This is a genomic window from Microbulbifer aggregans (genome assembly GCF_020524005.1).
GTDB classification, from domain to species: Bacteria; Pseudomonadota; Gammaproteobacteria; order Pseudomonadales; family Cellvibrionaceae; genus Microbulbifer; species Microbulbifer aggregans_A.
Genome location: NZ_JAIVKK010000006.1, coordinates 230,686 through 288,356 on the forward strand (window position 1 = coordinate 230,686; position 57,671 = coordinate 288,356).

Genomic DNA, 57,671 nt, shown 5'->3' on the forward strand with positions numbered 1-57,671 from the left:
CGCCCAGCGGGCAGCGCACCATCTTTCGCCACGACGAACTCGGCAGGCTAACTCGACATACCAGCAACGGTTTGCATCGGCGCTTTGTCTATGACAATCATGGACGCCTGCAAGGTTCCGGGGTGTTTACACAAAATACTGGACCAGTATCTCTTTGCTCCAACTGGACGTTCCGCTACGGCAACCACGCTCATCCGCTTGCGATTCGCGATCCATCTGGCAATGAATGGCATTGCGACTACGACGACCACGGCCAGTTGCGGCAGCTCACAGACCCGGAAGGTGGCCGGGTAGCGCTTGAATGGGATGCTCAATCGCAACTATCCGCAGTATTGCGAGGTAGCCAGAAGTACACTTTTGATTACGACGACTCTGGTCGGGCAACAGGTTTTCACTGTGGACTACAACTCGAACGCCACTGGCACTATGGTCAGTCCGGCGCACTTTCGAGCACCCTGCTGGGCAATAAAACCTACGACTTCATACGCGATGACTCACAACGAATCTGTGGAATCAGCTGTAATGCTGAACCATGGCTTCAATGGCAGTACGACGAGTGCAATCGGATTCGACGTGCCAGTTTCCACTCCGGAAAACAGTGGAACCTTAGGTACGATACGCTGGGTCGGTTGATCGAGTGTTATTTCGAAGGCGAGCCCGAACTCGGTCGTCAGTGCGGAATGTTCACCTGGAAATACGATGGTTTTTCCCAGCCCATACATTTTTCAGATCGCAACGGCCATCAGCGAGAGTGGCACTATGATGTATGCGGGCGAATAAAAGAGTACCGCGACGGCGATAACCACTGGTACCTTCGCTACGATTCCGTCGGCGCCTTAGAACAAATACGCAACAACAGTGGCCAGCACTGTGATTTCCACTTTGACCAGCAGACAAGGCTAACGCAGGCGACAAATAGCCACAGTCAGGTTCGCTTCCATTACGATAATCGAGGCCGACTGATTGCCGAACATCACGATTTCACGGAAAGCGACAGTGTCAGTATCAATCATGATTACGACCAGCGCGGCTGGCTGAAATCCTCCGGTTCCGACAACTTCAACATCAATTTCCTGTTTGCACCTGACGGCAGCCTTTACGGTGCCAATGCCAATGGATCTGCGGTCTTACGCTGTGAAGCTGGTGACGACGACAGTATCTGGAGCCTTGGGGTAAACCGGGTTACAAAAAACATCCGTGGAGGTTTCACCACCGGTCTATCCATTGACCCGGATACCAGTTGGCGGATTGGAGCTAGCCTCGATGCATTTTCAGAGGCGGTCGACTTTTTCCTTTCCCGCCCTGCCAGCGATTTAATCAAACAGGATGACCGGGGGAATATAATTGAGGAAGGGCGCAGCAGCAGCGCAAAGAACAACTATCAATACGATGGCTGGGGCTTGATGCAGAGTGCCGAGAGTGGCGACTTCAAGACCTACTTCCGCTACGATCCATTTGGTCGACGCTACAGCAAAACCAGTACACACCGCCGCTCTTCCCGCCAGCGCAGGATCTTCAATCACTGGTGGAGCTTCGGACTTTGGAGCGAGTGCACCAAGATCGACAATGCGGTGACAAACAGCCATTACGTATTCCACCCGATTATGGGTATACCCCTGGTTCGCATCAGCGACGGTGAAACGACACATTATGTTGCGGACGACTCGGGCAACCTGCTTGCGCTACTGGATTTTTCCGGCAATACGCTCTGGAAAAATACTGACGACGCAAAAATTGTGGAACGTCCTGCTCAGGGGCTTGGCACATTCCGCGGCGCAGCGGGTATTTTTGACGGTGAAACCGGGTTGAATTATCGCGACTTTAGTTACTGGGGTTCCGACAATACCATTTGCCTCGATACCCTAAGGAATTGCCTGCTTGCAGAAATGACCAGCACGGAGACTACCGCAAAACTGGAACCGGCCTAGCTTTCCCGATCAATAGAAATTCAGGCGCAACCACCCTACCGTTCCACGCACGACTCGCTCAGTAAACACCCTTGAGGAAAAAAGCACACAGCGACGTCTTTCACACCCACCCTTTACGCCTTATCACAAAAAAACGTTTTGATCCCGCTTATTGGGACGGGCGTACCCTATTTTGGCGCGATATCCCTGCGACATTTCATCTACTTTCGCTAGCATAACCAGTGCTAGACAGCGCTGTCATTTTTGCCTAAGACAGTCTCCTGCGGTTGCTCTCTAACAAACCAACAATAAAGAAAGGATACTCTTCCATGAAATTCAATTTCAAAAAGCCGCGCCTGTACATGGCCGGTGCCACCCTGCCACTGGCGTTGCCGCTTCTCCTGCTCAGTAGTTCCTTCACCCAAAACGCTTCCGCGCACGGAAGCATGGAAGTACCCGAAAGCCGTATTTACAACTGCTTCCTCAATAACCCGGAAAATCCAACAGACCCCGCTTGTGCGGCGGCTAAAGAGGTTGGAGGCACACAAGCGTTCTATGACTGGAACGAGGTCAATCTGGCGAACGCCAATAGCCGACATCGCGAGCTGATTCCGGATGGCCAGCTCTGCTCCGCGGGCCGCAGTAAATACGCTGGTATCGATCTGGTGCGCAGCGATTGGCAGGCCACGCCAATTTCCCCCAAATCGGACGGCACTTTCGATTTCCGCTTCTACGCAGCGGCCGCTCACTCCACCAAGGATTGGGTTTTTTACGTCACCCGCCAGGGCTATACCGGGACCGAGCCGCTGAAATGGGATGACCTGGTTGAATTCTGCCGCCTGGGCGATATTCCTGTGGGCTCCGACAAACGCTACACCCTGAACTGCCCGTTCCCACAAGTGACCGGCAAGCATGTGATCTATACCACCTGGCAGCGTGACGACAGCACCGAAGCATTTTACGTATGTACTGATGTGATTCTGGGTGATGGCGGCAGCAGCCCCTGGGCCGATGAAGGTGCACTCAACGCCCAGTCCGACCTCAGTGCCGACAGTACTGTGACCCTGCGCCTGTTCAACAGCGCTGGTAACGATCAGGAAACCGTGACCTACACGCTCTCCAGCGATCAGACTGCTGCGGAATGGGCGCTGTCTTTCGCACAACAGGTTAACAGCCAGTCACAGTATGCGCGTATCGGCCTGCTGGATCCGGACAGCGGCAACATCAACCCGGTTCAAAGCAGCACCGATAACCGCATATACACCCAGGCAGACCTGAATCTGTCCGTACAAGTGGATATCGACACACCCAACAGTAATACTCCACCGCAAGCGGTACTCAATCTGAGCCCGGATTCACTGACCGGCGCGGGCAGTATTGCCCTGTCTGCGGCCAGCTCCACCGATGCCGATGGCGATACGCTGACCTACACATGGTCCACTTCCGCCGGTAGCCTCAGCAATACAACAGGTGTCGAATCCACCCTGCAGCTGAGCGCTCCAAGTGCGGCGCGCACGGTAACCGTAACCCTCGCCGTTTTCGACGGTACAACCACAGTAACCACCACCGGCACTGTCAGCCAGCAGCCAAGTGACGGTTCCGGTGGCGGTGACTACGATTACGTTTACCCGGATGGTATCGGCAGCTATGTGCCTGGCGAAACCGTAGTCCAGGGCAGCGATGGTGCGCTGTACCAGTGCCGCCCCTTCCCTTACGGGCAGTGGTGTAACATCAACAGCGCTTACCACTATGGACCAGGTACCGGTGCAAACTGGGAAGATGCGTGGATCAAACAATAAGCGGACTTTTCGCAAACAAAAACGCCCGGCAGTGCCGGGCGTTTTTGTTTGTCTCGTTGGTTCAGGTAGCGACTGACTCCGGGGCCTGACGCAGTGTCAGGAATGAGAGGAGCACAGCCAAAAAGCTGCATGTGCCGATACTTGCCACCAACACCAGGGGGCCACCATCAAAAGCCGTACTCACAACTCCAATGGCCACAACTCCCAACATCATCTGTAAAGTGCCGCCGAGCGCAGCGGCCGTGCCGGCAATCGGGCCATGGTGATCTAAAGACAGCACCATGGAAGTCGGCACGATCAATCCCAAGAACCCATTGCCAATCAACAACAGCAAGACCAAAACCGAAAACTGATCCCACCCGCTTAAAATCACTGCCAGGTTTAACAACGCACTGGCTGCAAAGCCGACCACGGCCCATCTGACCAGCGCCACACCTCCGAAACGCTCACATAAATTGGCGGCAAACTGGCTGGCAATAAAAAAGCCCAACGCATTTAGCGCAAATGCCAAACTGAACTGGGTCGGTGTAAGACCGTAGTGGTCGGTATATAGAAAAGCCGCGATGGACAGAAAAGAGAAAAAGCTCGCCATGCCCATGCCGCCGATTAACGTCATACCCATGAAGAACGCATCCCGGAACAGAATGCGGAAAGCACTCAGCATTGAATCAAGCCGAATGGACGCTCGCTGGGATTCAGGCAGGGTCTCAGGCAGGGCAAAATGAATTAACAGCAAGCTGGCTATGGTAGCCAATGCCACAGCATAAAAGACAGACGGCCATCCAAACGGGGTTATGAGAATACTTCCAACCAGAGGCGCCAACATCGGAGAAATCGAGATCACCAGCATCACGGTGGTCATCAAACGCGTCGCCTCGGTACCGGTATAACGATCACGGATGATGGCTCGCGGAATCGACATCACAGCGGCAGCGCCCACCCCCTGTAAAAAGCGCAGCCCGATCAGCCATTCAATGGTGGGAGCCAGCGCGCATCCAAGCGAGGCCAGCAGAAATAAAAACAGGCCAAAATACAGCGGCGGTTTGCGCCCGAACATATCGGCTGCGGGCCCATAAAAAAGCTGACATACTCCAAACGCTATAAAGAACGACATCAAGGTGTATTGCGAAGCCGCTGCAGGGACCCCAAACTCTTCTGCCATCACCGGCAGCGCGGGTAAATACATATCGATGGCGAACGGGCCGACGCAACTCAGCAACCCAAGTATCAGCGCCATTTTGAGTAAATCAGACTTCATACTTCCCTCTGTGTTAGCCCGGAACCCCAAGTGCCTCCGGACAGCCGCTGCACCGGATCATCACCGATGATAACAGGGCATAGTGCCACTCAGACTATGCTAATTAACCAGGATCTTAAACTTGGCCCGCGGTTAATCCGCATCAACTGACCAGCGAAATTTTGCCTGTCAGTTCCCGGGCGATAACCGGACCAACTTCCGGGAGAAATATGGAAGACGAATTCAAGATAGCGGGCATCGCCGTTGCCCGCGGCGAAACACGACGTATCGAATTGCCAATCGTTCGCCTCTATACCGATACCGAAATGGCGATACCGGTTTACGTACATCGCGGCAAAAAACGTGGCCCGACGATCTTTGTTTGTGCCGCGATCCATGGCGACGAACTCAACGGGGTAGAAATCATCAGCCGCCTGATCAATAGCCGGGCACTGAAATCACTGAGCGGCACCCTCATCGCGGTTCCGGTAGTCAATGTTTACGGCGTGCTGCACCAATCCCGTTATCTTCCGGACCGGCGTGACCTCAACCGCTCCTTTCCTGGATCTTCCCGCGGCTCGCTTGCCGCGCGCATGGCGCATGTATTCCTCGATGAAATTGTCTCCAAGTGCGACTACGGAATCGACTTGCATACCGGGGCGCTGCACCGCAGCAACCTGCCGCAGGTTCGTGCCAACCTGGACGATCAGGAAACGCGCGACATGGCCGATGCGTTTGGAGTTCCGGTACTGTTGAATTCCACCCTGCGCGATGGCTCACTGCGCCAGGCCGCAGCAGATCTCGGCGTACGCATCCTGCTGTACGAGGCCGGGGAAGCCCTCCGCTTTGACGAACTGTGTATCCGCGCCGGACTCAAGGGCGTGGTCAATGTTCTCCGCCACCTGAAGATGCTGCCCCAACGACGCAGTAAGCTGGGCATCGCACCGTTTGTAGCACGTCGCAGTGGCTGGCTCCGCGCCGGTGACAGCGGCATCGTCAACCACAAAAAACAGCTCGGTGATCATGTGAAGAAGGGGGAGACACTCGCGACCATTGCCGATCTCTACGGCAATGAGTTGGACAAAGTGTTGTGTGACGCCGATGGCATCATTATCGGCAAACAGAATATTCCGCTGGTCCAGGAAGGTGAGGCGATGTATCACATCGCCTATTTTCACGAGCCCCATGAAGTTCTGGAAAACCTTGAGTTGCTTCAGGACACGCTGTTACCGGAAGAAAACTTCTAACAAAAAGCGGAGCCCAGGCTCCGCTTTTTCAGCAGTCACTTACTGCTTGCGCAGCAGTTCCAGCACCTCTTTGCTTGGGAAGCCCTGCAGCTCGACACCGGCACTTTCCTCAAACTTGAGAATGGCTTTGCGGGTGCCACCCCCGGCTTTGCCATCGATCTCACCATCGTAGAAGCCCTTCTCTTTCAGTTTCGTCTGCAGCTCAACCACTTCATCGTGATCGAGGCGCGTGAAGGGACGCTTCCAGTCTTTGGTCAGGGGCGCTGCACCACCGATCTGGTCGGCAAGAATACCTACCGCAGCAGCATAGCGATCCGAATTGTTGTAACGCTTGATGACAAAAAAGTTCTTCAGCATCAGGAATGCCGGGCCACCGCGGCCGGCGGGCACCTTCAACTCGGCGATGTCATCTTTGCGCGGGAATGCCTTGCCTCCTACGCGTTTTACCCCGAGCTTTTCCCACTCCGAAATTTTCAGTTTGCCGGCGGGCAGTTTGCGGTCGGGGATGGTGACTTCATAGCCCCAGGTCTCACCCGTGCGCCAGCCGTTTTTCTTCAACAGGTTAGCCGCGGTTGCGAGCGCATCCGGCACCGAGTTCCAGATATCGCGTTTGCCATCGCCATCCATATCCACCGCATAGGCCTGGTAACTGGTGGGGATAAACTGGGTATGGCCCATTGCGCCCGCCCACGAGCCGGTGAGGTGGCTCTCATCAATATCACCGCTCTGTAATATTTTCAGTGCCGCTAGCAACTGGCTGGTACCAAACTTTTTACGCTTTGGATCCGCATACGCCAACGTCGCCAGGGATCGGATGACGCTGCGCATCACGGTCTTGTTGTCCAGGATCGCGCCAAAACTGGATTCCATGGACCAGATGGCCAGCAAAATATTCGGGTTCACACCGGACTGCTTTTCAATTTTATCGAGCCAGGATTGCAGTTCCTGCTTCTTCGCTTTACCGCGTTTCACCGCGTACGGGGTGATACGATTGTCGAAATACTGCCACGCAGGTGCCTTGAATTCTGGCTGGTAGCTGGCCTTGTCCAGCACCCACTGGTCAGGGGAATCGATGCCCTTGAATGCGCGATCGAAGGTTTCGGCGGTAATGCCTTCCGCCATGGCTTTTTTACGAAATTCTTTTTTCCACTTTTCAAAACCCGGGTCTGCGGCGGCGCTAGCGAAATGCGGCGCGGCAACCAACAGGCTGAGAAATAGGATAACGGTGCGGACGGAATGGGAGAATGATGTGAATGAAAGGCCCATGACAACTCCTTGGCGATAGCAGCTCGCTCAAGGGTAGAACGGAAGCCCGTCGACGGAAAGGGCTGAGAGTCGTCGGTCAGCAATGCTGTGACCGACCCGACACTCTATTCAACGGCTTTTTGACATTCAGGCTGCCGGCGGGATCACGTAAAACAACACCGCAAAGAAGTGCAGCGCACCCCCCGCAAGAACAAACATGTGCCAGATTGCATGATGAAAGCGCAGGCTGCGCCAGAGATAAAACGCGATGCCGCCGGTATAGCACAGGCCTCCCAGTACCAGCAGCCACAGGCCGCCTGGCGCGAGGTTATCCATCAGCGGTTTGATCGCCGCGATAACAACCCACCCCATAAGGGCACTCAGGGTTATGGAGAGTGCGCGGATTTTCTTTAATGGGGTGAACTGGATAATCAAGCCGAGCAGCGCCAGCCCCCAGATTACGCCGAAAATTGTCCAGCCCCAGGGTCCCCGCAGGGTTACCAGGGTAAACGGGGTATAAGTGCCAGCAATCAGCAGGAAAATGGCCGAATGATCAATGGTACGCAGTACCTGCTTGGCCCCCGCGTGGCTGATGCTGTGATAGAGCGTGGAGGCGGAAAAGCACAGAATCAGGGTCGCCGCGTAGATACTGCTGCTGACAATGTGCCAGGCGTCCCCGCGCAGCGCAGCGAATCCGCACAGCACACCGAGTCCGGCAATGGCGAGCAAGGCCCCTATCCCGTGGGTAACGCTGTTGGCTATTTCTTCCGCAAAACTGTAGCGGGCGACAGTACTGGCTGGCATCTGAGCTTTCCCCAATGCAGATCGACTCCGCCAGTATGGCAAAGTTTTATGACCATAAATTGATAAACGGTCTCATATTCGGGATTTACAGGCCGGGTGGCAAGCAGAGAATGGGACCGGCGGGTATCCGCCGGTCCCGGAGCAGGATGAGCGAACAGATCAGACGCTCGGGCTGTGGATACCCATTTCACACAAAGCAGATGTTTCACGCACGATGGTCTGTACGCGATCCGGGCCGGTGGAAATAATGTCGATGGGCGCACCAACAAGCTCTTCGATACGCGCAATGTAGTTACGCGCAGCCTGGGGCAGGTCGGCCTCGCGGCGCACACCATACGTGGTATCGCTCCAGCCCGGCATGGATTCGTAAACCGGCTCGACACCTTCCCAGCCTGCGGCATCGAAAGGTACCGGGATCTCTTCACCCGCGGCATTGCGATAGCCCACACAGATTTTCACTTCTTCCAGGCCATCCAGTACATCCAGCTTGGTCAGACACAGGCCAGAGATGCTGTTGATACGGATCGCGTGGCGCACGGCGATTGCATCGAACCAACCGGTGCGGCGCTGGCGGCCAGTGGTCGCGCCAAATTCATGGCCTTTTTCACCCAGGTGGCGACCGACTTCACAGTCGAGCTCAGTGGGGAAAGGACCGCCGCCGACACGAGTGGTGTAAGCCTTGGTAATACCCAGCACATAATCCAGGTACAGGGGGCCGAAACCGGAACCGGTCGCAGTGCCGCCCGCAGTGGTGTTAGAGGATGTCACGAACGGGTAGGTACCGTGATCGATATCCAGCAGCGAGCCCTGAGCGCCTTCGAACAGGATGTGTTCGCCGTTCTCGCGCGCCTTGTGCAGCATATCTGCCACGTCGGCAATCATCGGCACCAGCTCTTCGCGCCAGGTTTCCGCAACCTTGAGGGTCTCCTCGTAGCTCACCGGCTCGACTTTGTAGTACTGGGTCAATGCGAAGTTGTGGTACTCCAGCAGTTCTTTCAGCTGGCCACAGAAGTTGTCCCAGTTGCACAAGTCGCCGAGGCGCAGGCCGCGACGGGCCACTTTGTCCTCGTACGCCGGGCCAATGCCGCGGCCAGTGGTGCCGATGGCCTTGTCGCCACGGGCTTTCTCGCGCGCCTGGTCCAGGGCCACGTGTACCGGCAGGATCAGTGGACAGGCGGGAGACAGGCGCAGGCGCTTGCGCACCGGAACGCCGGCGTCTTCAAGCCCGCCCATTTCCTTGAGCAGCGCTTCCGGAGACAGCACCACGCCGTTGCCGATCAGGCAGGTAACGTCGGGGCGCAGCACGCCGGAAGGGATCAGGTGCAGTACGGTTTTCTCACCGTTGATCACCAGAGTGTGGCCGGCGTTGTGACCACCCTGAAAGCGGACTACCAGCGCCACTTTCTCTGTCAGCAGGTCGACAATCTTGCCTTTGCCTTCGTCGCCCCACTGGGTGCCCAGCACCACTACATTCTTGCCCATGTGCGTAAATCTCGTGTCGTCAGTTCAACGTTAGACAGGCGATAACAAAACAAAAAGGTCGGCCGCGCCCGTCAATAACGGCCTGGAAATTTCAAGTCAACTAGATAGCTTAGGGTTCAGCCCCTGGGCTTCACCACCCAGGTGTCACCGTCCTTTAGCAGTTCGCGGTCACAGCGGGCCAGGGTCTCGCTGTCACTGGCGCCCTGCTCTGGCATTGCACTGATAACGATCTCGCCTTCAGCGCGCAATGCTTCCACCTTCTGCCACAGTTGCCCGCAGCCATCCTGCGGTGCCAATATCGCGCCCGCTTCGCCCGCGCCATTGCCACCCAGGTTGTTGATGGTCACCAGGTCAGTACTGAAGCCGGTGGCCGCCCGGTCGCGACCAAATACCGCGCCAATACCGTTGTAGCGACCGCCGTTGGCCAGCGCCTGTCCATGCCCGGGGCTGTATGCGGCGAAGACCAGTCCGGTTTCGTAATCGTAACCGCGCATTTCGCCCAAATCGAAAAACAGAGCCACTTCGGGGTAGCGTCGGGCGATAGCGTCCGCAACCTGTTGCAGTTCTTCCAGGGCGCCACGCACCACTTCTGGTGCGGTATCAAAAACTTCACGCGCGCGCGCCAGACATTCGGTACCACCGGCCAGTCGCGGCAGGGTACGCAGCCATTTTGCGGGCTCCGCACCACCAATATTCTCTTCCACCCAGCGCTCGATATCCGCCACCGCCTTGCTTTGCAGCAGCGCAATAAGCTCTTGTTTCTGGTCACTGTCAAGGCCGGCAGCTTCCGCCAGGCTGCGGAAAATGGCCACATGGCCAAAGTCCAGATGTATCTCCCGAATCCCCGCAGCGCGCAGGGTTTCAATCATCAGGGAAATGACCTCAATGTCGCCGTACAGGCTTTCCACACCATAGAGCTCCGCACCGATCTGGATTGGCGCGCGCGGCCCCATTGGGGTACGCGGACGGGTGTACAGTACCTGCCCGGCATAGCAGAGACGGTTGGCGCCACTGCGGGGAAAACTGTGGGAATCAATACGTGCCGCCTGTGGCGTGATGTCCGCGCGTATCCCGAGACTGCGCCCGGAAAGCTGATCCGTTACCCGGAACGTGCTGAGGTCGATGTCGCGCCCCATACCAATCAGCAGCGAATCGGTAAACTCCACCATCGGCGGGATAATGAGCTCGTAGCCCCAGCGGTGGTAGAGATCCAACAGGTTTCTGCGCAGGGTTTCCACGCGTTTGGCGTCTGCGGGCAAAATCTCGGCGATGCCATCCGGTAGCATCCAGCGTTCGGCTTGAGTCATGATGTACGACGTTCGACGGTTAACGAGGCGGTCCAAGGGTTCGGTGAAGCCCGAGCAAGTCTGTATCTTGGCGATCAGCGAAGCAGTGTGAGCAGGGCTGCGCCTGCAAGCATCGAGATCAGCCCGGCAGTGCGCAGGCTGCGATTATCCACAGATGCGAGGCGCTGCACCAGTGCGCGCCAGCGCTCCGGGTAAAGAAACGGCAGTATGCCCTCGATGATCAGCAGCAGACACAGGGCCCGCGCCAACTCTTCCCACACGGCAGTAGTCCTTCCTGGATACCAACTGATAGAGAGTCACCACAAACCGGGCCGGCACAAAAAAACCGGGCGCCGGCCCGGTTTTGGGGATTTTACCATCAATTGCCGGGGCTGTGACCAGTCCCGGCAATTGACTGGGCAGGTTCCAGGGCTTATTTGCCTTCTGGATCCTTCAGGTAACGGAAGAACTCGCTGTCCGGATCGATCAGCAGCATGTCGCTCTTGCTCTTGAACGACTCCCGATAGGCCGTCAGGCTGCGGGAGAAGCGGTAGAACTCGGGGTTCTTGCTGTAGGCCTCAGCGTAGATCTGGGCGGCCTCTGCATCACCCGCACCCCTTAGCTCTTCCGCCTTGCGATAGGCCTCGGACTCAATCACCACCTTCTGGCGATCGGCATTGGCGCGGATGCGCTCACTGGCTTCCTGACCTTTGGCGCGGTGATCCCGGGCTTCCAGTTCACGGCCGGCGCGCATGCGCTGGAACACCGAGTCGGAAACTTCCGCCGGCAGGTCAATGCGCTTTACCCGCACATCGATCAGCTCGACACCCAGATCCTTCTGCGCTTTCTCATTCAGGTTCTTGGTGATTTCCGCCATCAGCTCATCGCGCTGGCCGCTCACCACCTCGTGCAGATCGCGCACACCAAACTGGTTACGCAGGCGGTCGTTGATCTGTTCCGACAGCAGGCGGACCGCATTGGCCTGATCGCCACGGGTGGCCACATAGAAACGCGCCACATCGAAGATCTTAAACTTGGCGAAAGAGTCCACCATCATGAACTTGTTTTCGCTGTTCAACATACGTACTGGCTGCGAGTCCACGGTCTGTACCCGGGCATCAAACTTCACCAACTGGTGTACCAGTGGGAGTTTGAAATAAAGCCCGGGCTCGTAATCGACGCGCACGAGCTCACCAAAGCGCAGCAGGACGGCTTTTTCGGTTTCCTTGACCACAAACGCGCTGCTGGACAATACCAATAGACCAACCAGCACCAGGGCAATCACCAGCAGTGATTTGTTGTTGTTCATTGCATTCCCCCCTTAACGCACGTCGCGGCTGCGACGGCTGTTGGCGACTTCGGTGCGCAGCTGATTGATAACCCGCTGGGTAATATCGTCAATCACCTGCGGTGACACCTGGCGCGCCTGAGAGGCCTGAGTGGCACTTTCCTGGGCCAGTTTGTCGAGCGGCAGATACATCATGTTGTTGCCACCCTCGACATCCACCATCACTTTGGACGTATTGCTCATTACATCCTGCACGGCATCCAGATACATACGCTCACGGGTCACTTCCGGTGCGCGCTGAAATTCCGTCAGCAGCTGGGAGAAACGGGAAGCCTCACCGCGGGCACTTTCAACCACGCGGGATTTGTACGCCTCGGCCTCTTCGATCATGCGCTGTGCCTGACCGCGCGCTACCGGGATTACCTGGTTGGCGTAAGCCTGGGCTTCATTCTGCAAGCGCACTTCGTCCTCACGGGCCTTGGTTACGTCATCGAAGGCATCCTGAACTTCACGCGGCGCCTTCGCGTCAGAGAGGTTCACGGTGTCAATGCGGATACCAGTCTGGTAGAGATCCAGGTATTGCTGCAGACGCACCTGGGTATCGGCGGATACCTGGGTACGATTCTGGGAAATAACGCCGTTAAATGTCAGTGAACCCACCACGTGACGCAGGGCGCTGTCCGTGGCTTCCTGCAGGCTCTTGAGCGGCTCTCGCACACGCAGCACAAAGGACTCGGCATCGTTGATATGCCACTGTACCGTGAGCACGACTTCCACGATGTTCGCATCTTCAGTCAGCATCTGGCCGGTGGTGCGCTCGGTACGGACCTCGGTCATGTTGACCTTGGTGACGTGGTCGATCATCGGCGGGTTCCAGTGCAGGCCCGAGGTCACGGTTTCGTGGTATTTCCCCAGGCGAAGCACTACGGCCGATTCGTTGGCGTTTACCTGATAGAAGCCCCAGAGCCCGTAGAGAACCGCCAGCACTACCAGCACCAGCGTCCAGGGAAAACTGCCGCCAGAGCTGCTTTCCGGGTCAGTGCTGCGGCCGCCAAACAGGCCATTGAGTTTCTGCTGGATTTTGCGCAGCAGCTCGTCGAGATCCGGTGGGCCATCGTTATTGCGATTGCCACCACCCCATGGGTCTTTGTTATTACCACCCGGTTCGTTCCAGGCCATCTATAAACTCCAGCTCTTTAGATTTATCAATCGTTAGTGTCGCGAAATTCTAGCATTGATTGCCGGGGCTTATCCGCGTACAGCACCGTATTCTTCCGATTGCAGCCAATCCAGCCGCTCAAAATTATTCCAGTTCCCAGTCTTCTGGCCTGGGTTCACTTTCAGGATCATCGGGCAGCCATTGCGGCGCGCTTGCCACTTCCCGGAATGGCGCCATTAACCGCTGTAATTCCGAACGCGGCAGTAGTACCTGCAATTCCACATCGCCGTTGTCGCGAAAACCTTCTTTCTGCACGGCATTGCTTGCAAACAATTGCGCACGTAGGCGCGCATGCTGTGGCGGAACAACCAAAACGCCACTGACCATCTGCTCGCCAATGCGCTCGGCGATCGCCTCTACCAGCAACTCACAGCCCGCACCCGTTGCCGCAGACAACCAGACCGCGACAGGCTCACCCGCTTCATTGCGGTCGATACGCGGTTCCATATCGGCCAGCAAATCAAGTTTGTTGTACACCATAAGGTGCGGCAAATCGGCGGCACCGATTTCCTCAAGTACCAACTGTACTTCTTCCACCAGATGCAGGCGGTTTTCGGCCGCCGCATCCACCACATGCAGCAGCAGAGTTGCATTTGCAGCCTCCTCCAGTGTGGCGCGAAATGCCTCCACTAGCCGGTGAGGAAGGTGGGATACAAAACCTACCGTGTCTGCAAGAACCATGGCGCCGACATTCGGCAATTCAACCCGGCGCATGGTCGGGTCCAGTGTCGCGAACAGCTGATCGCGTACATAGACATCAGCGCTGGTGATGCGATTGAACAACGTAGACTTGCCCGCGTTGGTGTACCCGACCAGAGACACCGTTGCCACATCGGCACGGGACCGGGCCCGGCGCCCCTGCTCTCGCTGGCGACGCACCTTGTCCAGGCGCTTTTCAATGGAATCAATACGCGCACGCAGCAGGCGGCGGTCCGTCTCCAACTGCGTTTCACCGGGACCGCGCAAACCAATACCACCCTTCTGACGCTCAAGGTGCGTCCACCCCCGCACCAGGCGGGTCGACATATGGCGTAACTGGGCGAGTTCTACCTGTAACTTACCTTCGTGGGTCCGCGCACGCTGGGCAAAGATATCCAGGATTAACCCGGTTCGATCCAAAACCCGACACTTGAGCTCGCGCTCGATATTGCGCTCCTGGCTGGGAGAAAGTGTGTGATCGAAGATCACCAACTCCGCGCCGTGTTTTTCTACAGTCTCGTGAATTTCTTCCAACTTGCCGCGACCGACAAATGTCTTGGGATCAGGGGTGGCGCGTTGGCCAAAAATGAATGCCACCGGGTCGGCGCCGGCGGAAAGCGCCAGTTCTTCGAACTCCCGCGGGTCGTCGGGGCTGTCGATGGCAGATAGATCCAGATGTACCAGCACGGCCAGTTCACCGGATTCCGGGCGATCAAAAAACAAGGATTATTCTCTATGGGGTCAAAATTGCACCGTTTTCATGGTGCCCAACAACAGACGCCCCGGACAAGCCGGGGCGCCATGTACTAATCGCGATGGTGAATCACTGGTTGGCCGACTGCTTCCTGGCCAATTCCGGATGTCCACCAGTCTTCGGACGTTCCGCTTGGGAACTTAACCGAAGGTTTCGCGCTCACCGCCTTCCGGGCTACCGCCTTCAGCGCCCTGGCCAGCTGGATTCATCAGCGGCACTCGCACGGCACGAGAAGGAACAACGGTGGAAATCGCGTGTTTGTAGACCATTTGGCTTACTGTGTTTTTCAGCAACACAACAAATTGGTCGAATGATTCAATCTGGCCCTGCAGTTTGATGCCGTTGACCAGATAAATGGAAACCGGGATACGCTCTTTACGCAGAACATTGAGGTAAGGGTCTTGTAAGCTGTGCCCTTTTGACATCTTTTTTCTCCTTGCCAAAAGATAAATCGCCAGATGACGCACGATCGCGCCCGCGAACTCCGCGGACTAAATACGGCCATGGTGATAAGGCGTATAAAAAAGAGCCGAAATTGTAATTGAAGGCTCTGTGAATAACTGACTGACAGGGACTGGATACACCAGCCCACTGACGTTATGGCTGCTCAACCGAGAAATTTCAAGGCCTCAGTCAACATTTCATCAATTTTGCGAATTTTGCCGCCATCGTCCTGTGCATAGATGTAGGACACATCCGGCCAGCGCCGCAACCAGGTCAACTGCCGCTTAGCCAGCTGACGGGTAGCCGCAATGCCGGCCTCTACCATCTGGCCGTAGTCAAGTTCACCCGCCAGGTACTGCCATACCTGCCGATACCCAACCGCCCGGATCGCCGGTAGATCTTCATGCAGGTCGCCGCGTGCGCGCAGCCCCTCGACTTCCTGAATGAAGCCATTGGCCAGCATCCGCTCGAAACGCTGGGCAATACGCTCATGCAGAATAGCCCTGTCCCGCGGCACAATCGCCAGCTGCTGCACCTGGTACTTATCCACAAGCGCGTCGCGCTGTTGCTCAGCGCGCAACTGGGTCATCGTTTTGCCCGAAAGGTGGTACACCTCCAGCGCGCGCTCAATGCGCACCGAGTGGTTCGGGTGCAACTCGGCTGCCAGCTCGGGATCAATCGCCGCCAGCTCACGATGCAATGCCGGCCAACCCTCTTTCGCCGCGCGCGCCTCGATTTCGGCGCGAAACTCGGGGTCTGCCTCGGGCATTTCCGCCATGCCGTGTAACAGCGCGCGAAAGTACAGCATCGTGCCGCCGACCAACAGCGGTATTTTTCCTGCCGCGCTGATTTCGGCCATGGCGGCCAGGGCATCTTCGCGGAAGCGCCCGGCGGAATAGCTTTCCGCGGGGTCGCAAATGTCGATCAGGCGGTGGGGATATCGGGCGAGCTCTTCCGGTGTCGGCTTGGCGGAGCCAATGTCCAGCCCGCGGTACACCAATGCCGAATCGACACTGATCAACTCCACGGGTAAATGTTCGCTGATGGCCATCGCCAGGTCAGTCTTGCCAGAGGCCGTTGGCCCCATCAGGAAAATGGCGCGGGGCTGCTGTATACCGTCCACTTCGGAGCTATTCACATCACTGGCCACGCATAAACCACTTATCCATATCTGTAAGTTTAACCTGCGTCCAGGTGGGGCGACCGTGGTTGCACTGGCCGCTGCGCTCGGTGCGCTCCATGTCTCGCAGCAGCGCATTCATTTCCGGAATGGTGAGCTTGCGATTGGCACGCACGGAACCGTGGCAGGCCATGGTGGAGAGAATCTCATTGATCTGGTCACCGATGCGATCACTGCTACCTTCCGCCAGCAGGTCACTCAACACATCGCGCACCAACTGCTCCACCGGCGCCCCGTGCAACATCACCGGCACCTGCCGCACCATTAATGTTTCCGGGCCGCCACGCTGTAACACAAACCCCAGGGAAGTGAACACTTCCTCACGTTCCTCGAAGCAATCTGCCTCGCGCTCACTCACCGCCAGGCTGACCGGAACCAGCAATGGTTGGGCCTGAATGCCACCGGCGGCGTGGGCGGCTTTCATTTTTTCGTAGACGATACGTTCGTGCGCCGCGTGCATGTCCACCACGACCATGCCGTGGGCATTTTGCGACAGGATATAAATACCGTGCAGCTGAGCGACGGCAAAACCGAGCGGTGGCGCCTCACTGTCCGGATCTTGCTCCGGCACATTCCACGCCGGAGCGCTCGCTGGGGACGAAACCGGTGCTTCGCCCACACCGCCGCCGTAGGGTTTGTGTAACTCCCCGTACCCTTGCATCTGCTGCTGGATCCGCTCCGGCGAGCTGCGCTCACCGAACGCGGGGGCGGCAAAAGTACTGCCCGAGGCAGGCGCGGGCGCCTGGGACAGCGACATTCTTTCCTGACCGGAGAACTCACCTGCGGCAATTCCGGAAACCTGGGGCGCCGCCACTTCTCCCTCTTCTTTCTGGCCCGGGCGCACATCGGCAAGCGCGCGATGCAGCGAGCCGAACAGGAAATCGTGCACCAGGCGACTGTCGCGAAACCGCACCTCGTGCTTCGTCGGGTGGACGTTGACATCCACCGACGCCGGGTCCAGTTCCAGGTACAGGACAAACGCCGGGTGGCGGCCGTGATACAGCACATCGGCAAATGCGCGGCGCACCGCGTGGCTCACGACCCGGTCGCGAATGGCGCGGCCGTTTACGTAAAAGAACTGCAGGTCGGCTTGGGAGCGGGAGAATGCCGGTTCCGCAACCCACCCCCACAGGCGCAGGCCGCTGCGCTCGATCTCGATATGCAGGGCATTCTGCATAAACGCCGGACCACATAGCTGCGCAACACGGCGCTCCATTTCCGCACGACTGGTGCCACCGCGCAGGTTGTGAACTCCCTTACCGTTGTGCCGCAGACTAATGGAAACATCAAAGCGCGACAGAGCCAGGCGCTTGATGGTCTCGTCCACCCGATTGAATTCGGTTTTTTCCGTGCGCAGGAATTTGCGTCTCGCGGGCGTATTGAAAAACAGGTCACGCACTTCCACGGTCGTACCGCGCGGGTGCGCCGCCGGTGCCAGCTGGGTTTCCATCTCGCGCCCTTCGGCCGTCACCATCCAGCCCTTGCCGGTGTCGTCGCGACTGCTGGTCAGGGTAAGGCGGGCAACAGAGGAAATACTGGCCAGGGCTTCACCGCGGAAACCGAGGGTCGCAACCGCTTCCAGGTCGTCGAGCGCGTGTATCTTGGAGGTCGCATGACGGGCCAGTGCCAGGTGCAGGTCATCTTTCTCGATACCTTTGCCGTTATCGCGCACCATGATGCGCTTTACTCCACCCGCATCGAGGTCAACCTCCAGCCGGGTCGCGCCCGAGTCAAGACTGTTTTCCAACAACTCCTTGATCACAGAGGCCGGGCGCTCAACCACCTCACCGGCGGCGATCTGGTTGGCGAGTCTTGGGGATAGAAGGCGGATATTATCGGGCATCGAAACTCTTGCTGTGTTGTCCTCTCCGCGGACGCGCCGCGGAGACCTGGTCGGGATGGCGCTGGTTTTCCGCCTAGCTCGACGGAATCGTCAATGTCTGTCCCACGCGGATCATGGAAGTCTGCATTCCGTTGATCTTCTTCAGGGCTGCCACAGAGACGTTGTAGCGGGCGGCAATACCGGAGAGCGTGTCCCCACGGGCAATCGTATGCGCCTTGGCCGCGCCAGTGCCGCGTGCCGCCAATCGGGTACCCGCGGGCGGCCTGGCGTTGAAGTGCGCCACTATACCGTCACTGAGTTTTTCTGCCATGCGCTTCTGGAACGCTGGGTCACGCAACCGGCGCGCTTCCTGCGGGTTGGTGATAAAACCGGTTTCCACAAGGATCGACGGCACGTCCGGCGAGCGCAGCACCGAGAAGTTGGCCTGCTCTACCTTCTTTTTGTGCAGGTGGGTGAAGCTACCCAGCGAGCTCAGCACACTGCCGCCAATATCGAGGCTGGCATTCATGGTGGCGGTCATCGAAAGATCCAGCAGCACGCCCGCCAGCGTATCGTCTTTATCGCCGAGACTCAGGCTACCGGCACCGCCGATCAAGTCGGATTCATTTTCGCGCTGGGCAAGGAAGCGCGCAGTTTCACTGGTTGCTCCACGTGAAGACACCGCATACACACCGGCACCGCGAGCATCTTTGCGGGTAAAGGCATCCGCATGAATGGAAACAAACAGGTCGGCGCGCAATGCGCGACCTTTCTTCACCCGATCCCGCAGGGGAATGTAGTAGTCACCACTGCGAACAAGTTTCGCGGAAAAGCCGTGGTTGGCATCGATCGCTTTATGCAGCTGGCGGGCAATAGCCAGCACGACGTCTTTTTCCCTTAGTCCGCCGGGCCCCAGGGCACCCGGGTCTTCGCCGCCGTGACCGGCGTCGATGGCTATGATGATGTCACGTTCAGTACCCACCTGTTCGATGGTTTTCTCTTCCACCCGGTCGCGGTCATGCAGGTCAATCACAAGGCGATCGGGCAGTTTTTCGTGACGACGCAGGGCAAAACTGCGCGGATTGACCGGCTGCTTCAGGTCCAGCACCAGACGCAGGTCGCGCTTGTCCTTGGTCGCGTAGCGAATACCGGCAATGGGCGTATCCGCAATGGGCAATCCGTCAATAGATGCAGCCAGCTTGGCGCCACTGACATCGATGACCACACGATGGGGACTTTCCAGTGTGAACAGCTTGTGCTCCGCCGGGCCATCCAGGTCGAGCACCAGGCGAGTGTGATCCGGCGCGCGCCACAAGCGCACCCCCTCCACTTCCGCGGCACCTACAGGTAAGGCCACCAATGCTGCCAGCGCCACAACACCCGACAGCCGCGCCATAATCCGCGCTTTCAGTTGCGCCTTGAACCACGCCGGCAAACGTACCCGCATCCCCACTCCATTCATTATTATTGCCCTATCGAAATTTTCGCTGCGCGATCCGTGCCCACCTCTGCCGCGGATCGATTAGCTGTTTTCCGGGAATTCCATGCCCCCAAGCACTGTAGTACCCGCAACAGACAGCGAGTGCAGAACCAGTTTCCGCCCCTGTCCGTCAACGGTTAGGGAAAGCTCCAGGTCAGGCTCCGGCAACACCCCCTCTCCACGCTCAGACCATTCCACCAGACTCAGGTTACCCGGCCCGAAGTAATCCCGCACCCCCATATACTCCAGCTCCTCGGCGTCGCCCAGGCGATAGAGGTCAAAATGATATACCCGGAAGTCGGTAAACTCGTATGGCTCCACCAGGGTGTAGGTCGGGCTCTTTACCGCACCGCGGTGGCCAAATGCCCTGAGCACGCCACGGCTGAATGTGGTCTTGCCAGCACCCAACTGGCCACCCAGAAAAATCACCAGTCCATCGCCGAGGCCACTGTGCTTACAGGCTTCACCCAGCGCTTCACCGGCCGCCACAGTGGCAGCTTCGTCGGACAGGAACAGTGATCGCTCTACACTCATCTTCAATCCACCAGCTTGCGAATTTGCGGCAGCAGATCGGTTGCCAACAGGCCCCGCTGGCCACCGTCTGCGGCGGCACGATCACCAGCCTCACCGTGTAACCAGACTGCGAGTCGCGCCGCTGCCGGCAGCGCCATACCCTGGCCGATCAGCGCGGCAATAATTCCGGTCAACAGGTCACCCATGCCCCCGGACGCCATGCCCGGGTTACCGCTGTTGATCAGGTCCACCCCATCCGCATGTGCAATCAGGGTACCTGTACCTTTAAGTATCACTACGCCACTGAATTTCTGCTGAATCGCCTTGGCGGCAGCTATCCGGTCGGCCTTCACCTCTTCCGCGGAGATACCAAGCAACCGCGCCGCTTCTCCAACATGGGGTGTCAGGATCCAGTCGTCGCGGCGCATCCCCGACAGCACCCGGCCCTCGGCGAGGATATTCAGGGCATCAGCGTCGACCACGAGAGGCACCTCGGCGCGACCTGCCCGCGCGAGCATCTGTTCACTCCAGGGTGTGCGGCCAAGGCCGGGGCCCACTGCGATCACACTCGGCTTTTCCAGTAACGGTTCCAGCTCCTGGCCGGACACCACCGGCCGTGCCATAACTTCCGGACAGCGAGTGAGCGCTGCAGCCACATGTTCCGGTCGGGTGGCCAGCGATACCAGACCGGCCCCGGCGCGGGCCGCGGCCTCGGACGCCATCAGGGCCGCACCGCCGAATCCATGGTCACCACCTACGACCATAACGTGGCCAAAATGGTTCTTGTAACTGTCCGCCGCCCGCACAGTTAACCGCTCCAGGCTGGCGCCGGTATGGCGGGTAACGATAGGCCCCACCCCGTCATAGACTTCAGCGGCCGCACCGAGATTTTCAAATACAAGCTCACCGACCAAGGCCGGGCCGCGCCCCAGATAGAGCCCCGCCTTGCGGCCGATAAAGGTCACTGTTACATCTGCCTGTACCGCGCCACCTTCGGCGGCCGCGCCGGTATCAGCATACAGACCGGACGGCAGGTCCACGGCCAACACCGGTGCCGGCGCCAGATTGATATGGGCTACCGCAGACTGCACCGGCTCCCGCAGCACACCGCTGAAGCCGGTACCCAGCAGGGCATCAACAAGCACGGTTCCCTCTTCCACCAGCGGCATTTCCGCCAGGCTGGTCACCAGTTTCGCCCCTTCTCGCTCGGCATAACCGTAAGCTTCCAGCGCCTCGCCGTGCAGCTTTTCCGCTGGCACCCCCACAAACACAGTCACCGGAATCTGGTTTTGCGCGGCCAGTCCGGCGATCACATAACCGTCACCGCCGTTATTGCCACCACCGCAATACACCTGGATTTCTCGTAGTTGCGGCCAGCGCTGACGCAGACACTCGAATGCTGCACGGCCGGCCCGTTTCATCAGGGTAAGTGCAGGGATCCCCTGCTGGTTGATGACCCGCTGATCCAGTTCGCGTACGGCTTCTGCGCTGTACAGGCATTGTGGAGCCCGGATGGCTGCAGTGGAGGTGATGGCGGGTGTGGGATTCTGGCTATCCATAAATCGGTACTGCTCCCTCTGGTCAGTTCCAGCTGTGGTCAAATTTTAAACTGTGGCAAAATAGCGGCAATTATACCGCTTCAACTCTGTTGCCTCCTGCATGATTTCCAATTCCCCCCAATCTCCGAATGCCAACTGTACCGAATCCGTGATGAGCGAGCTCGCGGGGCAGATTCGCGTGTGGGCACGGGAACTGGGCTTCCAGCAGGTTGGCATTACCGATTGCAATCTTGAACAGCATGGCGAGCGCTTACAGCAGTGGCTCGATGCCGGCTATCAGGGCGATATGGAGTGGATGGGCGCCCACGGGGAAAAACGCTGGCGCCCCGCCTTACTGGAAGAAGGTACCCTGCGGGTGATCAGCGTGCGCCTGGACTACCTGCCACCGGACACGCAGCCGGTAAAAATCCTCAAGGATCCGGAAAAGGCCTACGTGTCCCGCTACGCCAATGGCCGCGACTACCACAAGCTGATTCGCAAGCGTCTGGCGCAGCTGGCACAACAGGTCGACCAGTACTGCGAAGCCCGCGGCATCGCCTCCAGTGGCCGAGCATTCACGGACAGCGCCCCGGTCATGGAGCGCGCGCTGGCCGAAAAGGCCGGGCTTGGCTGGATCGGCAAGAACTGCATGGTGATCAACAGCACCGCTGGCAGCTGGTTCTTTCTCGGCGAGGTGTATACCAACCTGCCACTACCGGTGGATGTGAGCGAGGAGCCGAATCAGTGCGGCGAATGCACTGCCTGCCTGAAAGTGTGCCCCACGGATGCCTTCGTCGCGCCCTACACGCTGGATGCACGGCGCTGCATTTCTTACCTGACCATAGAAAACAAGGGACCGATCCCGCTGGAGTTCCGCGAGCCCATGGGCAACCGGGTGTTCGGCTGTGACGATTGCCAGGTGATCTGCCCCTGGAACAAGTTCGCCAAGCCCACAGGCGAAAAAGATTTCCACCCGAGACACGGCCTCGACAGTGGCGACCTTGTGTCGCTGTTCCAGTGGTCGGAAGATGAGTTCCTGAAGAAAACCGAGGGTTCTGCGATCCGCCGTATCGGCTTTGAGCGCTGGCAGAGAAACCTGGCGGTGGCTTTGGGCAATGGTGAGCCGAATTCGGAAGTGATCGAGGTTTTGGAAAGAGCGCTGGAAGCTTCAACTCCACTGGTCGCGGAGCACATCGAGTGGGCCATTGAGCGGCTGCGCAGCGGGCGGCGGCGCAAGCGGAAGATCAAACGGACCTCAAGGTGAATCCGGCCTCAGCGGCAAGGGTGCTTCGAAGCAAGAGCTATGGCGGAGAAGCACCGGGCATCTGTTTTCAAAACCGGGCTAGGCGCCCCCCTTCAATACATCCCTGTACGCTGCGTCGGCGACGTCCCTGTCGCCGACGCTTTTGAAAACAGATGCCCGCCACTCCTCCTTCAATTTAAATTCCAGCGCTTCGTATGCCTACCGCCCCAAGAGTTATGTTGCCATTTTGTTATCTTACGGAGTACTGCAGCCCAAAGTGCAGGCCGGGTATCGGGTGCGGGGTTTCAGGAGCGTCGCAAACAGGATGTTTGCGCCGCAGCGCCCAGGGATGGGTTTACAGCGGTCCTGAAACCCCGCACCCGATACCCGGCCGCCACAAATCCAGCTTCCAATCCACAAGATCAGAAAGCACTTAACTCATACGAAAAAAGTGCTCGCGATAGTGCTTCAGCTCGTTAATGGAATCATGGATATCATCCAGCGCCAGATGGCTGCTGGTTTTCTTCACACCTTCCAGTACATCCGGTCGCCAGCGTCGCGCCAGCTCCTTCACCGAACTGACATCCAGGTTGCGGTAGTGGAAATACTGCTCTAGTAGCGGCATGTACCTCACCAGGAAGCGACGATCCTGGCCGATGGAATTACCGCACATGGGCGAAGCGCCCTCCGGCACCCACAGACTCAGGAACTCGATAGTCTCCCGCTCCGCTTCCCGCTCACTGATATGTGACTCTTTCACCCGTGCAACCAGTCCGGAGCCCCCGTGCTGCTCCGTATTCCAGTCATCCATCGCATTCAGCAACGCATCGCTCTGATGAATCGCCATTACCGGCCCTTCGGCCAGAACGTTAAGACGGGAATCGGTCACAACAGTCGCGATCTCGATAATGCGCTCTTTCTCGGGATCGAGGCCGGTCATTTCCAGATCGATCCAGATCAGATTATTCTGATCCACAGTATTCTCCTGATTTGCCCCACTCAAATTGCGGGAGCAGGCATTGCGGGTAAATTTGAAAGCTAGGGGCAAGTTACCGCAATCCCCTAGCGATGCAAGTTATAATCCGCCGCTTTCCGCCAGTCGAATCCCCATGAGCAAACGTAAACTGAACCGCCGCCAGCAGTGGCGCATCGCCAAGATCCAGCAGGAGCGGGAAGCCCGTGCGCGCAAGCGGGAGGAAAATCTCGAACAGGCGGATGAAGAAGGGGATCTGGGGACCGAACAGACAGGTCTAGTCATCGCCAACTACGGCACCCAGGTACTCGTCGAAAGTGAGGCCGACGGGGAACTGCGACAACGCTGCCATGTGCGCGCCAATATCGACACGCTGGTCACCGGCGACAAAGTCGCCTGGCGCCCCGCGGTTGGTGAATCCACCGGCGGACTGGGCGTCGTCGGCGCACGCCTGCCGCGACACTCGGAGTTGCAGCGCCCGGATCGTTACGGCGATATGAAAACCGTCGCCGCCAATATCGACCGCATCCTGATCGTCATAGCCCCGTATCCCGAGCCATTCGCCAACGCCATTGATCGCTACCTGGTCGCCGCCGAAACCACCGGCATCCAGCCGTTGTTACTGCTCAACAAAATTGACCTGATCGATGACAGCAATCGCGAAGCCCTCGAAGAACTGCTGCGCCCGTACCCGGAACTCGGCTACCAGGTACTGAAGTTATCCACCAAAACCGGCGAAGGCCTCGATGGCCTGCTCGCCACCCTCGCCCTGGGCACCAGCGTCTTCGTCGGCCAGTCCGGGGTTGGCAAGTCATCGCTGATCAACGGCCTGCTGCCGTCCGCTGCTGCGCGTACCGGCGCCCTCTCGGAAGCAACCGGCAAAGGCACTCACACCACCACCGCAGCGGAACTGTTCCACCTGCCCAGCGGCGGCGATCTGATAGACTCCCCCGGCATCCGCGAATTCGGTATCTGGCATATGACCGAACAGGAACTGCTGGAAGGATTCGTGGAGTTTCGCCCGTTTATCGGCCACTGCCGCTTCCGCGACTGCCGCCACCAGAGTGAGCCAGGCTGCGCCATCCAGGAAGCCCTGGAGCGGGGCGACATCAGCCAACGACGCATGGACAGCTACCTGCACCTGCGCAACAGTCTTGAAAACGAATAAGCCGCGCACATCGGCAATGAGGGAACCCAATACCGTGACTGAAGCACTTCCCCTGATTCTGGAGCCGGAACAGCTGGCCCCACTGCTTGAGCATGAAGAAATCCGCGTCGTCGACCTGAGCAGTTTACAAAACTACCTCGCCGGTCATATTCCCGGCGCCATCGGCCTACCGTTCCAGGCCCTGATGGCGGGCACCCCGCCCGCACCCGGCAAGCTGCCCTCGGTAGAGCGACTAACCGAAGTATTCCGCGCAATCGGCCTCACCCCGGAAACCCACATCGTCGCCTGCGACGACGAGGGTGGTGGCTGGGCCGGCCGCCTGCTGTGGACCCTTGAAGTCATCGGCCACCGCAAATACAGCTATCTCAATGGCGGCATGCTGGCCTGGAAAGGTGCCGGTCTGCCCCTGACTACCGACGATGTCAGCGTCACCCCCAGCGAGATCGACATTGCCATCGCCGCCGATGCACCGATGATCGATGCCGAAGAGATCCAGCAGCGCCTGCAGCAGGGCGACCTGCAGATCTGGGACGCCCGCACCCCCGCCGAACACAGCGGCGAACGCGTGCTGGCCATGAAGGGCGGCCATATTCCCGGCGCCATCAACTGTGAGTGGACCCAACTGATGGACCCCCAGCGGGACCTGCGCATCCGTAGCGATGCCCGGGAACTGCTCGCAGCACTGGGAATCAATGGTTCAAAGGAAATCGCCACCCACTGCCAGAGCCATCACCGCTCGGCATTTACCTGGCTGGTGGGCAAATCCCTGGGGTTCCCGATCAAGGCGTACCCGGGCTCCTGGAGTGAGTGGGGGAATTTGCCGGATACTCCGGTGGAAAACTGAGTCCACTGCCACCGATCACTGGATTCCCGCATGCGCGGGAATGACGAAGAGAAGAATTGGCGCCTTACACCACCTGACGAAGCGCATGAAGTAGATGCGAAGGTCAGGTGCCGGGGCGGGTTTTCAGGAGCGTCGGCAACAGGGATGTTGCCGACGCAGCGTACAGGGACGTATTCACAGCGGTCCTGAAAACCCGCCCCGGCACCTGACCGCCACAGAAATCCAACCAACGGGACCACAAAATCTCAATGCACCCAAATCTGTTTATTTTCCTGCAGTACATCACTCCCCAGCACCTGCTGTCCCGCGCCGCCGGCTGGCTCGCGGAAACCCGCATCGGCGGCATCAAGAACCCGTTCACCCGCTGGTTTGTGGATAAATACGATGTCGACATGAGTGAAGCAGCCGAACCGGACTGCACTGCCTATACCTGCTTCAACGACTTCTTCACCCGCGCCCTCAAAGAAGGAGCCCGCCCCATCGTGGAAGGTGAGAACACGATCGCTGGCTGCGCCGACGGCGCCATCAGCCAACTGGGTGAAATCCACAACGGCCGCATCTTCCAGGCCAAGGGCCAGGACTACAGCCTGCTGGAACTGGTCGGCGGCGACCCCGAAGTGGCCGCACAATTTACCGGTGGCAACTTCGCCACCATCTATCTATCCCCCAAAGACTATCACCGCGTACACATGCCGCTCGACGGCACCCTGCAGCGCATGATCTACGTACCCGGTGACCTGTTTTCGGTAAATACCACCACCGCCGAAAATGTTCCGCGCCTGTTCGCCCGCAACGAGCGGCTCGTGTGTATCTTCGACACCCCGGCAGGTCCCATGGCCATGATTCTCGTCGGTGCCATGATCGTCGCCGCGATTGAAACTGTGTGGGCCGGACAGGTCGCCCCGATCAAACGGCAGGTCCGCACCACCCGCTACGATGAGCAGAAGCCCATCGCGCTGAAAAAAGGTGAAGAAATGGGCCGCTTCAAACTCGGCTCCACCGTGGTACTGTTGTTTGGCGCCGACAAAGTCAAATGGCTCGAAGAACTGGCCGCAGAAACGCCGGTAAAAATGGGCGAGCATTTCGGGGATCTGATTTAATCAAATTGGAGCCCTGCTTAGCCTGAATCAGGACCAATTTTGAAGGGCGCCTCAAGCGCGCCCTTTACATCCCATCAAATGCATCCCATCAAACCTTCAGCCGAGCGCTATGCCAATCGCCCCGCAATTTATCCGTAGTAACCCCAAGCTCGCCTTCTTCGCACTGCTCGCCGTCGCCGCCTCCGGTTTTGGCCAGACGTTTTTTATTGCCATTTTCGGTGGTGCCCTGCGGGAAGAGTTCCAGCTCAGCAACAGCTGGTACGGCGCAAGCTACAGCGCCGCAACCTTGCTGTCCGCGATGGTGCTACTGGGGGCAGGAACCCTGGTTGACCGCTGGACGCTGCGCAAAGCCGCAACCCTGGGCATAATCTTACTCGCCGCCGGCTGCTTGACCCTGGCCTGTGCCAACAGCGCCTGGATGCTTTTGCCCGGGTTTTTCCTGCTGCGCTTTGCTGGCCAGGGGTTTATGACCCATATCGGAATGACCACCGCCGGCCGCTACTTTTCCAGCAATCGTGGCAAAGTCATTGCACTTGCCGCTCTGGGATTCCCTATTGCCGAGGCTCTGTTGCCCACCAGCGGCTCCCTGCTGATTGAGTTACACGGGTGGCGTATCGTGTGGTTTGGGGCTCTGGCACTACTGATTGGATTGGTGCTGCCAACCCTGTTGTGGCTGGCGGGGAATAGCGGCAAGGAAGTCGAAGACTCGAACACCGCGCACAGTGAGAGCGGCGACTTCACCCGCGCGCAGGTCCTGCGTGACCCTGGCTTTTACTGCCTGCTGCCCGCCGCTTTGATGACCCCATTCGTGGTCACCGCGGTACTGTTTCACCAGGGAGCTATCGCCGATGCGCGGGGCTGGTCGATGGCAATGCTGGCGGGCGCCTTTGGCGGCTACGCCACCGGTCATCTGCTCGCCCTGCTGTTCGCAGGCAGCCTGGTAGACCGGTTCGGCGCCCAACGCTGCCTACCACTGGCCTTAACCCCCATGATTGCCGCTCTGGTATTGCTCGCGACCAGTCAGCAGGACTGGGTGCCCTATGCCTACCTCACCCTGATAGGTGTAGCGCAGGCCGGTACCGGCACCGCAGCCAGCGCCCTGTGGCCGGAACGTTACGGCAGCCGCCACCTCGGCGCCATTCGCTCGGTATCTCAGGCCGCAATGGTTTTTTCCACTGCCGCCTCACCGATTCTGGTCGGGCTACTGCTGGATCGGGGCGCCAGTGTCGGCACAGTGGGATTATTGCTCGCGGGACTCGTGCTGGGCGGCAGCGTGCTCGCCGCAACAACCCCACTCACGGGACGGCAGCGGGCTAACGCAGAGGCTATGCCGGAAAGAGCCTAGGACACTATCTTGCCCTCCTTGCCCTCCTTGCCCTCGTGCCTGCTTACCTCGTTTACAGGCCGGGCACGGAGTTACCGCAAGATAGCAAATAGCAGTTGAAAGGATTAACGGCCGGGCAGCAGCCGGGAAAAAATACTCGGCAGGAAGCCCGACATACGTCGCTCGAACAGATACTGATCACGTATCGCAGCCACATCAATCTGCGGGTACCGGCAGGGATCCAGATCCTTGCTCACCGTAACCAGCCCGACCTCTTGCAAGGATTTCTTGCCGCTATTCACCAGCTTCTGTTTCTGGTCATCATCGGCCGCCAGATCAAACAGACGGGGCGGGGCCACCGGCTGCTTGTTCTTATCCAGTACCACCATGACTTTGGGCTTGAGCCTGCGCTTGTAACTCTGCTCAACCACTACCGCTACTTCACCGGTAGACAGTTCAACCTGGGTACCTGTCGGATACAGCCCGATGGACTGAATAAATTCCACTACCAGCTGTTCCTGGAACGCACAGTTGCGCAAGTCATACAGCTGCGCCACAGCCTTGGACGGGGGAACCGGATATTCCGCCCCGCGCGGGTTCGTCGCTTCATCGTAAAAGGTAACAATCCCACACATCCGAGCCAGCACCGGAATCTGCCCACCACGCAGGCCACGCGGGTAACCGCTGCCGTCGTGCTGCTCGCGGTGACAGTGAACAATATTGATCACCGCCTGCTCGATATTCGGGTCAGCTGACAGCAGGCGGACGCTGTTATCAACAAAACGACGATATTCCAGCTCTTCTCGCGGACTGCGGACTTTCGCCTGTAAAACTTCGTCTGCGACATAGAGCTTGCCCACATCCTTGAGCAGCGTTGCCATTCCCAGCTGAACCAGTTCTTTGCGGCGCAGACCGATATGCCGACCGAATACCACGGCCCACACACTGGCCCGAATGGAATGGCTGTACGTGTGCTCATCCTTTTCGCGAACCCGTGCCAGCCAGGAAAACGCATCGGGACTGCGCAGAACACTGTCCACCAGCTGAGTAACCACCTCGCTGACAGCACCTGTGGGCAGCGGCCCGTCAGTGCGTAACTGCACCATTACCTGGTGCATACCGTCAATAATCCGACCGTGCAGCTCGCGGGCCTTGTTCGCTTCTTTTTGCGCCGGTTCGGGCGCAGCGTAGGCATCCCGGCTAATCAGCACGGGTTTACAGTTGATGGCCACGGGCACGCGGCGAGGCTGCCGACTGTCGGGAGCATTGCCCGCCTTAGTCTGCTGTACAGTGGCCGCGCGGGTAATCTTACGCAGGCGCACGCCAACATCGCCCACAGACTTCACCACATCGACATAGACGTAGCGGCAGTACTTCTGCAGCTGCCGAATTTCTTCCAGATCGCGGATATAGAAGCCCTGCAGGGCGAAAGGAGTGCGCGTCCACGGGCGATCCAGGCGCGACACAAACATGCCGCGCTGAAGATCTTCAACGAATACTTTTGCCTGCTCGATCGCCACTGATACCGTGCCGTGTAACCTAGAGAAGTTTGTTTTTGCTTTTTATTGGGCCGCCAGCCCCCAGGGATATTGGGCTGCAGCCATGCAAGTTAAAACCCCGTTTTGGCACGACCAAAACGGGGCAAACTGTCACGGAAGTCTACTCCGCAGTAGACATTTTGTTTGTGATGCGGGTCACGAAAAAGCGTTTACGATAATATCACAAGCCGGTATTCACAAAATCCGACCTCCGACACAGGCGGCCAATCCGGAGAAGGCTACTTTCAAGCCTGATGGTATTGCCCTGACAGCTCCACCACCGCCTCGATCATGGCGCCGGCATGTGCCGGATCTACCTGCGGAGTAATACCGTGGCCGAGGTTGAAAATATGTCCGCTGCCGCTGCCAAACGCAGCCAAGATGGAAGCGACCTCTTCGCGAATGCGCTCGGGGCTCGCCAGCAGGATCGAGGGGTCAAGGTTACCCTGCAGCGCCACCCGGTCACCCACTCGTGCGCGTGCGCTTGCGATATCGGTAGTCCAGTCGAGACCCAGCGCATCCGCTCCGGTATCCGCCATCGCTTCCAACCACTGACCACCGCCCTTGGTGAACAGGATCGCAGGCACCCGGCGGCCTTCGTGTTCCTTAATTAATCCTTGCAGGATACGCGCCATATATTGCAGCGAGAACTCGCGATAGGCGCTGTGGCTTAATGCACCACCCCAGGTATCGAAAATCTGCACTGCCTGCGCACCCGCAAGGATCTGTGCGTTGAGGTAATCCACAACCGAGTCTGCCAGTACGGTCAGCAGCTGATGCATGTCTTCCGGGCGGTTGTAGAGCATTTCCTTGGCTCGGGCGAAGTCGCGGCTGGAGCCACCTTCGATCATGTAGGTGGCCAGGGTCCACGGGCTGCCAGAAAAACCGATCAGCGGTACGCGACCGTTCAGTTCGCGACGGATCGCGGTAACGGCATCAGTGACGTAACTCAGGTCACTGGCGGTATTCACCACTTCCAGCGCGGCGATATCGGCGCTGGTACGCACCGGCTTTTTGAACTTGGGACCTTCGCCCTCGGAAAAATACAGACCGAGGCCCATCGCATCCGGAATGGTGAGAATGTCAGAAAACAGGATCGCCGCATCCAGTGGGTAGCGCTCCAGCGGCTGCAGGGTCACTTCACACGCGAGCTCAGTATTACGGCACAGATCCATGAACGTGCCGGCCTGGGCACGGGTGGCGCGGTACTCCGGCAGATAGCGGCCGGCCTGACGCATCATCCATACGGGGGTGCGATCGACGGGCTGACGCAGCAGGGCGCGGAGGAAACGGTCGTTTTGGAGCGGGGCGAACTGGATATCGGACATGGCAACAACGGCTGGTTAAATGGGCGGCCATTGTACTCGCGAGGGGGAAATTAGGACAGGGACTGGGGTGACTGTGGATTTATACGGGTGATTGGGGTGGGCTATTGATACTCCGTGGTACCTGCTCGATCAGAGCTTGGCGGCATCAAAGCCTTCACGCCAAACCGCAGATGAATCGGAAACCACGGAGTAACTTCCACATGGTTCAGGCAATGTTTGGCAATTCAAATCGAAGGGACTGTTGCCGGGAAAGGTTTGCCAGACCTTCTAAAACAGGGATGTTTTAGAAGAACCCCCACGGATGGGTTTACGGTGTGTCTGGCAAACCTTTCCCGGCAGCAGTACCGCCACTAGACCAGCTAGCAGTGCCACACTAATCCAAAGAGCCTCAAACCTCGAGGAAATCGAGAATACCCTCAGCAGCCTGACGCCCTTCCCAGATAGCTGTAACCACGAGATCAGAACCGCGCACCATATCGCCACCGGCAAAGACCTTTTCGTTGGAAGTCTGGAACTTGTATTCCTGCTGCTCCGCTGCGACAACGCCGCCCCAGTCAGCGACCTCGATATTGTGGTCACCAAACCACTCCGCGGGGCTCGGGCGGAAGCCGAAGGCTACCAGTACCACATCTGCCGGAATGATCTCTTCGGAACCCGGAATCACTTCAGGACGACGGCGGCCGTTTTCATCCGGCTCACCCAGCTGGGTAGTGACAACCTTCACTCCCTCAACTTTGCCATCGCCAACGATTTCGACCGGCTGACGGTTGAACAGGAAGCGTACGCCCTCTTCCTTCGCATTCGCCACCTCGCGGCGGGAACCCGGCATGTTTTCTTCATCGCGACGGTAAGCACAGGTAACGCGCTTGGCACCCTGGCGAATGGAAGTGCGGTTACAATCCATCGCCGTGTCACCACCGCCAAGAACCACGACACGCTTGTCTTCCACGGAAACAAAATCTTCCGGGCTCTTCTCCCATCCCATATTGCGATTTACGTTGGAAATCAGGAACGGCAACGCATCGTACACACCAGGTAGGTCTTCACCAGGGAAACCGCCCTTCATGTAATTGTAAGTTCCCATACCCAGGAACACCGCATCGTAATCCGACATCAGCTGCTCAAAAGTGATGTCCTTGCCGATCTCGGTCTCCAGGCAGAACTCCACACCCATCTCGGTAAAGATCGCGCGACGCTGCTGCATCACGGATTTTTCCAGCTTGAATTCCGGGATACCGAATGTCAGCAGGCCACCGATTTCCGGATGCCGGTCGAACACCACCGGCTGCACACCGTTACGTACCAGAACGTCCGCGCATGCGAGACCGGCAGGGCCCGCACCAACGATCGCTACGCGCTTGTCGGTTTTCTTGACGGCACTCAGGTCCGGGCGCCAGCCCAGGGCGAAAGCGGTATCGGTAATGTACTTTTCCGCATTGCCGATAGTTACCGCACCGAAGCCGTCGTTCAGGGTACATGCACCCTCACACAGACGATCCTGCGGACACACGCGACCGCACACTTCCGGGAGGGAGTTGGTCTGGTGACTCAACTCCGCCGCCTCCATGATGTTGCCTTCGCTAATCAGGCGCAGCCAGTTGGGAATGTAGTTGTGTACCGGACACTTCCACTCACAGTAGGGGTTACCGCAGTCCAGGCAGCGATGAGCCTGGCTGGCCACCTGCCGTTCGGTATACGGCTGGTAGATTTCCACAAACTGATTGGTGCGGGTAATGATGTCTTTCTTGGCGGGGTCCACTCGGCCCACGTCGATAAACTGAAAATCGTTGCTCAGACGCTGTGACATAAGTAAATATCCCCCTTATTCGCCGCGCTTGCGTACATCGGACAGCAGTCCGGCGAGGCTGGCCGCCTTCGGCTTGACCAACCAGAATTTATTGAGGTAATCGTCGAAGTTGTCCAGCAACTCCTCACCCCAGGCACTGCCAGTCTCCGCGACAAACTCTTCGATCACTTCGCGCAGATGGCTCTGGTATTCCTCGAGCGCTTCACTGCTGATACGGCGCAGCTCAATCAGCTCATGGTTGCACTTGTCGAAGAAATCCCGATCCATATCGAGTACGTAAGCGAAGCCGCCTGTCATACCGGCACCAAAGTTGACCCCGGTCTTGCCCAGTACAGCGACCATGCCGCCGGTCATGTACTCACAGCAGTGATCACCCGCGCCTTCCACTACCGCGAAGGCACCGGAATTACGCACACCAAAGCGCTCGCCGGCACAGCCGGAGGCGAACAGTTTGCCGCCGGTGGCGCCGTACAGGCAGGTATTACCGACGATACTCGTTTCCTGGGAGGCGAACTCGCTGCCCTGGGGCGGACGGATCACCAGCTTACCGCCGGCCATGCCTTTACCAACGTAGTCGTTGGCGTCGCCTTCCAGATGCATCTCCAGGCCACCCGCATTCCACACACCAAAGGACTGGCCGGCAACACCGGTGAGACGCAGCTTGATCGGTGCATCCACCATGCCCTGATTACCGTGGCGCTTGGCGATTTCACCGGACAGGCGTGCCCCGATCGAGCGGTCGCAGTTGGTGAGATGGAAGCTGAACTCGCCGCCGGTCAGGTTTTCGATCGCGGGCAGGGTTTCTTCCACCATGCGCTCGGCCAGCAGCCCCTTGTCCCACGGCTCATTCTTCGCCTGCTGACAGGTTTGCGGCTTGCTGTCGAGCAGCGCATCGGTGTGCAGCAGAGGTGACAGGTCGAGTGTCTTCTGCTTGGCGGTATTGCCTTCCAGCGGCTCCAGAAGATCCACACGGCCAACCAGCTCATTGAGGCTGCGAACGCCCAGGCTCGCCATCCACTCGCGGGTTTCCTCGGCCACGAACTTGAAGAAGTTCATCGCCATTTCCACGGTACCGATGTAATGCTCGTCCCGCAGATCTTTGTTCTGGGTAGCAACACCGGTGGCGCAGTTATTGAGGTGACAGATGCGCAGGTATTTACAGCCCAGTGCAACCATCGGCGCAGTACCAAAGCCGAAGCTCTCGGCACCAAGAATCGCCGCCTTGATCACATCGAGGCCGCTCTTCAGACCGCCATCAGTCTGTACCCGCACCTTGTCGCGCAGATCGTTGGCTCGCAGGGTCTGGTGGGTTTCCGCCAGGCCCAGCTCCCAGGGGGAACCCGCATAGCGGATCGAAGTAATCGGACTCGCGGCTGTACCGCCGTCGTAACCGGAAATGGTAATCAGGTCTGCATAGGCCTTGGCCACGCCGGCCGCAATGGTGCCGACACCGGGACGGGATACCAGCTTCACGGAAACCAGCGCGTCCGGATTGACCTGCTTGAGGTCATAAATCAGCTGCGCCAGGTCCTCGATTGAATAGATATCGTGGTGCGGTGGCGGCGAGATCAGGGTAACGCCGGGCACCGAGTAGCGCAGGCGCGCGATCAGGTCGTTTACCTTGCCCCCCGGCAGCTGGCCGCCCTCGCCGGGTTTGGCCCCTTGGGCCACCTTGATCTGCAGTACTTCTGCATTTACCAGGTAGTGCGGGGTAACGCCGAAACGACCGGAAGCGATCTGTTTGATCTTGGATACTTTATCGGTGCCAAAGCGGGCCGGGTCTTCACCACCCTCACCACTGTTGGAACGGCCACCGAGGCGGTTCATGGCCTGCGCCAGCGCTTCATGCGCCTCCGGCGACAGAGCGCCAAGGGACATCGCAGCGGAGTCGAAGCGACGCAGAATGTTTTCCGCAGGCTCCACTTCGTCCAGAGGGATCGGCTGCACGTCTTTTTTCAGTGCCAGCAGATCACGCAGGGTCGCCACCGGGCGCTGGTTGATTAGTGTCGCGTAGTCGCGCCAAGCGCCGTAATCACCACTGCGCACAGCTTCCTGCAGCGCTTTGACCACATCCGGGTTGAACGCGTGATATTCCTGGCCGTAGACGAATTTATGCAAACCGCCCGGGGAAACCTTCTTACGCGGTTTCCAGGCCAGCTGCGCGCGCGCGCGCATATCGTCTTCCAGCTCGGCAAAGCCCGCACCCAGCACGCGCGCAGGCGCCTCCGGGAAACATAGATCGATAACGTCCTGAGACAGACCCACCAGCTCATACAGCAGCGCACCACGATAGGAAGCGATGGTCGAGATACCCATCTTCGACAGGATCTTGAGCAGGCCTTTGATAATGCCGTTGCGGTAGTTTTTCTGCGCGGTAGCCGCGTCCAGCTGCAATTCACCGGTTTCGATCAGGTGATTGATGATGCTATAGGAGAAATAAGGATGCACCGCGGTAGCGCCAACACCGATCAGGCACGCCAACTGGTGCGAGTCGCGTGCAGTCGCCGTATCGACCACGATATTGGAGTCGCAACGCAGTCCATTGTGCACCAGGTGATGATGCACGGCACCGGTCGCCATCAGGGCATCAATCGGCAACTTGCCGTCTTCAATCGCACGATCGGACAACACCGCAATCACGGTTCCGTCTTTGCGTACCGATTCGGCCACATCGCTGCACAGTTTCTCGATCGCGCTTTTCAAATCGAGCTGCGCCGGGTCGTAATTCAGGTCGAAAACCTTCGCGCTGAATTCTTCGCGCCCCAGATCCAGCAGTGCGGTGTACTTCATGTGTGAAAGTACTGGCGAAGACAGGATAACGCGGTCCGCATGTTCCTGGGTCTGTTCGAAGACGGATTTCTCACGTCCCAGACAGGTTTCCAGCGACATCACAATGGTTTCACGCAGCGGGTCGATCGGCGGGTTGGTTACCTGCGCGAATTGCTGGCGGAAATAATCGTACAAACAGCGGTTACCTTCGGACAGCACTGCCATCGGGGTATCGTCCCCCATGGAGCCCACCGCTTCCTGACCGGACTCGGCCAGCGGACGCACCACCTGATCGCGCTCCTCCAGGGAGGAGCTGAACAGTTTCTGATAAACCTTGAACTGCTCAAAAGAGAAATTATTGTCCACCGGCGCCGTCACCAGCGTGGAGCGAATGCGGCGTGCCTTTTCCTTCATCCACTTTTTATAGGGCTGCGCTTTTTTCAGCTCGCCATCCACATCGGCGGTATGGCGCAACTCGCCCTTCAGGGTATCGACGGACAGGATCTGGCCCGGGCCAAGGCGGCCTTTGGCGACAACATCTTCGGGCGCGTACTGGTAAGTACCCACTTCCGAGGCCACCGTGATGAAGTCGTCTTTGGTGATCACCCAGCGGGAAGGACGCAGGCCATTGCGGTCGAGGGTACATACCGCATAACGACCATCGGTCAGCACCAGGCCGGCAGGGCCATCCCACGGCTCCATATGCATGGAGTTGTATTCGTAGAATGCGCGCAGATCGGAATCCATGGTATCCACGTTCTGCCACGCCGGCGGCACCAGCATGCGGATCGCGCGGTGCATGTCGATGCCGCCAATGGTCAGCAATTCGAGCATGTTATCCAGGCTGGATGAGTCGGAGCCAGTACGGTTCACCAGCGGCTTCAGCTCCGCCAGCTCGGGTACGAGCTCGGTGATGAACTTGTTGGTACGCGCTACCGACCAGTTGCGGTTACCGGTAATGGTATTGATTTCACCATTGTGCGCGAGCATACGGAACGGCTGTGCCAGTGGCCAGCGCGGCATGGTGTTGGTAGAGAAGCGCTGGTGGAATACACAGATTGCGGTTTCCAGGCGCGGGTCGGCGAGGTCCGGGAAAAACTTTGGCAGATCTGCGGGCATCATCAGGCCCTTGTACGACACAACCGAAGTCGACAGGCTGGCTATGTATGTGCCTTCGCTCAGCTGTTGCTCAGCTTGACGGCGGGCAACAAACAACCGCGCATTAAACGGCGCCAATTCAAGAGCTTCGCTGGCGTTGTTGATCAGCAGGTGCTCAAAGCGCGGCAGGGATTCACGTGCGATCGGCCCCAGACAGTCTTCGTCGGTAGGCACCACGCGCCAGCCTGCGACCTGCAGGCCCTGCGCCTCCACCGCCCGCTCGAGAATAGCGCGGGCCGCCGCGGCTTTTTCCTCTTCCAACGGCAACATGATGGAGCCCACAGCGTAGAGCTCGGACAGTTCAGTACCAAGAGCCTCTTTCGCTACCGTGCGCAAAAAACCGTCGGGCTTTTGCAGCAACAGGCCACAGCCGTCACCGGTTTTGCCGTCGGCGGCAATACCACCGCGGTGAGTCATGCAGGTCAGCGACTCAATCGCCGTCTGTAACAACTTGTGACTGGTCTGCCCTTTCAGGTGGGCAATCAGACCGAAGCCACAGTTATCTTTGAACTCATCCAATCGATACAGACCGCTACCCATAGAATTCCTCAAAGTGTTATTGCTACCCCGTCCTTCGGAAGTCCAACTGGCTTCCTGTTCGCCGCCCGCAGGCTGGCGCAGGGTATATTTATCTACTTTCGAGCCAAAATGTGCCGCAGGTTTCACTGGATTTTCCATAGCCCAGTGACAAAAAAAGCCCGCATACGGGGCTTTGTTTTTGCACACTTTTTATGTGCCTGCGTTTCTTGTTATTAGCTCACTTCCCCGGCTTTTACCGAGGGGGCGCGCAATATTACTAGCGCCCCCCTGCGATTGCAAGAATTGGCAGTTTTTTTCGCTGTTCGCAGCACAAAAAACCGATTTATCTTCTCCTTTGACACCCCTGCGTCAAAGAATCCTCACACAAGCCAAAATAGCGCCAAGTCATCACTTTGCGCCGCACATTTGCAATGCTTCTATCAGCAGGGGTTTCGGCGTATCGGCAACGATCTGTGCATCACCCAGTGCGCCGAGCAACACCAGACGCAACTGACCATTCTGGACCTTTTTATCCACAGCCATGGCCTGCAGGTAGTCGTCTACCGCCATATCTGCAGGAGACGCCATTGGCAAACTCGCCTTTTCCAACAGGCACCGCAGGCGCTGCACATCGCCTGCGGAAATCCAACCCCGCAGTCGGGACAGCTCCGCAGCCATCACCATCCCGGCAGCTACCGCTTCGCCGTGCAGCCAATTTCCGTACCCTTGCACCGCCTCAATCGCGTGACCGAAAGTATGGCCAAAATTGAGAATTGCCCGTCGTCCGGACTCCCGCTCGTCCTCGGCGACCACTTCAGCCTTGTTCACACAGCTTCGCTCAATGGCATAGGCCAGTGCTTCGGGGTCGCGGGCGATCAGCCGGTCCATATTCTGCTCGAGCCATTCAAAAAAAGGCGCATCGCAGATCATGCCGTATTTCACGACCTCAGCAATGCCCGCGGAGAGCTCCCGGTCGGGTAAAGTGGTCAGCGTATCGATATCTACCAGCACCAGTTGCGGCTGATAGAAGGCGCCAATCATGTTCTTGCCCAGCGGATGATTCACCCCGGTCTTGCCGCCTACCGATGAATCCACCTGTGAAAGCAAGGTAGTTGGGACCTGGATAAAATCCACCCCACGCTGGTAGCAGGCGGCGGCAAAACCACTCATATCGCCAACCACACCGCCGCCCAAAGCAATGACAGTAGTACCGCGATCATGGCGATTCTGCAGCAGGGTATCGAAAATACGATTGACCGTATCGAGTGTTTTGAAGGCTTCGCCGTCGGGCAGTTGAATACTGTCAACCCGGTCCAGGCCAGAAAGACTTTGGAGTATCCGCTCAAGATATAAGGGCGCTATGGTTTCATTTGTAACCACAAGTGCCTGGCGACCGCGAATATAAGGTAAGAGATGTTCCGGCGATGCAATCAAGCTGGAACCAATAAGAATAGGGTAGCTTCGCTCCCCGAGATTGACGTTGAGGCTGTGCATGGCAACTCCCTTACTTGCACGTTTATGCTCAAAGGAAGCACTCTACCACAGGCGGGAAGAACGGTGATGACTGCGACTAACTGGCCAGAGAGGAATTGACCAGTATCAGGAGGATAAAGTACTCGCCAGCAAGTGGTCTGCAACCATCTGTGCTGCCTGCTTCGGCGTACAGTCATCCGTGTCGCAAACCAGATCCGCCACCTCGCGATAGTACTGTTCGCGCTGCCGAAGGATTTCCTGCAATTTAGTACGCGGATCAGCCACCTGCAACAGGGGGCGATTACTGTTCTTTGATGTGCGTTCTACCAGCTGATCCAAACTGGCACTCAGGTAAACCACCAGCCCATTGTTGATCAGTAATTGACGATTTTCTGGCAACAGGACAATACCGCCGCCGGTTGCGATCACCTGCGGCAAGCCGTTGCAAAGATCCAGTAGAACTTCATGCTCGCGCTTGCGGAAGCCAGCCTCCCCTTCAACATCGAAAATCCACGGAATATCAGCACCAGTGCGGTCTTCGAGCACTTTGTCAGAATCGGCAAAAGGCAGCTGCAATTGAGCTGCCAGCAGTTTGCCTATAGTGGACTTGCCGGCCCCCATGGGGCCGACTAGAAAGATGGGCTGACTGATCACTTGCTGAAGGACAAGAAATCGTCCTGCATGATGCGCGGGGTGATGAAGATCAACAGCTCACGCTTGTCTTCCTCACGGCTCGTGCGCTTGAAGAGGTGCCCAAGGAAAGGAATATCACCAAGCAGAGGAACCTTAGTTTCACCTTCTAACGTCTGTGCCTCGAAAATACCACCCAAGACAATCGTCTCACCATTGCTAACCAGAACCTTGGTTTGCAGTGAATTAACATTGATCGCCGGAATCTGTGCACCTGTGATCACGTTGGTGAACAGCTCACCGACACTATTCTGGTCGATATTAAGGTTCATGATGATGTTGTCATCCGGCGTTATCTGCGGAGTCACATTCAGCAGTAAAACCGCCTCTTTAAAGGTTACCGACGCAGCACCAGAGGACGTTGCCTCAAGATAAGGAATCTCGACACCAGACCGGATACTTGCCTCTTGTTTGTCACCAGTCACGACTTTGGGTTGTGAAACAATTTCCGCTTTGCCCACATCTTCCAGAGCTGACAACTCAAGACCAAGGTAGAAATTGTCTTTTAGAATCGCATAGGCAACGCTACCGGCTGAACTTGAGAGTCCCAAATCAACAAGCATCGGATCGTGGATACTAACTGGAGAAGAAACATTCGGCCCGGTGCCACTTCCGACCACACCAGAAGAGTCTTGACCACCAGACCCGACTCCAATCTTATCAGCATCGATGTTGTGGTCTTCTGAGTAGTTCCACTGCACACCCAGATCTCGCAGGAAGTCCGTATTCGCAGTAACGATTCGAGCCTCGATCATTACCTGACGGATAGGGATATCAATTGCGTCAATTAGGTCGCGGAACTGAGCGATTTTATCCTCGGTATCAGTGAGAATAATCGTATTAGTACGCTCATCTACGATGGCACTGCCCCTAGAGGAAAGTATACTCCGCTGATCTCGCCCCTGATCTGGGCGACCACCAGCAAAATTACCGCCACCTAAACCACCCTGTCCTGCCCGGTTACCAGCAAACAAAGTGAACAGTTCGCCAGCATCCGCATAGCGAATTTGAATATATTCAGTACGAAGGGGAGCAAGCTCTTCCAATTGCTTTCGAGTTTCCAGCTCACGACGCTCACGCTCGGCTATTTCTGCCGCAGGAGCCACCATGATGACAGTCCCTTCCTGGCGCTTGTCCAAGCCTTTAGCTTTCAAAATCAGTTCCAACGCCTGATCCCAAGGAACCCCATCTAAACGAAGTGTAATACGCCCCTTAACAGTATCGCTGGCCACCAAGTTCAGGTCGGTGAAGTCCGCGATCAACTGCAGCACGGAGCGTACTTCAATGTCCTGGAAGTTCAGGGAAAGCTTTTCACCGGTAAACTGAAATTCTTTTTGCTTTTCGCGAACTTCAGCGACACTCAGCGGCTTAACGCTCAACACGTACTCCGTGTCTGCCTGGTAAGCCAGATAGTCGTAATCGCCATTATGGGGGTCTACCGAAATCACAGTATTACGACCATCATAATCCACCGCGATCGAGTTGACCGGAGTCGCAAAGTCAGTGACATCGAGACGCTGACGCAAGGATGGCGGCAACTCCGCACCAAGGAACGTCAATACGATCTTGCCCTTAGTCCGTTCCACATCAATATTTACCGCCGGATCCGTAAGACTGACGATAACCTTGCCTTCACCACCTTCGCCACGACGGAAGTCCACATTATTGATTGCAACATTTCCGGCGGGCTTAAACTGGGCGTTGCCACCGATGTCTGTACTATTGTGTACCGGCACTGCAGCAACAGCTGCAGTAGTCGCCGTATCAGCACCCACCTCAAGTATGACTTGATTGCCCACTCGCTCACTCGTGTATACCGGAAGCTTATCCAAGTTCAGGATCAACCGGGTGCGGTCTTCGCTTGACACGATGACAGCACTACGCGCGCCGCCAATATCGAGCGTATATTTTTTTTGCGGCAATACACTTTCTACACCAGAAAAGTCCATCACAATCCGTGCGGGCTGCTCAATCGTGTACCCGGTGGGCTCGGGCGGGACATCACTAAACGAAAGTCGTAACTGGAGCCGACTGCCCGGCAGCTCGGAGAACTGTATATCATTCAACTGACTGGCCAGAGACGGCACAGCCACAGTCAGAAATACTCCCCCCAGCAACAGCGTTTTTGCACGCGGCAATAGGCTGGCTACGCGCGCCAATACTTTGGCGAGTTGCGTGGTAATCATTTTTAGTTGTCCTTCTCTTCCAAAGTCAGTGCCCGTGGCCGCTCGATCCAGCCACCGGTGCCATCCGGCACAATTTCCAATACATCGATTTGAGACGATGAAGCGTTGACCACACGCCCGTGGTTTTTACCAAGATAATTACCAACAGTGATACGATGAATCCCCCCATCGCTGTCGTTGATAAGCGCCCATAACTGCCCACCCCGGGACAGAGTTCCGACCATAGATAACCCATCAAATGGGAAGCGCTCCAGCAGTTCTTTCTGGCGATTTAGATCAGGCGCGACATCCAGCTTGCGCCCGACAAGCCGTTGATCGGCCTCCAGAACCGGGCGAATAAACGGACTGCGCAACGCAGCTGCACTGTAGACGTAAGGGCTGTAAGGCGTAAACGTGGGGACTGGCTCGATTTGACCTTTTGGCTTATGTTTCACCGCGGCCATCTTTTGCCTCAGATCACTGTGATTGCCATCAAGGCTACACCCACCAAGTACAAGCAGAGCACTGAGCAGAGCGGAGTATTTCTTCATCCCTCTTCTCCCTGGTCTTTGTAGCGGTAAGTTTTCGCATTTACCACCATATTTAGCAGGGCCTTACCGTCGTTACTTACCTTTATATCAAAATCGTGAAGAGTCACAATCCGCGGCATACCGGCAATACCACTAATGAACGCACCAAACTCATGGTATCCCCCTTGCACCTCGATACGAATCGGGAGCTCCACATAAAACTCACCAACCTGTTCACCTTGAAGTGCGATTTTTTGGATATTTAGCCCACTTCCGCGCCCAAATTCATCTATATCCTCGAGCAGCCCGGGAACCTCTGTGTCTTTAGGAAGCTGCTTGAGAAGCGCCCCAAAGGTTTCCTCCATCTCCGCCAGTTGCTCCCGATAGGCATCAAGATTTGCAGCCTCGAAAGACTTCTTTTCAAATTGGGCAAAAAGCTCACGCTCTTTATCTACAGCGAAATCCAGCTGGCTGTAGCGGTCTTTGATCATGACAAAGTAGCCACCACCGACCAGGACAACCGTAATAATTGCGAGAAGCGCAATGCGCCCCGCCATAGGCCAAACGCCAACTCGAGAAAAGTCAATGTCGTTGAGATCTAATTGATTCAACTGTTTTAAAGTGTCATCCAGAGCCACGATCACGCCCCCCCGTTAGTGCCATCGGCACCTTCCTGGCTGTCAGCCTTACGCTTACTGACGCTTACCGTCATTTCAAACGCACTTGCCTGATCGCCGAACGCCGGCTTCGCTGTCACCCCGGTAAGGTTGGGGGAATCAAACCATTCAGATTGATCCAAACTGCGCATAAAAGAAGAAACCCTGTTGTTCGATTCAGCAACACCAGAAATTCTCAGGGTTTTGCCGGAGCGCTTCAGGTTCGTAAGCCACAATCCTTCAGGGGCAGCACGCACCATTTCATCGAAATAGCGCACTGACAGCGGACGGTTGCCCTGCAGCTCCTGAATCACACGCATCCGGTCAATCAGCTCCTGACGACGCTTTTTCAGGTCCTTGATTTCCTTTACCTGGCGATTCAAGGCCGTAATTTCAGTCTGCAGCATCTGATTGCGCACATTCTGATTTTCAATCTGCGCGTCCACAGTCTTCATCCACATAAATACGGAGAAGCTCGCAGCCATCACCACTACGGCAGCCACCTGCTGGAATTCTTTCTGTTTTTGCGCCCGGTATTCCTGGCGCCAGGGGAGTAGGTTGATCTTTGCCATGATTTAAAACTCCCGCTCACGCATTGCCAGACCGGCTGCAATCATCAGTGACGGCGCTTCGCTTGCCAGCGCCTGTCGGTTGACCCGGGAGGCCACACTCATATCACGGAACGGATTTGCCACCATGGCCGGCTTATTCAATTTCTGGGCCACCAGATCGGCCAGACCTTCCATCGCTGACACACCGCCGCCAAGCAGGATGTAGTCCACATCACTGTATGAAGTCGATGAGTAGAAAAACTGGAGAGAACGCGTAACCTGTTGGACCACTGCGTCGCGGAAGGGCTCAAGTACTTCGGGGTAGTAGTCATCCGGCAGGCCGCTGCCGCCCTGACGCTTGGCCAGAGTGGCCTCTTCGACAGACAGGCCGTAGCGGCGCTGGATTTCATCCGTAAGCTGGCGACCACCGAACAACTGCTCGCGCGTGTATACCGTACGGCCATCAACCATCACTGACAGTGCGCTCATGGTCGCACCTATATCAATCACCGCAACAACCAGCTGCTCTTGCGCAGGAAACTGATCGGCCAACAGACTGTAGGCACGCTCGATCGCGTAGGCCTCCACGTCGACGACGCCCGCCTTGAGTTCAGCCTCACCCAATGCTGATACACGCTGCTCAACGGTTTCTGTACGGCACGCAGCGAGAAGCACTTCAACCTGCCCCTCGCCGCGCTCGGACGGGCCCTGAACCTCGAAATCCAGGTTCACCTCGTCCAGCGGGTAGGGAATGTACTGGTCGGCCTCCAGAGCAATTGCGGCTTCCAGTGCATCGTCAGATAGGTCGGCCGACATTTCCAGGGTCTTGGTAATGACTGCAGACCCGGAGACAGCCACAGCAGCCTGCCGCAAGCGGGTCTTGGAACGACGTACCACTTTGCGAATGGCGTCAGCCGTAGCAGCGATATCATTGATATTCTTATCCACTACCGCATTCGGAGGCAGAGGCTCAGTCGCATAGCTTTCTACCCGGTATTTGTCGCCACTGCGACTCAGTTCAAGCAACTTTACCGAGGTGGAGCTAATATCGAGCCCAAGCATGGCTTTTGGGCCTTTATTGAGAAAAGGGAGCATCCCCATTTTTCTTATCTTTTCCGTGGGTTATGGAGGTTTGATGGTATAGCACTTTAAATTACCGCCGCAACCGCCTTTTGCATAGGTATCAGTGCACATTCTTCGTATAATTGTCGAACAGCTACGTCATAATTGATCAATTCGCGCACAAAACAGAAGCATTTTCATGACTCACAAAGTCCGCAACCGCCTGCTGTCACTGTTGTGGCTCGCCCTGGCCGGCACCGCCGGCACCGCCATGGCCTTCGCCAGTATCTACATGTACCTGAAGCCCGGGCTACCTCCCGTGGAGACCCTGCGCGATATCCGCCTGCAGACCCCACTGCGTATCTACTCCACAGACATGAAGCTGATTGGGGAATTTGGCGAGAAACGACGCAGCCCAATCACCATCGAACAGACCCCGGATATGTTCATCAGGGCAATCCTTGCTGCCGAAGATGACGGTTTCTACTCGCACAATGGCGTCTCGATCAAAGGCCTGATGCGCGCTGTGCAGCAGCTGGTGCAGAGCGGATCCATTCAATCTGGCGGCAGTACGCTGACGATGCAGGTGGCGCGTAACTTCTTTTTGAGCCGGGAACAGCGGTTTATCCGCAAGTTCAACGAAATCCTGCTCTCACTGCAAATCGAGCAGGAACTCAGCAAGGACGAAATTCTCGCGCTTTACATCAACAAGATCTTTCTCGGCAACCGGGCATACGGCTTCCAGGCCGCGGCCCAGGTGTACTACGGAAAGGACATCAAAGAGCTGAACCTGGCCCAATGGGCAATGATGGCCGGCCTGCCCAAGGCTCCTTCCACGTACAACCCCATTGCCAACCCCTCCCGGGCCCTGGTGCGACGCAACTGGATTCTCAAGCGCATGCTTGAATTGGGACATATTTCCCAGGACGACTACAAAAATTCGATCACCGCCCCTGTCACCGCCCGTTACCACGGCCGGGACCTGGACCTGAGCGCCCCCTATGTCGCGGAGATGGCGCGCAAGGAAGCCGTGGAACTGTTCGGCGATGCCGCCTACACCGATGGCTACCAGGTGATCACCACGGTAGATAGCCGCCTGCAAAATGCCGCACGCAGCGCACTGCAGAACGGGCTGGAAAGCTACGATAGCCGCCACGGTTACCGCGGCCCCGAACAGCGCCTCGATCCGGCCCTGCTTGCCGACAACGACCAGCTGGTAGACCTGCTGAACGAGATTCCAGTACTTGGAGGGCTTGAGCCCGCCGTTGTCACTTCGGTGACCGAGAAGAGCCTGAACGTACAGCTGCGCGATCGCCGGGTGGTAGAGATCCCCTGGGAGCATGGTCTGAGCAGCATCCGGCCATACATTTCCGAGAACGCCCGCGGCGCTCGCCTGACTACCGCTAGCAAAATGTTCGCGCCGGGAGATGTAGTCCGCCTGCGCCATGTGGTGGTTTCCGCCGAGGAAATCGCCGCCGAACAGCAGCAACAGCTCGAGCAGGAGTCACAGGAAACCGCAGACACTGGCACCGATCCGTTCGCCGAGTCAAACGATGCTGTAGACACCGAGAACGAAGCGCTGCCTGCACCTCAGGCCCGTGAAGAGTGGCATCTGACCCAGGTGCCGAGTGCGCAGGGTGCACTGGTGTCATTAGCGCCTGAAGACGGTGCCATTCGCGCCCTGGTGGGCGGCTACGATTTCCGTCAGAGCCATTTCAACCGCGTCACCCAGGCCGCTCGCCAGCCCGGATCCAGCTTCAAGCCGTTCATCTACTCGGCAGCGCTGGAAAACGGCTATACCGCGGCCAGCATCATCAATGATGCACCGATCATCTTTGAACAGACCAATCTGGAAGATGTGTGGCGTCCGGAGAACGACGGCGGTACCTTCCTCGGCCCGACGCGCCTGCGAAAGGCGTTGTATATGTCGCGCAACATGGTATCCATCCGGTTGCTGCAGGCACTCGGCCTCGACCGCGCACTCACATTTGCGGAGGGGTTTGGGTTTGAACGCAGCAAGCTTGCACGTAACCTGTCGATTGCGCTGGGTAGCTCCGCGCTGACCCCGCTGGAAATGGTGCGTGGCTACGCGGCGTTCGCCAACGGCGGCTTCCGTGTAGAACCTTACCTGGTGGATCAGGTACTGGATGTCCACGGCGAGGTTGTTTACAAGGCGCTGCCACTGGCGGTATGCGCAGATTGCCCCGAAATCGGTGAGGAAGCGGTACCCCAGGCGGAGCCCATTGATCTCGCGGCAATCCAGGGCGAAGTTCCGGCGGAGGACGAGCCACTGGAGCTGCGCACCCTGCCCGTAGAACCCCTGCACGCTGGTGACCAGGCTCGCCCAAGGGCACCCAGGGCCATGTCGGCGGAAACCGCTTACATCATGGATTCCATGCTCAAGGACGTGATCAAGCGCGGTACCGGCCGCAAAGCGCTGGTAATGAAACGTGGCGATATCGCGGGCAAAACCGGTACCACCAACGGCCCCCGGGATGCATGGTTCTCCGGTTACAGTCCCTACCTCGCGACCAGTACATGGGTCGGTTTTGACGACAATACGCCCATCGGGCGCGCGGAGTACGGTGGCTCTGCCGCACTGCCCATCTGGATCGACTTTATGAGCAACGCTCTGGACGGCCTGCCCGAGCGTCACCTGGCACAGCCGGACGATATCGTCACCATGCGTATTGATCCGCGCACAGGCCTGCGTACTTCTCGCGGCGGAATTTTCGAGATCTTCCGCGCCGACCGGGTTCCGGGACAGGCAACCTACGGGAACTACCCGTCGATCTACTCCGATGGACCGTCAGCCCCTGCCGGCGACAATGAGCAGGCCCAGGAAGCCCTTCCAGAGGAGCTCTTCTGAGCCCTCCTGGATAAGCAATAGATACGAAAAAGGCGCCACCCTCACGGGTGGCGCCTTTTTTATTCACTCAGCTTTGACGCTAGTGAATTCCATCTCAAACAAACTCAGCGCCGGCTGCGGTAGGCCAGGCAGGCTTCTTCCAGGGCGCCCAGATCCGGGATCACCGCCTCTTCACCGGAGAGCGCCACGTGCATCAGCTCCCCAAGCGCACACTCGCCCTCGCGTCCCGCCAACTCCTGCGGTGTAACCCGCACCAGGCGCGGGGTGCCCTGCAGCACCATGGCAAAAAAGGGCAAATCACCTTCAGGGTTGCCGCTACTCAGCACCGCTATGCGGCAGTTACTCCGCAGAACCGGCATCGGATTCCCGCGCATCACCTCAAACGCCACCAGCGGCAAGCGCAGCTCGCGCCAGTGCAATTCACCCATATACCAGTCCGGCGCATCAAACGCGGACACCGGGCTCTGCAGGGCAATAATCTCCGACAGGGTATCGACCGGCACCAGCAACTGGCCATCGGTCAGAGGCAGTAGCAGGCTACTGACTTCCTGGGGTATCTCCGTGGTGGGCAGGGCTTCTACTCCGCTCATTTCCATCTTTCTCCGCCGCAGGAACGGCTGTTTTCAATCTACCTCAAGCGGCAGAAGCTACGCTCAGTGCGCAGCCTCCACCTCTGTGTAATCGTGGATGGCCGACAGCAGAATCTCTTCCTGGTACGGTTTACCGAGGTAGTGATTGACCCCAAGAGACAGCGCGTGGTCGCGATGTTTCTTACCCGTCCGGGAAGTGATCATGATGATCGGAATATCCCGCAGGCGACTGCTGGAACGGATATGCCGCGCCACCTCGAATCCATCCATACGCGGCATCTCGATATCCAGCAGGATCACGTCGGGCATGACGTCCTGCAACTGGATAATCGCATCCTGCCCATCTTTGGCTGTGGTAACAGCGTACCCCTCACGCTCGAGGAAGCGGGTGGTTACCTTGCGTACGGTTACCGAATCATCCACCACCATCACGAGTTTCTGGGTTTCCGGCTCTTCCCGTGTCGCCACCTGTACAGGCTCCTGCAACAGCGGGGTTTCCGGACGCGCCAGCATTGCGGAGTGTTTCCGCAACAGGGCATGGGCATCGAGAATCACCACCACGGTACCGTCACCGGTTACCGTTGCGCCTGATACACCCTGAACACTGGCAAATTGCGGCCCCAGGCTTTTTACCACAATCTCGCGACTGCCCAGGATTGCGTCAACCTGCAGCGCCATCGCGGTGTTATCCGTGCGCACCAGGAGCACCGGCAACTGCATATCTTCCACGTTCAGCTTGGGCTGGGCGCTGGACTGCAGCAGACTGCCAAAATAGTTCACCTGATAGGGCTCGCCGGCGTATTCGAAGCGCGCATCGGGTGAGCGGTAGTAGTGCTCAAGCTCAAACGGGCTCAGGCGCACGATACCTTCAATGGTATTCAGCGGCAGCGCGAACAGGTCATCGCCCACTTTCACCATCAATGCGCGGTTTACCGAAACGGTAAACGGCAGTCGCACCACAAATTCCGTACCCTGCCCCAACTGTGAGCTGATCGAAACACTGCCGCCAATCTGCTTGATCTCGGCGGACACCACATCCATACCGACACCGCGGCCGGATATCTGGGTCACCTTGTCGGCGGTACTGAAACCGGCCTGCAGGATGAACTGCATGATTTCGTTATTGGAGAGCTCTGCATCCGCACGCATCAGGCCGCTTTCGATGGCTTTTTCGCGCACGCGCATCAAGTTGATACCCGCACCGTCGTCAGTGATGGTCAGGACCACCTCACTGCCTTCACGCGCCAGCGCCACCGCGATGCGGCCGCGCTCGGGCTTACCTGTGGCAAGGCGCTTCTCGGGCGTTTCAATACCGTGGTCAACCGCATTTCGCAGCATGTGCTCCAGCGGTGCAACCATACGCTCCAGCATGGAACGATCCAGCTCACCCTCAACGTTGGAGAACACCAGCTCCACCTGCTTACTCAGCTCGGCGCCCACTTGACGCACGATCCGGCGCAAGCGCGGTACCAGGCGAGAGAAAGGTACCATGCGACTGCGCATCAGACCTTCCTGCAATTCGGTATTCACTCGCGATTGCTGCAGCAACAGTGTCTCAGTATCCCGGGTCTTGTTGCCCAGGGTCTGACGCAGCTCCAGCAAGTCCGATGTGGACTCCAACAGGGAGCGGGACAGTTGCTGAATGGACGAATAGCGGTCCATTTCCAGCGGGTCAAAGTCGCCGTCCTGCTCGGCCAGCTGCTCCTGACGGAACAGGATCTGGGCTTCGGTTTCCTTGTCGAGGCGGCGCAACTGTTCGTTCAGTCGCGATAACGTGGAATCCATTTCGTCCAGGGCCAGTCCGAATTCCGACACCTGTTCTTCGAGACGGCCACGGGAGATGGAGGTTTCACCTGCGAGGTTTACCAGCTCTTCCAGAAGCTCTGATGTAACACGCACCATCTCCTGGGGCTGATTGCGGGGCTTGCCGCCATCGCGATCCTTGAGTCCATTGCCTTTGCGTACAAATGGCAACACATTGCCAGCAGGGGTTGCCGGCGCGGGCGCAGACACAGGATTAGATTCGACGGTTGCCGGAGGCATGAATTCGCGATCATCAGCGATTTCTGCCGCCTCAATTACCTCCTCGAAATCAGCCGGACTTTCCGTTTCCGCCACTTCGACTGCCGGGGCGGCCGCGAAGTCGACTGGATCTACTTCCACAGCATTGTCGTCAGCCCAGCTGGTTTCCAGCAGCGCACAGAACGCATTCAGCTGTTCGCCGCCCATCCATGCTCTGACGGTTTCCACACCGGCGGCCAGGCGATCGTAGATCGCGTGCGCATCCGCAAAGAATGCCGCCGATGGCGCACTGCCGCTCTGCATATTTTCAATAACGGTTTCAAAGCGGTGAGCCACTTCACCGAGGCCCATCAATGAGGCCATACGCGCACCACCCTTGAAGGTGTGCAGCACACGCTTGAGAGCTTCCGCCTGAGCCTTGTCGTCAGGCTCCTGCTCCCAGGCCTGGATCAGCTCTTCGAGCTCATCCACCAGGTCGGCAGCCTCCTCCAGAAAGACTTCAATGACGTCGGGGTCAATATCGGCCAGCAGTGCCTGCTGCGCGGCGCCAAGTTCACCCTCTTCAGCGCCAGCGCCAACCGGTGAAACGGCGGCGGGCGACTCAGATAGCGGCGGAGGCGCAATCTCGGCATCGTCACTGCCTACCGTGTTTTCAGTAACCGCTTCCTGCGCTGCGGCTTCCTGGGCTGCGTCAAATACTTCCAGGTCCGCCAGTTCAAAAGAAACCAGATCGGCGTCTTCCGTAGCCTCGTCGGTGACGGCTGTTTCTTCCAGCACTGGCTCGAACGTCTCTTCGGAAGATACGGCGCTGCCAGTATCTACTTCGTCGGTCTGGAACCAATCCTGCGGGAGCGCTTCTTCAGCGGCGGCCCGGTCAGGCGCGTCGACGGTAGCAGCAATGGATATTTCATCGTCGGCCCAGGCTGCATCAACAACCGGCACTGCGGCTTCATCAGCCACGGTATCCGACGCAGTTTCTTCTGCTACCAGATCATCAAAGCTGAAGTCAGAAAACGCTTCGCTCGTTTCCTCTAAAGCTTCCTCGGCGACCGGCTCGGCGGCGTCTTGCGCTACCGGCTCCTCAAAATCTTCAGCGTCAACAGCCGGCAAACTGTAGTCTGCGCTGTCGATGCCGTATTCGGAAAGGTCGTAATCTTCCTCTTCCAGACTGTCATCGCCCTGAGCAAGCGTGCGCAGCGCGGCACCCACTGCTTCGCTGACTTCCGGAAGATCCTGTGCCGCGGCGACCGCGTCCACGAGATCGAGCAGCTCGTTGTGGCCCTGTTCCAACGCTGCCCACAGCGCCGGTTCCTCTTCCAGATGCCCGTCGATGACCTGCTGGTATACCGCCAGCAACAATTGGGAAAGTTCTTGCAACGTCGGCAGCTGTGCCTGGCCAGCCGCTTGCTGGAGCACGTCCAGCTCCTCGGCAACCGGCATCAGAATACTGCGGTCACCGGGATTGGAGCGCCAGTGATTCAGCATCTGGTCCGCATCGAGCAGCACCTTCATGCCATCAGCCATGATTACGGCCAACAGCTGCGGGTCTACGGCCCTGGGTTCGTTGGATTCGCGCTCGCGAATCAGGTGGCCAACCGCACGCTCCTGCAACTCGGCCACCCGGGCAACGAATTGCTCAGCACGCTCGACGTACAGGGGTTGTGCGCTGTAGATCTGTTCCAGCACCACTTTGACATACGCAGCGGCATCACTGATGAGATCAAATATGTCGCTGTCAATGGATACCTGGTAGGTGCGCAACTCTTTGACGAAGCGCTCAAGCGGTGCCACAAGCTCCGCCACCGGCGTTACTTCCGCCATATGCGCAGACCCTTTCAGGGTATGTAGGGCCCGGTGCAGGGGGTCGGAGGGCATTCCATAGACCGGAGCCGCTCGCTCCATGCCCGCCAGGAAGTCTGCAACTACCGCGAGGTGGGTTTCCGCTTCCTGAGCAAAAATCTCCCAAAGCTGCGCATTGTCATCGCCGCTGTCGGCGATATCAGTTTCATGGTCGGCGTAGGAAGGCTGCTCATTTGCTGCCGGGCTGGCAGACTGAAGCAGTTCCGCAGGCACCTCGCCATTGGACAATTGCTTCGCCCAGCCTTCCAGTTCCGCGGTGCGGGCGGGGTCCGGATCGCCGCTTTGTGTGCGGAAAGCCTCGATCATTGAGGGCAGTTTTGCCACCACCTGCTCAATCAACATTACATGGGCGCGAGCGGGAACGACGGTTTCATCGAGCACCCGGTTGAGCATATTCTCAACCGCCCACGCCAGTTCGCCGATCTCCAGCGCTTCAACCATGCGGCCGGAGCCCTTTAGCGTGTGGAAACCACGGCGGAATTCCACCAGGGAATCCCGGTCGGAAAAGTTGCTCGCCCACTGCGGGAAGTAGTGGCCGATGGTGTCCATCACCTCGCCAGCTTCTTCCAGGAAGATCTCGATAATTTCGTCATCGATGATACTGCTGTCGTCATCATCGTCAGCCATAGAAGGGGCCACCGGAGCCACTTCAACTGTTTCCTCGATAGCGACATCCGCGGAACGCTCTTCAGCCACAGCCGGAGAAGTTTCCGCTGCTGACTCAGGTGCGGGCGCAAACCAGCTTTCGTCCAGCAGAGAGGGCTCTTTAGCCGGAGCTTGTTCCGCAGGCCCGCCCATTTCCGGAGCGAATACATTTTCTTCACCGGCATCCGGGGTATCGGCAGTCTCAGGTTCGGGCGAGACATTTTCCGCCGCCGCGCCACTGTCGAACTCAAAGGCATCCAGCACCCAGCTCTCTTCGCCGTCGGTACTATCTGCGATGCTCGCATGGCCGGATTCATCGCCTGCTTCAACCTGCATTTCTGCGAGCTGCGCAAGAGGATCCGCATCGGCAAGCGCTGCACTTCCGCTTTCAGCACTGCCAGAATCCGCCCCGTCGGTATCACTACCACTTACGGAATACCCGAGAGCAGCCACACTATCTTCTGCCAAGGCCAGCAGCATATCGGCGTCTTCAATGCCGTCCGCGCGGCGTTCGAGGTAGTACTCGACACTGGTTACGGCGTCAGCGAGGGTATCCAGCAGCTTCCAATCCGGCTGCTCACCGGCATTGATCAGTCGCTCTTCGATATAGTTGCGGCAGGCAGTAACAATTTCGCCTGCGCGGCGGTAGCCAACCATATCCAGTCCGCCGCAGACTTCCTGCAGACGCTTGGGTACCGAGGTGAGATGCCCCGCATCCCAGTGGCTGGCAATGTATTCCACTACCGCTTCTTTAACGGTTTCCAGGCCGATGCGCGCTTCGCGCAATACTCGCCCGGTTGCTTCGCCCATCAGCGGCGAGTCGTTGTCGACCTGTTTATCGCGTTCGACAACAGCAACAAGTCCCGAATCCAGTTGCACCAGCTCAGATGCGGCCTGCATCAGTAGCTCTTCCGGATCTTCACTGCGGGAGGCGTCGCGGAGGTACTCGTAAATGGCACGCGCGCGCGTGCGCAGGCTTTCCAGCCCCAGCACGCCGAGGGTATCGGCAATGCGTTTGGCGATGACCGCTGTATCAGAAAGCGGGATCGATTCGCTGGAGGTAATACTGGGGTCCAGTGCTTCACGCACACTGGCAAGCTCTTCGCGCAGGGCGCTGACCGCGGTACCCATCGCATCCGGCCCCATGGCCAGCGCGTCTTCAGTATCCGGTCGCGGCGTACCCGGCACCGCCTTGTCCAGTGCGTACTTCTGGTACAGGGCAGTCGTGCGCGGACCGTTTGGACCACTCAGGTAAACGTAAAACAGCAGGTTGCGTATCAGGTCGCGATCCGGACGTACATCCAGCACGCGCGCACCCTGTCCCTGCAACAGGCGGAATTCCACATCGATACGACGCAAAAGCTGTCGCAGTGCAGGCATCACACTGATGCGGTGGTCGGCGAGGCCTTCGAGCAGCCCCTGCACAATTTCCCAGAGATGCTGACGGGAACTGCCGCTATAAAGCAGGGTCATCTTCTCGCAGACTTTCGCGAGGTAGGAGAGACTTTCGCCGCTGTTTACATCACGAATCAGGGATGCCGCGGCAACGTGATACATTTTGCGCAGCTTTTCGACCAGCTCAGTAACTTTGGCCGGGTTATTCAGCAGTGGCTGGCGTTTGCCAGAAAATTGATCCAGTGCAGAGAGATCAGGTGCGAACAGCGCACCCTCGGTAATCAGGCGCTCCCTGCGAACCGCGCGCAGGTCGTTCAGCAGTGGCAGCAGCAGTACCGGGTTGTCGCGGCGCTGGAACGCGATTTTTTCGAGGTACAACGGGAGTTCAAGCAGTGCGCGCATGAGGAACTCGCGCGTTTCATCGCTGTTTTCCACATCGCCATTGGCCAGCGCTTGGACCAGCTGCTCCATCTCTTCCGCCAACATGGCGGCACCAGCAAGTTCCGCCATGTGCAGGCTGCCGTGCACCTGGTGAATCAGGTTGAGACAGCTACTCAGAAGGGCACTGGAAGATTCGCCGGAAGTGTCCGGCGAAGAAGAATCCGAGGCAAAGGTCTCCAGCTGCTGACGCGCTTGCGCCAGCGTCTCGTTGATTTCGCCTATCAGCCAATCCAGGGCTACAAAATTGGGATTGTCGCGACTCACGCCAAGTCCTCGGTAATTCAGTTTGCTCGCGCGCAGACAGCGTCTATCCTGCTGCCTGCTGCTTCACACCCCGGCAACTAACTAGTAGTCGCCGGGGCGCCCGCATTATCGTTATCAGAGTTTGCGGTTTATCAGGCCAGTGCCCGCTCCTCGCGCTCTTCTTCAGAGAGCTGCTCCTCGGCGCTCTCATCCTCAAGCATCGGGAACTCTTCAGACAGATCAGTGAGATCGCTACCGTACAGGTCGCTGTCGGTATCGACGTCGTGCTCGGTCGGCAGTTTGAAGCCCGCAACGGAATCACGCAGGGCCGATGCGGTCTGGGCAAGGTTACCAATGGACTGTGCGGTGGCCTGGGTACCTGCAGAGGTTTGCGAGGTAATCTCCTGAATCACGTTCATCGTGTTGGAGATGTGACCCGCGGAGGAAGCCTGCTGGCGTGCCGCGTTGGAGATGTTCTGAATCAAGGATGCGAGGTTGGTAGATACTGTTTCAATCTCTTCCAGGGCAACACCCGCGTCCTGCGCCAGACGGGCACCACGTACCACCTCGGTAGTAGTGGACTCCATCGATACAACCGCTTCGTTGGTGTCCGACTGAATCGCTTTTACCAGGCCTTCAATCTGCTTGGTTGCCGCTGCGGAACGTTCCGCAAGACGCTGAACCTCGTCCGCAACCACCGCGAAGCCTCGGCCTGCATCACCGGCCATAGAGGCCTGGATCGCGGCGTTAAGTGCCAGAATGTTGGTCTGGTCGGCAATGTCGTTAATCAGGCTAACGATGTCACCAATCTCCTGGGAAGATTCACCCAGTCGCTTGATTCGCTTGGAGGTGTCCTGAATCTGCTCGCGGATCGTATCCATGCCCTTGATGGTGTTCTGTACCACCTTGGCGCCGTTACTAGCAATCTGTACCGAGCGCTCCGCTACCTGCGCCGATTCGGCGGCGTTCGCAGATACCTGGTCAATGGTCACCGCCATTTCGTTTACGGCGGCAGAGGCGCCGGCAATTTCCTGCGCCTGGTGCTCGGAGGCCTCGGCCAGGTGCAGTGCAGTTTGCTGGGTTTCCTGAGACAGGGAAGATACTTCCTGCGCTGCGCCGTTGATCCGGCTTACCAGCACACGCAGCTGGTCAATTGTGTAGTTGATGGAGTCAGCGATCGCACCGGTGAAGGCCTCGGTTACGGTCGCGGAGGTAGTCAAGTCACCATCTGCGAGGTCGGCCAGTTCGTCCAGCAGCTGCATAATCGCCTGCTGGTTACGCTCGTTGGTCTCGGACTCTTCACGCAGGCTGCGGCGGGTACCGGAGAACGCCGTGATCATCATGCCGAAGATCAACAGTACGAACACACCGGCGATGATCGCGATAGTCTGGTTATTCGGCTGACGCTCACTGGACAGGCTTACGATACGGTCGTTCAGGGTCGACAGGGCTTCCAGCAGCTCCGGTGAGGATGCGGAGATACCGTCAGCAGCCTGACGGGTGGCAAACAGGGCCGGGGTTGCTTCGAAGATCTCACGTACCGAGGAGCTTACAAATTCGAACAGCTCGGTAATTTCTTCCAGAGATTCGCGGGCTTCGCTGTCGGTCACGCGGGAAATCCCCATCACCACGTCACCGCCTTTCATCCCCTCTACCACCTTACCGAACAGGCTGGCATCGGTGTTGAACTGGTCCGCGGCACCTTCCGCATCGTCACCACCCTGAAGCATCTTGTCGATATTTCGACCGATACGCTCCGCCCGCCAAACCTGCAGCTGAGCCTGCTCAACCTGATTTGCCGGAGCGTTGTTGGCCAGCAGGATTTCCACAATGTTGTTGTGCTCTGCCTGCAGTTCCGGGAGCGAGTCGTTCAGGGTGCTCGCCACATCGTTCAGGAAGATAATCGAATCTTTGTTGCCGATAATGGTGTCAGCCTGCTCGCGCAGCTGGCGCCAGACCTGACCGTAGTTGGCCAGTTCCTGACTCAGCGCAGCTTTAGTGCTGTCGTCCATGCCCTGCAGCACATTCCAGGTCGCCGCCATCTGGTTGACGACGGTCTCCAGGTCGGAAAACGCTTCTTCGTCACCGGCAGTCGCTGCAGGGGCGTCAGATACAACCTGATAGGACAGTGCGCGCAATTCCGCCACGTCCTGTAGATATTCCTTATCCCGGTCAGCCTGGGTCTGCACCAAATAGATGCTGACGATCAGCCCCGCCAGTGTGGCGAGTACCAGCAAACCCATAAACAGCGCCGCAGGGTTACTGCGCAGCGCAGAAAATGAACTCTGGGAGCCTGTTTTCATAATTTACTCCTGGCGGACCTGTGCCCAGGCCAATTCTTGTTATAACCACTACCCGGGCTCCATGCCCGGACTTGCCGCGACCCCCCTTTTGCGCAATACGAGCAATAAGGGCGCCCCAATTCCGGCGATTGCCGACTGTTGATTTATCGGCCGTTCAGCCTAGATCTGAACGGTCGATACCCGCCCCTGATCAACAGGGGTGAGCAATTGATTTGACGATTGAACAGCGCTCAACCTCATCCGACCACTTTATAGCCGGCGGTGACCGCGAAGGCCAAAACTACAAACCTGAAACAGCGACTCAGTGAGCCGCTGCATCCGCAAACTGAAAATCATTGATCAGCGCCGGAAGATCAAATACCAACCAGCGGTTGTCCTGCAGGACAAACTGGCCACTGACCATAGACGCAAAAGGCTCAGCCAGTTCAGAAGGTGGCAACTGGCCGTATTCAAGTGCAAGG

The 57,671-nt window shown here is 57.8% G+C and carries 40 protein-coding genes (2 of these 40 only partly in view); 9 read left to right on the plus strand and 31 right to left on the minus strand.

Annotation, left to right across the window (positions count from 1 at the left end; translation table 11 throughout):
• A protein-coding gene (locus tag LC093_RS13095; protein ID WP_226665424.1) for a DUF6531 domain-containing protein crosses the window boundary here: on the plus strand, positions 1 to 1,928 show its 3' portion. It extends 1,228 nt beyond the left edge of the window; 1,928 of the gene's 3,156 nt are visible here — the last part of the coding sequence; the start codon falls outside the window, past its left edge; its stop codon occupies positions 1,926 to 1,928.
• Positions 1,929 to 2,236: 308 nt separating this feature from the next.
• On the plus strand, positions 2,237 to 3,706 hold the full coding sequence (locus LC093_RS13100) for a lytic polysaccharide monooxygenase (protein ID WP_226665430.1): 1,470 nt from the start codon (positions 2,237 to 2,239) through the stop codon (positions 3,704 to 3,706).
• A 61-nt stretch (positions 3,707 to 3,767) separates the two neighbouring features.
• On the opposite strand, the gene LC093_RS13105 is transcribed toward LC093_RS13100, so the two are convergent.
• A complete protein-coding gene (locus LC093_RS13105) occupies positions 3,768 to 4,964 on the minus strand; it encodes a multidrug effflux MFS transporter (RefSeq protein WP_226665433.1) in 1,197 nt (398 codons plus the stop codon).
• A 209-nt stretch (positions 4,965 to 5,173) separates the two neighbouring features.
• Here LC093_RS13105 and LC093_RS13110 point away from each other — a divergent pair, with 209 nt between their 5' ends.
• Positions 5,174 to 6,190, plus strand: coding sequence for a succinylglutamate desuccinylase/aspartoacylase family protein (locus LC093_RS13110; RefSeq protein WP_226665435.1), 1,017 nt, complete (start codon positions 5,174 to 5,176; stop codon positions 6,188 to 6,190).
• Positions 6,191 to 6,229: 39 nt separating this feature from the next.
• Here LC093_RS13110 and LC093_RS13115 read toward each other — a convergent pair whose 3' ends face one another.
• The 14 genes from LC093_RS13115 to LC093_RS13180 all read right to left on the minus strand — a co-directional run bounded on the left by LC093_RS13115 (position 6,230) and on the right by LC093_RS13180 (position 21,965).
• Positions 6,230 to 7,456, minus strand: coding sequence for a lytic murein transglycosylase (locus LC093_RS13115; RefSeq protein ID WP_226665436.1), 1,227 nt, complete (start codon positions 7,454 to 7,456; stop codon positions 6,230 to 6,232).
• A gap of 126 nt (positions 7,457 to 7,582) precedes the next feature.
• A complete protein-coding gene (trhA, locus tag LC093_RS13120) occupies positions 7,583 to 8,239 on the minus strand; it encodes a PAQR family membrane homeostasis protein TrhA (protein ID WP_226665438.1) in 657 nt (218 codons plus the stop codon).
• 159 nt (positions 8,240 to 8,398) lie between these two features.
• Complete coding sequence (locus LC093_RS13125; protein ID WP_226665440.1) at positions 8,399 to 9,721, minus strand: adenylosuccinate synthase; 1,323 nt, start codon at positions 9,719 to 9,721, stop codon at positions 8,399 to 8,401.
• Positions 9,722 to 9,837: 116 nt separating this feature from the next.
• Positions 9,838 to 11,028 (minus strand): ATP phosphoribosyltransferase regulatory subunit, encoded by a 1,191-nt coding sequence (locus LC093_RS13130; RefSeq protein ID WP_226665442.1) that lies wholly within the window; start codon positions 11,026 to 11,028, stop codon positions 9,838 to 9,840.
• Positions 11,029 to 11,102: 74 nt separating this feature from the next.
• Positions 11,103 to 11,288: a DUF2065 domain-containing protein gene (locus tag LC093_RS13135; protein WP_226665444.1), complete on the minus strand. Its 186-nt coding sequence runs from the start codon at positions 11,286 to 11,288 to the stop codon at positions 11,103 to 11,105.
• Positions 11,289 to 11,440: 152 nt separating this feature from the next.
• The gene (gene hflC, locus LC093_RS13140) at positions 11,441 to 12,316 is read right to left on the minus strand and encodes a protease modulator HflC (protein ID WP_226665446.1); all 876 of its coding nucleotides are present in this window, start codon (positions 12,314 to 12,316) and stop codon (positions 11,441 to 11,443) included.
• A gap of 12 nt (positions 12,317 to 12,328) precedes the next feature.
• Positions 12,329 to 13,474 carry an FtsH protease activity modulator HflK gene (gene hflK / locus LC093_RS13145; RefSeq protein ID WP_226665448.1) on the minus strand — a complete coding sequence of 382 codons (1,146 nt, stop codon included), beginning with the start codon at positions 13,472 to 13,474 and terminating at the stop codon, positions 12,329 to 12,331.
• Positions 13,475 to 13,598: 124 nt separating this feature from the next.
• On the minus strand, positions 13,599 to 14,936 hold the full coding sequence (gene hflX / locus LC093_RS13150) for a ribosome rescue GTPase HflX (RefSeq protein ID WP_226665455.1): 1,338 nt from the start codon (positions 14,934 to 14,936) through the stop codon (positions 13,599 to 13,601).
• Between the two features lie 171 nt (positions 14,937 to 15,107).
• Entirely contained in the window at positions 15,108 to 15,392 is a 285-nt protein-coding gene (gene hfq, locus LC093_RS13155; protein WP_226665589.1) for an RNA chaperone Hfq, read from the minus strand.
• A gap of 182 nt (positions 15,393 to 15,574) precedes the next feature.
• On the minus strand, positions 15,575 to 16,498 hold the full coding sequence (miaA, locus tag LC093_RS13160; RefSeq protein ID WP_226665592.1) for a tRNA (adenosine(37)-N6)-dimethylallyltransferase MiaA: 924 nt from the start codon (positions 16,496 to 16,498) through the stop codon (positions 15,575 to 15,577).
• A 52-nt stretch (positions 16,499 to 16,550) separates the two neighbouring features.
• Positions 16,551 to 18,434, minus strand: a complete 1,884-nt coding sequence (gene mutL / locus LC093_RS13165; RefSeq protein ID WP_226665457.1) for a DNA mismatch repair endonuclease MutL — start codon at positions 18,432 to 18,434, stop codon at positions 16,551 to 16,553.
• Between the two features lie 73 nt (positions 18,435 to 18,507).
• Positions 18,508 to 19,809, minus strand: coding sequence for an N-acetylmuramoyl-L-alanine amidase (locus LC093_RS13170; protein WP_226665595.1), 1,302 nt, complete (start codon positions 19,807 to 19,809; stop codon positions 18,508 to 18,510).
• A gap of 126 nt (positions 19,810 to 19,935) precedes the next feature.
• Entirely contained in the window at positions 19,936 to 20,427 is a 492-nt protein-coding gene (gene tsaE, locus LC093_RS13175) for a tRNA (adenosine(37)-N6)-threonylcarbamoyltransferase complex ATPase subunit type 1 TsaE (RefSeq protein ID WP_226665465.1), read from the minus strand.
• A gap of 2 nt (positions 20,428 to 20,429) precedes the next feature.
• Positions 20,430 to 21,965 (minus strand): NAD(P)H-hydrate dehydratase, encoded by a 1,536-nt coding sequence (locus tag LC093_RS13180; RefSeq protein ID WP_226665467.1) that lies wholly within the window; start codon positions 21,963 to 21,965, stop codon positions 20,430 to 20,432.
• Positions 21,966 to 22,116: 151 nt separating this feature from the next.
• Between LC093_RS13180 and queG the strand changes: the two genes are divergently transcribed.
• Positions 22,117 to 23,208 carry a tRNA epoxyqueuosine(34) reductase QueG gene (queG, locus tag LC093_RS13185; protein WP_319004930.1) on the plus strand — a complete coding sequence of 364 codons (1,092 nt, stop codon included), beginning with the start codon at positions 22,117 to 22,119 and terminating at the stop codon, positions 23,206 to 23,208.
• Between the two features lie 412 nt (positions 23,209 to 23,620).
• Here the strand turns inward: queG and orn are convergent, their stop codons facing one another.
• Positions 23,621 to 24,163, minus strand: coding sequence for an oligoribonuclease (gene orn / locus LC093_RS13190; protein WP_226665471.1), 543 nt, complete (start codon positions 24,161 to 24,163; stop codon positions 23,621 to 23,623).
• A 133-nt stretch (positions 24,164 to 24,296) separates the two neighbouring features.
• Between orn and rsgA the strand changes: the two genes are divergently transcribed.
• The 4 genes from rsgA (at position 24,297) to LC093_RS13210 (ending at position 28,617) form a co-directional block, all read left to right on the plus strand.
• Complete coding sequence (gene rsgA / locus LC093_RS13195) at positions 24,297 to 25,328, plus strand: small ribosomal subunit biogenesis GTPase RsgA (protein WP_226665473.1); 1,032 nt, start codon at positions 24,297 to 24,299, stop codon at positions 25,326 to 25,328.
• Between the two features lie 34 nt (positions 25,329 to 25,362).
• Entirely contained in the window at positions 25,363 to 26,172 is an 810-nt protein-coding gene (locus LC093_RS13200; RefSeq protein ID WP_226665475.1) for a rhodanese-like domain-containing protein, read from the plus strand.
• Between the two features lie 248 nt (positions 26,173 to 26,420).
• Positions 26,421 to 27,272 carry an archaetidylserine decarboxylase gene (gene asd / locus LC093_RS13205; RefSeq protein WP_226665478.1) on the plus strand — a complete coding sequence of 284 codons (852 nt, stop codon included), beginning with the start codon at positions 26,421 to 26,423 and terminating at the stop codon, positions 27,270 to 27,272.
• A 109-nt stretch (positions 27,273 to 27,381) separates the two neighbouring features.
• Entirely contained in the window at positions 27,382 to 28,617 is a 1,236-nt protein-coding gene (locus LC093_RS13210; RefSeq protein WP_226665481.1) for an MFS transporter, read from the plus strand.
• Between the two features lie 104 nt (positions 28,618 to 28,721).
• On the opposite strand, the gene LC093_RS13215 is transcribed toward LC093_RS13210, so the two are convergent.
• The 11 genes from LC093_RS13215 to LC093_RS13265 form a co-directional block, all read right to left on the minus strand.
• Complete coding sequence (locus LC093_RS13215; protein WP_226665483.1) at positions 28,722 to 30,116, minus strand: HD-GYP domain-containing protein; 1,395 nt, start codon at positions 30,114 to 30,116, stop codon at positions 28,722 to 28,724.
• 263 nt (positions 30,117 to 30,379) lie between these two features.
• Entirely contained in the window at positions 30,380 to 31,462 is a 1,083-nt protein-coding gene (gene hemE, locus LC093_RS13220) for a uroporphyrinogen decarboxylase (protein WP_226665484.1), read from the minus strand.
• Between the two features lie 388 nt (positions 31,463 to 31,850).
• The gene (locus LC093_RS13225; RefSeq protein WP_226665486.1) at positions 31,851 to 33,269 is read right to left on the minus strand and encodes an FAD-dependent oxidoreductase; all 1,419 of its coding nucleotides are present in this window, start codon (positions 33,267 to 33,269) and stop codon (positions 31,851 to 31,853) included.
• Between the two features lie 15 nt (positions 33,270 to 33,284).
• Positions 33,285 to 37,736: a glutamate synthase large subunit gene (gene gltB, locus LC093_RS13230; protein ID WP_226665489.1), complete on the minus strand. Its 4,452-nt coding sequence runs from the start codon at positions 37,734 to 37,736 to the stop codon at positions 33,285 to 33,287.
• A 387-nt stretch (positions 37,737 to 38,123) separates the two neighbouring features.
• Positions 38,124 to 39,209 carry a 3-dehydroquinate synthase gene (gene aroB / locus LC093_RS13235; protein ID WP_226665490.1) on the minus strand — a complete coding sequence of 362 codons (1,086 nt, stop codon included), beginning with the start codon at positions 39,207 to 39,209 and terminating at the stop codon, positions 38,124 to 38,126.
• A gap of 105 nt (positions 39,210 to 39,314) precedes the next feature.
• The gene (locus LC093_RS13240) at positions 39,315 to 39,839 is read right to left on the minus strand and encodes a shikimate kinase (RefSeq protein WP_226665597.1); all 525 of its coding nucleotides are present in this window, start codon (positions 39,837 to 39,839) and stop codon (positions 39,315 to 39,317) included.
• Positions 39,839 to 42,064, minus strand: a complete 2,226-nt coding sequence (pilQ, locus tag LC093_RS13245; RefSeq protein ID WP_226665492.1) for a type IV pilus secretin PilQ family protein — start codon at positions 42,062 to 42,064, stop codon at positions 39,839 to 39,841. The genes LC093_RS13240 and pilQ overlap by 1 nt, the downstream gene beginning before the upstream one ends.
• A gap of 2 nt (positions 42,065 to 42,066) precedes the next feature.
• Positions 42,067 to 42,594 carry a pilus assembly protein PilP gene (locus LC093_RS13250; RefSeq protein ID WP_226665494.1) on the minus strand — a complete coding sequence of 176 codons (528 nt, stop codon included), beginning with the start codon at positions 42,592 to 42,594 and terminating at the stop codon, positions 42,067 to 42,069.
• Entirely contained in the window at positions 42,591 to 43,211 is a 621-nt protein-coding gene (locus LC093_RS13255) for a type 4a pilus biogenesis protein PilO (protein ID WP_226665496.1), read from the minus strand. Before LC093_RS13255 ends, LC093_RS13250 begins: the two co-directional genes overlap by 4 nt.
• A 2-nt stretch (positions 43,212 to 43,213) precedes the next feature.
• Positions 43,214 to 43,801 (minus strand): PilN domain-containing protein, encoded by a 588-nt coding sequence (locus LC093_RS13260; RefSeq protein WP_226665498.1) that lies wholly within the window; start codon positions 43,799 to 43,801, stop codon positions 43,214 to 43,216.
• 3 nt (positions 43,802 to 43,804) lie between these two features.
• On the minus strand, positions 43,805 to 44,881 hold the full coding sequence (locus tag LC093_RS13265) for a pilus assembly protein PilM (RefSeq protein WP_226665500.1): 1,077 nt from the start codon (positions 44,879 to 44,881) through the stop codon (positions 43,805 to 43,807).
• A 160-nt stretch (positions 44,882 to 45,041) separates the two neighbouring features.
• Here LC093_RS13265 and LC093_RS13270 point away from each other — a divergent pair, with 160 nt between their 5' ends.
• A complete protein-coding gene (locus LC093_RS13270; RefSeq protein ID WP_226665501.1) occupies positions 45,042 to 47,711 on the plus strand; it encodes a penicillin-binding protein 1A in 2,670 nt (889 codons plus the stop codon).
• A gap of 104 nt (positions 47,712 to 47,815) precedes the next feature.
• Here LC093_RS13270 and LC093_RS13275 read toward each other — a convergent pair whose 3' ends face one another.
• The 4 genes from LC093_RS13275 to LC093_RS13290 all read right to left on the minus strand — a co-directional run.
• Positions 47,816 to 48,301 carry a chemotaxis protein CheW gene (locus LC093_RS13275; RefSeq protein ID WP_226665504.1) on the minus strand — a complete coding sequence of 162 codons (486 nt, stop codon included), beginning with the start codon at positions 48,299 to 48,301 and terminating at the stop codon, positions 47,816 to 47,818.
• Between the two features lie 63 nt (positions 48,302 to 48,364).
• On the minus strand, positions 48,365 to 54,928 hold the full coding sequence (locus LC093_RS13280; protein ID WP_226665505.1) for an Hpt domain-containing protein: 6,564 nt from the start codon (positions 54,926 to 54,928) through the stop codon (positions 48,365 to 48,367).
• A gap of 131 nt (positions 54,929 to 55,059) precedes the next feature.
• Positions 55,060 to 57,210 (minus strand): methyl-accepting chemotaxis protein, encoded by a 2,151-nt coding sequence (locus LC093_RS13285; protein ID WP_264193063.1) that lies wholly within the window; start codon positions 57,208 to 57,210, stop codon positions 55,060 to 55,062.
• 301 nt (positions 57,211 to 57,511) lie between these two features.
• Positions 57,512 to 57,671 carry the end of a chemotaxis protein CheW gene (locus LC093_RS13290; RefSeq protein ID WP_226665507.1) on the minus strand. It continues 383 nt past the right edge of the window, so 160 of the gene's 543 nt are visible here — the last part of the coding sequence; its start codon lies beyond the right edge, outside the window — the gene reads right to left on this strand; the stop codon is at positions 57,512 to 57,514.

What these genes read in the sequence shown, in the direction of transcription:
- LC093_RS13250 (WP_226665494.1), bottom strand. Translation starts at nt 42,594, where the DNA reads ATGAAGAAATACTCCGCTCTGCTCAGTGCTCTGCTTGTACTTGGTGGG.
- LC093_RS13180 (WP_226665467.1), bottom strand. Translation starts at nt 21,965, where the DNA reads ATGGATAGCCAGAATCCCACACCCGCCATCACCTCCACTGCAGCCATC.
- queG (WP_319004930.1), top strand. Translation starts at nt 22,117, where the DNA reads ATGAGCGAGCTCGCGGGGCAGATTCGCGTGTGGGCACGGGAACTGGGC.
- LC093_RS13285 (WP_264193063.1), bottom strand. Translation starts at nt 57,210, where the DNA reads ATGAAAACAGGCTCCCAGAGTTCATTTTCTGCGCTGCGCAGTAACCCT.
- hflC (WP_226665446.1), bottom strand. Translation starts at nt 12,316, where the DNA reads ATGAACAACAACAAATCACTGCTGGTGATTGCCCTGGTGCTGGTTGGT.
- LC093_RS13265 (WP_226665500.1), bottom strand. Translation starts at nt 44,881, where the DNA reads ATGGGGATGCTCCCTTTTCTCAATAAAGGCCCAAAAGCCATGCTTGGG.
- tsaE (WP_226665465.1), bottom strand. Translation starts at nt 20,427, where the DNA reads ATGAGTGTAGAGCGATCACTGTTCCTGTCCGACGAAGCTGCCACTGTG.
- hemE (WP_226665484.1), bottom strand. Translation starts at nt 31,462, where the DNA reads ATGTCCGATATCCAGTTCGCCCCGCTCCAAAACGACCGTTTCCTCCGC.
- LC093_RS13210 (WP_226665481.1), top strand. Translation starts at nt 27,382, where the DNA reads ATGCCAATCGCCCCGCAATTTATCCGTAGTAACCCCAAGCTCGCCTTC.
- miaA (WP_226665592.1), bottom strand. Translation starts at nt 16,498, where the DNA reads ATGGGGCCAACGGCCTCTGGCAAGACTGACCTGGCGATGGCCATCAGC.
- LC093_RS13115 (WP_226665436.1), bottom strand. Translation starts at nt 7,456, where the DNA reads ATGGGCCTTTCATTCACATCATTCTCCCATTCCGTCCGCACCGTTATC.
- LC093_RS13225 (WP_226665486.1), bottom strand. Translation starts at nt 33,269, where the DNA reads ATGTCACAGCGTCTGAGCAACGATTTTCAGTTTATCGACGTGGGCCGA.
- gltB (WP_226665489.1), bottom strand. Translation starts at nt 37,736, where the DNA reads ATGGGTAGCGGTCTGTATCGATTGGATGAGTTCAAAGATAACTGTGGC.
- asd (WP_226665478.1), top strand. Translation starts at nt 26,421, where the DNA reads ATGCACCCAAATCTGTTTATTTTCCTGCAGTACATCACTCCCCAGCAC.
- hfq (WP_226665589.1), bottom strand. Translation starts at nt 15,392, where the DNA reads ATGTCAAAAGGGCACAGCTTACAAGACCCTTACCTCAATGTTCTGCGT.
- mutL (WP_226665457.1), bottom strand. Translation starts at nt 18,434, where the DNA reads ATGCCCGATAATATCCGCCTTCTATCCCCAAGACTCGCCAACCAGATC.
- LC093_RS13130 (WP_226665442.1), bottom strand. Translation starts at nt 11,028, where the DNA reads ATGACTCAAGCCGAACGCTGGATGCTACCGGATGGCATCGCCGAGATT.
- LC093_RS13270 (WP_226665501.1), top strand. Translation starts at nt 45,042, where the DNA reads ATGACTCACAAAGTCCGCAACCGCCTGCTGTCACTGTTGTGGCTCGCC.
- LC093_RS13260 (WP_226665498.1), bottom strand. Translation starts at nt 43,801, where the DNA reads ATGGCAAAGATCAACCTACTCCCCTGGCGCCAGGAATACCGGGCGCAA.
- LC093_RS13275 (WP_226665504.1), bottom strand. Translation starts at nt 48,301, where the DNA reads ATGAGCGGAGTAGAAGCCCTGCCCACCACGGAGATACCCCAGGAAGTC.
- aroB (WP_226665490.1), bottom strand. Translation starts at nt 39,209, where the DNA reads ATGCACAGCCTCAACGTCAATCTCGGGGAGCGAAGCTACCCTATTCTT.
- trhA (WP_226665438.1), bottom strand. Translation starts at nt 8,239, where the DNA reads ATGCCAGCCAGTACTGTCGCCCGCTACAGTTTTGCGGAAGAAATAGCC.
- LC093_RS13105 (WP_226665433.1), bottom strand. Translation starts at nt 4,964, where the DNA reads ATGAAGTCTGATTTACTCAAAATGGCGCTGATACTTGGGTTGCTGAGT.
- LC093_RS13125 (WP_226665440.1), bottom strand. Translation starts at nt 9,721, where the DNA reads ATGGGCAAGAATGTAGTGGTGCTGGGCACCCAGTGGGGCGACGAAGGC.
- LC093_RS13170 (WP_226665595.1), bottom strand. Translation starts at nt 19,809, where the DNA reads ATGGCGCGGCTGTCGGGTGTTGTGGCGCTGGCAGCATTGGTGGCCTTA.
- LC093_RS13100 (WP_226665430.1), top strand. Translation starts at nt 2,237, where the DNA reads ATGAAATTCAATTTCAAAAAGCCGCGCCTGTACATGGCCGGTGCCACC.
- LC093_RS13110 (WP_226665435.1), top strand. Translation starts at nt 5,174, where the DNA reads ATGGAAGACGAATTCAAGATAGCGGGCATCGCCGTTGCCCGCGGCGAA.
- hflK (WP_226665448.1), bottom strand. Translation starts at nt 13,474, where the DNA reads ATGGCCTGGAACGAACCGGGTGGTAATAACAAAGACCCATGGGGTGGT.
- rsgA (WP_226665473.1), top strand. Translation starts at nt 24,297, where the DNA reads ATGAGCAAACGTAAACTGAACCGCCGCCAGCAGTGGCGCATCGCCAAG.
- pilQ (WP_226665492.1), bottom strand. Translation starts at nt 42,064, where the DNA reads ATGATTACCACGCAACTCGCCAAAGTATTGGCGCGCGTAGCCAGCCTA.